At 69.1% G+C, this 56370-nt stretch carries 50 protein-coding genes and 1 pseudogene; 33 read left to right on the plus strand and 18 right to left on the minus strand.

Translation table 11 applies throughout. From position 1 onward, the window contains the following. Nucleotides 1-127: 127 nt before the first annotated feature. The gene (locus FFK22_RS25930; RefSeq protein ID WP_138890830.1) at nt 128-1024 is read right to left on the minus strand and encodes a fructose bisphosphate aldolase; all 897 of its coding nucleotides are present in this window, start codon (nt 1022-1024) and stop codon (nt 128-130) included. 213 nt (nt 1025-1237) lie between these two features. Here FFK22_RS25930 and FFK22_RS25935 point away from each other — a divergent pair, with 213 nt between their 5' ends. The 12 genes from FFK22_RS25935 to FFK22_RS44530 all read left to right on the plus strand — a co-directional run bounded on the left by FFK22_RS25935 (nt 1238) and on the right by FFK22_RS44530 (nt 14799). Continuing rightward, the gene (locus tag FFK22_RS25935) at nt 1238-2851 is read left to right on the plus strand and encodes an ABC transporter substrate-binding protein (protein WP_138890831.1); all 1614 of its coding nucleotides are present in this window, start codon (nt 1238-1240) and stop codon (nt 2849-2851) included. Nucleotides 2852-3193: 342 nt separating this feature from the next. Further along, nucleotides 3194-3448 carry a type II toxin-antitoxin system Phd/YefM family antitoxin gene (locus tag FFK22_RS25940; protein WP_138890832.1) on the plus strand — a complete coding sequence of 85 codons (255 nt, stop codon included), beginning with the start codon at nt 3194-3196 and terminating at the stop codon, nt 3446-3448. A 149-nt stretch (nt 3449-3597) separates the two neighbouring features. Beyond that, nucleotides 3598-4047, plus strand: coding sequence for an HIRAN domain-containing protein (locus FFK22_RS25945; RefSeq protein ID WP_138890833.1), 450 nt, complete (start codon nt 3598-3600; stop codon nt 4045-4047). 57 nt (nt 4048-4104) lie between these two features. Then, nucleotides 4105-6234 (plus strand): ATP-binding protein, encoded by a 2130-nt coding sequence (locus FFK22_RS25950; RefSeq protein ID WP_138890834.1) that lies wholly within the window; start codon nt 4105-4107, stop codon nt 6232-6234. A gap of 28 nt (nt 6235-6262) precedes the next feature. Further along, nucleotides 6263-8101, plus strand: coding sequence for a S24 family peptidase (locus FFK22_RS25955; protein WP_138890835.1), 1839 nt, complete (start codon nt 6263-6265; stop codon nt 8099-8101). A gap of 169 nt (nt 8102-8270) precedes the next feature. After that, complete coding sequence (locus FFK22_RS25960; RefSeq protein WP_138890836.1) at nt 8271-8696, plus strand: nuclear transport factor 2 family protein; 426 nt, start codon at nt 8271-8273, stop codon at nt 8694-8696. 207 nt (nt 8697-8903) lie between these two features. Next, entirely contained in the window at nt 8904-10070 is a 1167-nt protein-coding gene (locus FFK22_RS25965; RefSeq protein ID WP_138890837.1) for a trypsin-like peptidase domain-containing protein, read from the plus strand. Between the two features lie 95 nt (nt 10071-10165). Next, nucleotides 10166-10831 carry a hypothetical protein gene (locus tag FFK22_RS25970; protein ID WP_138890838.1) on the plus strand — a complete coding sequence of 222 codons (666 nt, stop codon included), beginning with the start codon at nt 10166-10168 and terminating at the stop codon, nt 10829-10831. 294 nt (nt 10832-11125) lie between these two features. Next, on the plus strand, nt 11126-12106 hold the full coding sequence (locus tag FFK22_RS25975) for an ABC transporter permease (protein WP_138890839.1): 981 nt from the start codon (nt 11126-11128) through the stop codon (nt 12104-12106). 106 nt (nt 12107-12212) lie between these two features. Next, nucleotides 12213-13043 (plus strand): ABC transporter permease, encoded by an 831-nt coding sequence (locus tag FFK22_RS25980; RefSeq protein ID WP_138890840.1) that lies wholly within the window; start codon nt 12213-12215, stop codon nt 13041-13043. Then, nucleotides 13040-13849 carry an ABC transporter ATP-binding protein gene (locus FFK22_RS44525; protein ID WP_138890841.1) on the plus strand — a complete coding sequence of 270 codons (810 nt, stop codon included), beginning with the start codon at nt 13040-13042 and terminating at the stop codon, nt 13847-13849. Before FFK22_RS25980 ends, FFK22_RS44525 begins: the two co-directional genes overlap by 4 nt. Continuing rightward, nucleotides 13846-14799, plus strand: a complete 954-nt coding sequence (locus FFK22_RS44530; RefSeq protein WP_138890842.1) for an ABC transporter ATP-binding protein — start codon at nt 13846-13848, stop codon at nt 14797-14799. Before FFK22_RS44525 ends, FFK22_RS44530 begins: the two co-directional genes overlap by 4 nt. 4 nt (nt 14800-14803) lie before the next feature. Here FFK22_RS44530 and FFK22_RS25995 read toward each other — a convergent pair whose 3' ends face one another. The 4 genes from FFK22_RS25995 to FFK22_RS26010 form a co-directional block, all read right to left on the minus strand. Continuing rightward, nucleotides 14804-15412 carry a LysE family translocator gene (locus FFK22_RS25995; RefSeq protein ID WP_138890843.1) on the minus strand — a complete coding sequence of 203 codons (609 nt, stop codon included), beginning with the start codon at nt 15410-15412 and terminating at the stop codon, nt 14804-14806. Nucleotides 15413-15418: 6 nt separating this feature from the next. Beyond that, nucleotides 15419-16240 (minus strand): SDR family oxidoreductase, encoded by an 822-nt coding sequence (locus FFK22_RS26000; protein WP_138890844.1) that lies wholly within the window; start codon nt 16238-16240, stop codon nt 15419-15421. A 12-nt stretch (nt 16241-16252) separates the two neighbouring features. Next, nucleotides 16253-19027 carry a DNA polymerase I gene (polA, locus tag FFK22_RS26005; protein WP_138890845.1) on the minus strand — a complete coding sequence of 925 codons (2775 nt, stop codon included), beginning with the start codon at nt 19025-19027 and terminating at the stop codon, nt 16253-16255. Nucleotides 19028-19106: 79 nt separating this feature from the next. Next, nucleotides 19107-19472: a VOC family protein gene (locus FFK22_RS26010; RefSeq protein ID WP_138890846.1), complete on the minus strand. Its 366-nt coding sequence runs from the start codon at nt 19470-19472 to the stop codon at nt 19107-19109. A 140-nt stretch (nt 19473-19612) separates the two neighbouring features. Between FFK22_RS26010 and FFK22_RS26015 the strand changes: the two genes are divergently transcribed. Then, nucleotides 19613-20260 (plus strand): dihydrofolate reductase family protein, encoded by a 648-nt coding sequence (locus tag FFK22_RS26015; protein WP_138890847.1) that lies wholly within the window; start codon nt 19613-19615, stop codon nt 20258-20260. A gap of 6 nt (nt 20261-20266) precedes the next feature. Here the strand turns inward: FFK22_RS26015 and hemW are convergent, their stop codons facing one another. Together hemW and rdgB are read right to left on the minus strand one after the other, a co-directional pair. Further along, nucleotides 20267-21421 (minus strand): radical SAM family heme chaperone HemW, encoded by a 1155-nt coding sequence (gene hemW, locus FFK22_RS26020; protein WP_138890848.1) that lies wholly within the window; start codon nt 21419-21421, stop codon nt 20267-20269. Further along, the gene (gene rdgB / locus FFK22_RS26025) at nt 21418-22050 is read right to left on the minus strand and encodes an RdgB/HAM1 family non-canonical purine NTP pyrophosphatase (protein ID WP_138890849.1); all 633 of its coding nucleotides are present in this window, start codon (nt 22048-22050) and stop codon (nt 21418-21420) included. The genes hemW and rdgB overlap by 4 nt, the downstream gene beginning before the upstream one ends. Before the next feature lie 95 nt (nt 22051-22145). On the opposite strand from rdgB, the gene FFK22_RS26030 reads away from it, so the two are divergent. From FFK22_RS26030 to FFK22_RS26040, 3 genes are all read left to right on the plus strand, one after another. After that, nucleotides 22146-23009 (plus strand): NAD(P)-dependent oxidoreductase, encoded by an 864-nt coding sequence (locus FFK22_RS26030; protein ID WP_138890850.1) that lies wholly within the window; start codon nt 22146-22148, stop codon nt 23007-23009. 290 nt (nt 23010-23299) lie between these two features. Beyond that, nucleotides 23300-24499 (plus strand): multidrug effflux MFS transporter, encoded by a 1200-nt coding sequence (locus FFK22_RS26035; RefSeq protein WP_138890851.1) that lies wholly within the window; start codon nt 23300-23302, stop codon nt 24497-24499. A 94-nt stretch (nt 24500-24593) separates the two neighbouring features. Continuing rightward, nucleotides 24594-25121: a DUF962 domain-containing protein gene (locus tag FFK22_RS26040; RefSeq protein ID WP_138890852.1), complete on the plus strand. Its 528-nt coding sequence runs from the start codon at nt 24594-24596 to the stop codon at nt 25119-25121. Here the strand turns inward: FFK22_RS26040 and FFK22_RS26045 are convergent. The 4 genes from FFK22_RS26045 to rph all read right to left on the minus strand — a co-directional run bounded on the left by FFK22_RS26045 (nt 25097) and on the right by rph (nt 27834). Then, nucleotides 25097-25879, minus strand: coding sequence for a hypothetical protein (locus FFK22_RS26045; RefSeq protein ID WP_138890853.1), 783 nt, complete (start codon nt 25877-25879; stop codon nt 25097-25099). The two genes, FFK22_RS26040 and FFK22_RS26045, sit on opposite strands and share 25 nt — an antisense overlap. Nucleotides 25880-25900: 21 nt before the next feature. After that, nucleotides 25901-26260, minus strand: coding sequence for a GFA family protein (locus tag FFK22_RS26050; RefSeq protein WP_138890854.1), 360 nt, complete (start codon nt 26258-26260; stop codon nt 25901-25903). Between the two features lie 60 nt (nt 26261-26320). Further along, nucleotides 26321-26920 carry a hypothetical protein gene (locus tag FFK22_RS26055; RefSeq protein ID WP_138890855.1) on the minus strand — a complete coding sequence of 200 codons (600 nt, stop codon included), beginning with the start codon at nt 26918-26920 and terminating at the stop codon, nt 26321-26323. Nucleotides 26921-27114: 194 nt separating this feature from the next. After that, complete coding sequence (gene rph, locus FFK22_RS26060; RefSeq protein ID WP_138890856.1) at nt 27115-27834, minus strand: ribonuclease PH; 720 nt, start codon at nt 27832-27834, stop codon at nt 27115-27117. A gap of 114 nt (nt 27835-27948) precedes the next feature. On the opposite strand from rph, the gene hrcA reads away from it, so the two are divergent. From hrcA to FFK22_RS26110, 11 genes are all read left to right on the plus strand, one after another. Then, nucleotides 27949-29049 carry a heat-inducible transcriptional repressor HrcA gene (hrcA, locus tag FFK22_RS26065; protein WP_221938857.1) on the plus strand — a complete coding sequence of 367 codons (1101 nt, stop codon included), beginning with the start codon at nt 27949-27951 and terminating at the stop codon, nt 29047-29049. Beyond that, nucleotides 29046-29657, plus strand: a complete 612-nt coding sequence (gene grpE / locus FFK22_RS26070) for a nucleotide exchange factor GrpE (RefSeq protein ID WP_221938858.1) — start codon at nt 29046-29048, stop codon at nt 29655-29657. Before hrcA ends, grpE begins: the two co-directional genes overlap by 4 nt. Next, nucleotides 29654-29785 (plus strand): hypothetical protein, encoded by a 132-nt coding sequence (locus FFK22_RS44535; protein ID WP_306770169.1) that lies wholly within the window; start codon nt 29654-29656, stop codon nt 29783-29785. Before grpE ends, FFK22_RS44535 begins: the two co-directional genes overlap by 4 nt. Nucleotides 29786-29988: 203 nt before the next feature. Then, the gene (locus FFK22_RS26075) at nt 29989-31422 is read left to right on the plus strand and encodes an ATP-binding protein (RefSeq protein WP_138890857.1); all 1434 of its coding nucleotides are present in this window, start codon (nt 29989-29991) and stop codon (nt 31420-31422) included. Between the two features lie 101 nt (nt 31423-31523). Beyond that, nucleotides 31524-32582: a phosphate ABC transporter substrate-binding protein PstS gene (gene pstS, locus FFK22_RS26080; RefSeq protein ID WP_221938859.1), complete on the plus strand. Its 1059-nt coding sequence runs from the start codon at nt 31524-31526 to the stop codon at nt 32580-32582. A gap of 78 nt (nt 32583-32660) precedes the next feature. After that, nucleotides 32661-33641, plus strand: a complete 981-nt coding sequence (gene pstC, locus FFK22_RS26085) for a phosphate ABC transporter permease subunit PstC (RefSeq protein WP_138890859.1) — start codon at nt 32661-32663, stop codon at nt 33639-33641. A 3-nt stretch (nt 33642-33644) separates the two neighbouring features. After that, nucleotides 33645-34502, plus strand: coding sequence for a phosphate ABC transporter permease PstA (gene pstA / locus FFK22_RS26090; RefSeq protein ID WP_138890860.1), 858 nt, complete (start codon nt 33645-33647; stop codon nt 34500-34502). 83 nt (nt 34503-34585) lie between these two features. Further along, nucleotides 34586-35341, plus strand: coding sequence for a phosphate ABC transporter ATP-binding protein PstB (pstB, locus tag FFK22_RS26095; protein WP_306770170.1), 756 nt, complete (start codon nt 34586-34588; stop codon nt 35339-35341). 25 nt (nt 35342-35366) lie between these two features. Beyond that, complete coding sequence (phoU, locus tag FFK22_RS26100; RefSeq protein WP_138890862.1) at nt 35367-36098, plus strand: phosphate signaling complex protein PhoU; 732 nt, start codon at nt 35367-35369, stop codon at nt 36096-36098. After that, complete coding sequence (phoB, locus tag FFK22_RS26105; protein ID WP_138890863.1) at nt 36095-36802, plus strand: phosphate regulon transcriptional regulator PhoB; 708 nt, start codon at nt 36095-36097, stop codon at nt 36800-36802. Before phoU ends, phoB begins: the two co-directional genes overlap by 4 nt. Nucleotides 36803-36860: 58 nt before the next feature. Further along, the gene (locus FFK22_RS26110) at nt 36861-37442 is read left to right on the plus strand and encodes a class I SAM-dependent methyltransferase (RefSeq protein ID WP_138890864.1); all 582 of its coding nucleotides are present in this window, start codon (nt 36861-36863) and stop codon (nt 37440-37442) included. Between the two features lie 192 nt (nt 37443-37634). Here FFK22_RS26110 and FFK22_RS43980 read toward each other — a convergent pair whose 3' ends face one another. The 6 genes and pseudogenes from FFK22_RS43980 to FFK22_RS44850 all read right to left on the minus strand — a co-directional run. Next, entirely contained in the window at nt 37635-38885 is a 1251-nt protein-coding gene (locus FFK22_RS43980; protein WP_221938860.1) for a lytic transglycosylase domain-containing protein, read from the minus strand. A 148-nt stretch (nt 38886-39033) separates the two neighbouring features. After that, nucleotides 39034-41490, minus strand: coding sequence for a bifunctional acetate--CoA ligase family protein/GNAT family N-acetyltransferase (locus FFK22_RS26120; protein WP_138890865.1), 2457 nt, complete (start codon nt 41488-41490; stop codon nt 39034-39036). 106 nt (nt 41491-41596) lie between these two features. Next, nucleotides 41597-42109, minus strand: coding sequence for an O-acetyl-ADP-ribose deacetylase (locus FFK22_RS26125; RefSeq protein ID WP_138890866.1), 513 nt, complete (start codon nt 42107-42109; stop codon nt 41597-41599). A gap of 18 nt (nt 42110-42127) precedes the next feature. Further along, the gene (gene ppa / locus FFK22_RS26130; protein WP_138890867.1) at nt 42128-42676 is read right to left on the minus strand and encodes an inorganic diphosphatase; all 549 of its coding nucleotides are present in this window, start codon (nt 42674-42676) and stop codon (nt 42128-42130) included. 131 nt (nt 42677-42807) lie between these two features. Then, nucleotides 42808-43866 (minus strand): phosphate acyltransferase, encoded by a 1059-nt coding sequence (locus FFK22_RS44845; protein ID WP_373683761.1) that lies wholly within the window; start codon nt 43864-43866, stop codon nt 42808-42810. After that, a pseudogene (locus tag FFK22_RS44850) lies at nt 43864-45093 on the minus strand (malic enzyme-like NAD(P)-binding protein); the annotation flags it as partial. The pseudogene FFK22_RS44850 and the gene FFK22_RS44845, both read right to left, overlap by 3 nt. A gap of 485 nt (nt 45094-45578) precedes the next feature. On the opposite strand from FFK22_RS44850, the gene FFK22_RS43200 reads away from it, so the two are divergent. The 6 genes from FFK22_RS43200 to FFK22_RS26160 all read left to right on the plus strand — a co-directional run bounded on the left by FFK22_RS43200 (nt 45579) and on the right by FFK22_RS26160 (nt 54650). Further along, nucleotides 45579-45740, plus strand: a complete 162-nt coding sequence (locus tag FFK22_RS43200; RefSeq protein WP_186002653.1) for a hypothetical protein — start codon at nt 45579-45581, stop codon at nt 45738-45740. A gap of 143 nt (nt 45741-45883) precedes the next feature. After that, nucleotides 45884-46384, plus strand: coding sequence for an N-acetyltransferase (locus FFK22_RS26140; protein ID WP_138890869.1), 501 nt, complete (start codon nt 45884-45886; stop codon nt 46382-46384). 105 nt (nt 46385-46489) lie between these two features. Beyond that, nucleotides 46490-49180: a DNA mismatch repair protein MutS gene (mutS, locus tag FFK22_RS26145; protein WP_221938861.1), complete on the plus strand. Its 2691-nt coding sequence runs from the start codon at nt 46490-46492 to the stop codon at nt 49178-49180. 8 nt (nt 49181-49188) lie between these two features. Beyond that, nucleotides 49189-52089, plus strand: a complete 2901-nt coding sequence (locus FFK22_RS26150; RefSeq protein WP_138890870.1) for a [protein-PII] uridylyltransferase — start codon at nt 49189-49191, stop codon at nt 52087-52089. Nucleotides 52090-52335: 246 nt separating this feature from the next. Next, entirely contained in the window at nt 52336-53619 is a 1284-nt protein-coding gene (locus tag FFK22_RS26155; protein ID WP_138890871.1) for a nucleotide sugar dehydrogenase, read from the plus strand. Beyond that, nucleotides 53619-54650 (plus strand): NAD-dependent epimerase, encoded by a 1032-nt coding sequence (locus tag FFK22_RS26160; protein WP_138890872.1) that lies wholly within the window; start codon nt 53619-53621, stop codon nt 54648-54650. The genes FFK22_RS26155 and FFK22_RS26160 overlap by 1 nt, the downstream gene beginning before the upstream one ends. Nucleotides 54651-54801: 151 nt before the next feature. Here the strand turns inward: FFK22_RS26160 and FFK22_RS26165 are convergent, their stop codons facing one another. After that, nucleotides 54802-56298 (minus strand): DUF2125 domain-containing protein, encoded by a 1497-nt coding sequence (locus FFK22_RS26165; protein ID WP_138893674.1) that lies wholly within the window; start codon nt 56296-56298, stop codon nt 54802-54804. Nucleotides 56299-56370 lie beyond the last annotated feature (72 nt).

The raw sequence follows: 56370 nt of genomic DNA on the forward strand, positions 1-56370 counted from the left end.
GATCGAAGGGAGCCGGCACGGCTGGTCGGGATCGTTACGGGGTTGTCGCAATCCTTCGAGGCCGGCCCTGAGGGCACCAAACCCCTCCCCCTGGCCCCCTCCCGCAAGGGGAGGGGGAGGATGAAACTCAGCCCTTCGCCGTCGACGCCCGGTAGATCTCGTCTACGGCCTTCCCCAGCGCGGCGTTGAACTCCGCGTCGCTCATGTCGCGCTTCAACTCCTCGACCAAAGCACGCGAGAAGCTGGCGATCATGCCGGGGTTGGCGGCCAGGCGGCGGCAGGCGTCGGCGCGGGTGTAGCCGCCGGACAGCGCCACCACCCGCTCCACCGCCTTGTGCGCGATCAGCTCGGCATAGAAGCCCGGCTCCTCCGGGATGGTCAGCTTCAGCATCACCCGCCGCCCGGCCGGCAGCTTGTCCAGCCCCTTCAGGATCTCGGCCCGCAGGATCCGCTCGGCCCCGGCCTTGTCCGGGCTCTTGATCAGCACCTCCGGCTCCAGGATCGGCATCAGCCCGTGGGCGGAGACCTGCGCCCCGAACTCGAACTGCTGCGCCACCAGCGCGGCGATGCCGCTCTGCGACGCCAGGTTGGCGACCGACCGCGCCTTGGTGCCGTAGACGCCCAGCGCCTTCGCCCGCTCCAGCAGCGCATCCAGCCCCGGGATCGGCTTCATCAGGCTGACGCCATCGGCCTCGGGGTGCAGCCCCTTGTCGATCTTCAGGAACGGCACCACGCCGCGCTCCTGCCACAGGAAGGTCGGCACCGGCTTGCCCTCGGCCTGCCCGTCCATGGTCTTCTCGAACAGGATCGCGCCGATCACCTTGTCGCCGGTGAAGGCCGGCGCGGTCATGATCCGCACCCGCATCTCATGCATCAGCCGGAACATCTCGTCATCGCCGCTATAGGCGCTGTCCGGGATGCCGTACAGCCGCAGCGCGCCGGGGGTCGACCCGCCGCTCTGGTCCAGCGCGGCGATGAAGCCCGGCTTCTCCGACATCTGCGCCGCCATCGCGTCCTGGGTCATCGTCATCCTCCTGGTTCCGGCCCGGGCGGGAGGCAGCGCCTCGACCGCCGGCCTGTGGGGTGGCCCCCGTTGTGGCATGGCGGCGGCAACCGGCGCAATCCTCGGCCGCCCACGGCCCAAATTCACGACAACTTGTCGTTTATCCAACTGATTCTACCTTGCCGCACCTCGCCGCTCGGCTAGACTGGACCGACCCTGCCCTCGAGGTCCATCATGCCCGCCCGCCTGCCGCTGTCCCGTCGTGCCCTCCTGTCCGGCGTCGGCGCCGCGGCGATGCTGTCGGCGGTGCGCCCGCACGGCGCCTGGGCGCAGGACCCGGTCAAGGGCGGCACCCTGACCGTCGCGGCGGACACCGAGCCGCGCAACCTGAATCCCGCCCTGGTCGCCTCCAATGGTGTCTTCTATGTCGCCAGCAAGGTGATCGAGCCGCTGGCCGAGATGGCCTATGACGGCAAGCTGACCCCGCTCCTGGCCACCGCCTGGCAGGGCAGCGCCGACGGCAAGTCCGTCACCTTCACCCTGCGCGACGGCGTCACCTGGCATGACGGCAAGCCCTTCACCTCGGCCGACGTCGCCTTCTCCGCCATCTGGCTGTGGAGCAAGCGGCAGAATCTCGGCCGGGTCGTGTTCAAGGACCTCGAAGGGGTGGACACGCCGGACGACCGCACCGTCGTCCTGCGCTTTGCCACGCCGATTCCGCTGCAGCTGGTCGAGAACGCGCTGCCCGCCCTCACCGCCGTGGTGCCGAAGCACCTCTACGAGGGCGTCGACATCGAGACCAACCCGCACAACGAGCAGCTGGTCGGCACCGGCCCCTTCCGCTACGGCGAGCACAAGCCGGGCGAATACTACCTGCTGGAGCGGAACCCGAATTACTGGGGCCAGGGCGGCCTGCCGTATCTCGATCGCATCGTCTACCGCGTGCTGCCGGACCGCGGCGCCGTCGTCGCGGCGCATGAGGCGGGCGAGATCCAGCTCTCCGCCTTCTCCGCCGTGCCGCTGGAGGAGCTGGAGCGGCTGAAGGGCATCCCGGACCTCGCGGTGGTGCGCAAGGGCTATGAGGGCATCACCTACCAGCTGACGGTCGAGATCAACCACCGCCGCAAGGAGCTGGCGGATGTCCGCGTGCGCCGCGCCATCGCCCATGCGATCGACCAGAACTATGTCGTCGGCACCATCTTCCGCAGCTATGCGGCGGCCGCCACCGGCCCGGTGCCGAAGACCGGCGTGCCCTTCTACACGCCGGACGTGCCGACCTACCCGTTCGACCCGAAGCGGGCCGAGGCCCTGCTGGACGAGGCCGGCTATCCCCGCAAGGATGGCGGCACCCGCTTCGCCCTGCGCCTCTTACCGGCGCCGTGGTTCGAGCAGACCCGCCAGATGGGCGACTATCTGCGCCAGGCGCTGCAGGCGGTGGGCATCGATGCGACGCTGGTGACCAACGACGCGGCCGGCCACACCAAGGCGGTCTACACCGACCACGCCTTCGACCTGGCGATCGGCTCGCCGGTCTACCGCAACGACCCGGCGATCTCGACCACCATCCTCTACCGCGGCGGCCTGCCGGACGGTGTGCCGTTCTCGAACCAGTACGGCTACAACGACCCGGCGATGAACGACCTGATCGACCGGGCGGCGGTGGAGCTCGACCCGGCGAAGCGCATCGACCTGTACAAGCAGTTCCAGGTGCGCGCCGCCGACCAGCAGCCGCTGATCGTGGCCGCCGAGTTCACCTTCATCACCGTCGCCAGCCGCCGGCTGCACAACATCGCCACCAATCCGCGATGGGCGACCTCGTCCTGGGCGGATACGTGGCTGGAGATTTGAGGCCTCGGTTCCCGCCAGCCTCTCCTACCGTCATCGCGAGCCCCGCAGGGGCGCGGCGATCCAGCGGCACCATCGTCGAGGTTGGCGACTGTCCGGTGTAGTAATACCAGCGATCGCATGAAAAGATCGTCATTGCGAGCGCAGCGAAGCAATCCATCGGGCAGTCCGAGCGGAGGCATGGATTGCTTCGTCGGCTTCGCCTCCTCTTGAAGAAGTTAAAACTTTCTTTCCCTTCGGGGAGCCGCGCAGCGGCGTTGGAGGCTCGCAATGACGGTTCTCTTGCACGAGAGTCCGATCGCGGGCTCGCTGGTATAAGATGTCTCCATCGAACGGAGGCGCCGCATGCCGACCACCCTCTCCAGCCGCGAATTCAACCAGGACCCCAGCCGGGCCAAGAAGCTCGCCGGCAACGGGCCGGTGTTCATCACCGACCGCGGCCGGCCGGCCCATGTGCTGCTGACGATCGAGGACTACCGCAAGCTGGCCGGCGGCGAGCGCAGCATCATCGACATGCTGGCGATGCCGGGCCAGGAGGACATCGAGTTCGGCCCGCCGCGCCTGGACGGCCCGCTGCACCGGCCGGCCGACCTGTCCTGAGGCACCAGGCTAGCCAAAGCGCCTTCGCCAGTTAGTGGGCTTCTCGCTGCAGCCCTTTCCACTGCGTTGCCAGCATCCCATAGCGGATCGCTATGGACTCTTGCTCAATAGCTATTTCTAATTGACGCGTTTTCGTAAGAGGCATTTCGATGGGTATATTTTCATTCCTGTTTGGAGACTCTAAGTCCAAGGCTGCTCCACAGGCTCGCATCAAATGGCGCGAGGGCTCGTTCCCCATGCAGGCCGTGGGAGAGAGTAACTATCAAGAAGCCTTGGTCGCGATCTGTGGCGCCCACACTCGCCATGGTCACGAAGGTGAGTATGACGCATTGATTGAGTGCGAGCCCGCCAATCACCATGACCCCAATGCGATTATGGTGAAAATTCAGGGGCGTAAGGTCGGCTATCTCTCGCGCGAGCAAGCTCAGCGTGTCGGCCAACAGATGCGGGAAGCTGGACTGAAGGCAGCGACCTGCTTGGCGCGAGTGCGTGGCGGCTGGCGCACCAATCAATACGACGAAGGGCACTACGGCGTCAATTTGGCGATACCCAATCTCGGACGGATCGATTTCGGCATTGGTGTGAAAGCACCTGATTAGACATCACTGCTGTAGTGAGTTCTGAAGATTTGAAATTCATGCTGATTGGCTAATGCGATGGATGAGAAGATTGAACCGATACGCCTTGAGGATCACAGCCTGGATGAAGCTATTCGATTAATAGTGGCGGGCGCGCCAATTCATCGCGCCAAAGAGACGGTCTTTCGGCTCGATACAGATGATAAGCGTAAAGCGTTTGCCTTCTACGGACGCAATCGCGACCTGTGGCCGCGGAATCGAACTGTTCAGGCAAAGGAGATTGAGGGACTGCTCACGGCTCTCGAAGCGGAACTGTCGGTGGCTAAGACGCAGATCTCTCGCCCGACCAGGGAGAAATCAGTCTGGCATTTGAAACGCATAGAGGCGCATCGTTTTGGCGGGCTGCACCAACATTTGGGGCCAAGCGGTGAGGACCCGCACAGTCTTGTACTCAATCTTGATAAGGAAATTACGCTAATCGGCGGATTTAACGGCGCCGGAAAAACCGCCCTGTTAAGCGCGGTGATCTGGTGCCTGACCGGTAAGGCTTTGCGCTCGCAGCACATGCCGAATGAGGTGCACGAGCCTATGGTGGTTGAATGGTCAGCCCAAGATGATGAGGCCAGTAGCGAAGAGAGCAGCCGACCTGAGATCGCCGTGCCACCGATCGTTCCTATTCCCTCGGCTGATAATCTCGAAAAGCTAGGCGATCAGCCGAAACTCGATACCTGGGTGACGCTGACGTTCAGGCGCGAAGATACGGGTGAGAGCCATAGCGTTACGCGCAGGCTGCAAGTATCGGGTAAGAAGCTCACAGCACCTGTGGAGGGATTGGACGCGCTCGGGCTATCGGCCCTGGCAATTGAGGTCGGCACGCTCATGCCCGGCGTCGCGGCGCATATGCGCTTCGACGAGAAGACCGACTTCACTCAGGCCGTCTCGCAGCTAACCGGACTGAAACCGCTCGAGGAGCTTGGGCAGCGCTCAAGTCGACTCGTCAACCGTCTGCGAACTGCAGAAAGGCGTGCAACGGAGGAAAAGCGCAATCAAAAATCGAAAGACTTCACAAGTAGGCTGCAGACTCTTGTCGAGAGCTGGGAGGAACATCCTGATCTTGGGACGCCGCCTGGCATTCTGATGCCCGGCGAAAGGGGTGGGGAAGACGAGGCCGACTGTGCCTCCTCCGTTGCTGCCGCGCGGAAACTTTTGCAGGAGCTGCAAAGTGAAATGACGTCCGCGATGGAAGCCATCCTGGGACAGCGGGTGGAACTGGCCACGAAGCAGGATGCGGACAGCATTGTCGCCGCGCTTGATTCGGCTGCTGAGCGTCTCAAGGGTAGTGCTTTGCGGGAGTTGCCGTCGGTCGGAGTGATCCTCTCGCTTTCTGGAGTATCCGAGGAGGACGCGACTGCCGCGTTACGAAGCATCGAGCAAATTCGTACACGGGCACAGGCGCTTTCAAAGCGGCTGGAGGACGAGCGGCAGGCAGCACGCTGGCGTTTGTACGCCCGAGTGGGGGCATGGCATCGAGAGCATCATTCCGGTGGCGATATGGCCAATTGTCCCGTTTGTGGGTCAGATCTCGACAAAGTGCCCGCCGACGCGCTGCTCGACATATCGGTGAAGGCGGCACTTGATCAGTGCCGCGAGGCCGACAGTGATATTGCGAAGACTGTGTCGGAATGGGAGCGCGACGAGGCAGCTGCGTTTCTGAATGTACTGCCCGAAGACCTGCGTGGTTTTGCTGACAAGTTGCTGCCCGACACGTTGTTGGCTCTTGTCGGTAGTGGCTATGTGGGCGAGCTTCTCACGCAAAAGGCATTCGCAGGTCGGCTGCAGCCATTGCAAAAGAATGGGCGGCAAGTTTGGGATATTGCGGTACGCGAAAGCCCGCTGCCCGATGCGCCGGAGCCGGCAGAAAGCGAGCTTCCTTTACTTTTCGCGGGTGGCGAGTTGCAGAAGCGACTTGCCGCCGTCGCTCACGCTTTGAGTTTGCGTGCGCACCGAGCAACTGCTCGCGAGGCTTTAGAATGTCTGATGGCGCGCTACATTGGCACTGTGCCGCTTACCCGAGATCAAGCAGCCACGGAAGGCGAAGAAAAAAGGGTAAAGCCAGAAGAACCGATCGCTTCGCGAGCAGATCGAAGCCATCCGGCGCGCTGTGCAGAACGCTTCTCCCATCCTCTCGCTTGTGCGCCAACTCGCTGATCTCGATCGGGAGCGGCAAGCGTGGGAGGTGGAGGACAAACGGCTGGCGCTGCTCGAACGGGCCGCGGACGCGGTTGAGTCTTTTCTTGAATTCCCCGCTCTAGTTTATGAGCGTGTTTCAGGGCTCATTAAAACCCTTGATCGTGATACTAGCGACTGGTTGAGCAATATCTATCGACCCCACTATCGGGGCGGCCCAAACTATGGTGGGTTTGAGCCAGACGGAGAAAACGGGTTTGGGTTGCGCGCCGGCCTTGGCAGTATGCGCGTGCCAGCGCATCAAGTCATGAATACATCGCTTTTGCGGGCATGCGTCTGGGCTTTCCTCTTCAGTCTCTGGGAACATGTGCGGACTCAGTCGGGTGGGTTGAGCTGTATCCTCCTCGACGATCCGCAGACGCATTTTGATCCGATTAATTGCGAGAACCTTGCGGCCGCGGTGCCTAAGATGCCGGCTCATGGGATGCGCCCGCTGATCGCTTCCAATGACGTTCGCTTTGTGGCTTCTGTGCAGGACAAGCTCCCGTCACGTGCCGCAGATGCGCCTTCGTGGACGGCGCTGCGGCTCGATCCCGTATCTTCGTGTAAGCTGACTGCATCGCTTAGCCCAACCATTGACGAAATTCGAGAAAGGCGTAGTCGATATCTCGAAGACGAGAATGATGCAGCTAAGGCACAGGAGTTTGTGAAGTGTGTCCGCGTTGATATCGAGAACAGGTTGTGGGGTCTTCTTGCGACTGAGTCGCTGATTATGCACTCTCCGACGCTTGGAGATCTCCTCGGTCAGATGCGCCAAGCGAGGAACGCCGGAGAGCGCCCGTTCGAGGAACCGCCATTTGAAAAGCTGCTGACTCATCAGGCTCTTCGGGACGGCGCTCTCTTTTATAGGATTATCAACAAGGCGCATCACCAGCCATCCATGATAACGCCGCAAGATGCTGCCGACGTAAATGAGGTTTACGAAAGTGTGCACAGTCTTCTGCGGAGTTGTGCGGCTTCCTATGCTCGTTTTCTCGGCCGACTTACGCATGAGGAGCGTGATCTTGTGCTGGCGGACGCACCGGCAGCGCCGCAAGAAACACACCTCCCGGTCGTGCCTCTCCCTATGCTCGGCACCTTGGCAGCACGTAGTAGCGCTGACATTCTCGCAATCGGCGGAGACCAGGAATATCTATCTTTGGCATCGCTTGGTTCGGTCGCCTTATACGCCATTCGCAGTCCAACGTTAGGGTCGCTGGCTCTGACCGGACAGGTTGTCATCGTTTCACTTGATCGTGACGCAATCGAAGGCGAGCCGGTTATCGCGCTGTATGGCAACAAGACTTATGCGCGTCGGTTTCACCGGGACAAGAAAGACCTGTCGCGGACAATCCTCGTTGCCGACCGGTCCGGCACAGAGCGCGTGCCGCCAGTGTTGCTCGTCCCAACCGCAGCAATTCGTATTCTGCCAATCATCGGCATTCTTTACGATGCCCAAGATCCTCCTGGCCGCGATGAGGCCGTCGCTGTTGAAACCACTGACATACTCTCGCGCAAGTTGGTCGCGGCCCACATCGTTGAAGATAGCGCTTATCCTGTCATTCGGAACGGCGATGTAGTGTTGATTGAAACGTCAGATGACCTCTCGCCGGCAAAACTGGCAGCATTGGAGGGGCGTATCGTTGCGATAACGGCGCGGAGCAATGGCGAGAGCTTTGGCTATCTGAAGCGCCTGGGGCAATCAATTTCGGATAATATTCGCGTCTTTGAGAACATTGGATTGAACGGGCACGCGATTGGGGTCTCGCTCAACCCCTCAGCCACTCGTCCCGGGATTCCTTTACTCGAGCGGCTTTGGCGCGTTCACGGCGTCCTGAGGCTTGGTTGATGAAGCAAGGCGGGAGCGGTAGGCACTGTCGCCGTGAAGCGCGGTCCACGCGCTCGGCGGTCGAGGGCGCCTGTGCGTCCCTGCACATGGCGGCTGCAAAACCGCGGCCTCCCCTGCTGCCCAGGCACATCCTATCTCGTGCCCATCCCCACCATCGGACACCGGACACATGGGCGCTCCCTCTCCCGATCTCTCCAATCTGTGGCTGGCGCGCGCCTTCAACGCGCAGGATGTCGAGGCGGCGGCCGCCCTCTATCATCCCGAGGCCTCGATCGTGCAGGTCGACGATGTCCATGGCGGCACCACGGTCGCGCGCGGCGCCGACGCGATCCGGGCGACCATGGCCGCCTATATCGATCTCCGGCCCCACATGGATGTCGTCACCCACCACGTCACCGTCGCCGGCGACTTCGCGATGACGCGTTCGCAATGGCGGATCACCGGCCGGGGCCGGGACGGCAGGCCGGTCGAGGTCCACCACCACGGCATGGAGGTGCACCGCAGGGGCGCGGACGGCACCTGGTATTTCTTCATCGACCACCCCTTCGGCGCCGATGCCGCCTGGGCGGTCGACCGCCCGCCGCACACCGACTGACCGGCGCCGGGCCGCGGCCCGGCGGGCCGGGCATCCGCCCCCTTCGCCCCGGCTCTTCCGGTTCGTTCCGGGGCCAGTCCAGAGACGTCAGCGGATGGATTGCGCCGATGTAATTCCCCCGCCAGGGCAAATTCAGCGTCGCGCTCTTATCTTCACCGGTACACGCCGCACCATGCTGCCGGCGATCCGAGACTGGTGGAGTTGCAGATGAAGTCCCCCTTCGAGTCCGAGGGCCGGAGGCCCGGCCTGCGCCGGATGACCGCGGCGCTGCTGGTCGGCACGGCCCTGATCGGCGCGCCGGTCGCGGCGGTCCTGGCCTTCGGTGCCCCGGCCGTGGCACAGAGCCAGCCGCCGGCGACCACCCCCGTCGTCCCGGCCGCCCCGCTCGTCCCGGCGACATCCGGCTCCTTTGCCGGGCTGGCGCACCAGGTGATGCCGGGCGTCGTCAATGTCTCGATCACCGGCCATCAGGGGCCGGCCCAGGTCGCGGATCGCGACGGCGGGCCGCGCGGCAGGCGGGGCGGCCAGGAGATCCACGGCGCCGGCTCCGGCTTCATCATCGATCCGGCCGGCTACATCGTCACCAACAACCATGTGGTGAAGGACGCCGACGAGATCTCGGTCACCCTCAATGACGGCACCGTGCTGCCGGCGAAGGTGGTCGGCACCGACCCGAAGACCGACCTCGCCTTGATCAAGGTCAAGGCCGACAAGCCGCTGGCCGCGGTCGAATGGGGCAACAGCGACGCCGCCCAGGTCGGCGACTGGGTGATGGCGGTCGGCAACCCCTACGGCCTCGGCGGCACCGTCACCGCCGGCATCGTCTCGGCCCGCGGCCGCGACATCAACGCCAACCCGCTGGAAGACTTCCTGCAGATCGACGCGCCGATCAACCCCGGCAACTCCGGTGGCCCCAGCTTCGACGCCGCCGGCAAGGTCATCGGCATCAACAGCGAGATCTACTCGCCCTCGGGCGGGTCGGTCGGCATCGGCTTCGCCATCCCGTCCAACCTCGCCAAATCGGTGATCGCCCAGCTGCGCGAGCATGGCAGCGTCCAGCGCGGCTGGCTCGGCGTCGAGATCCAGGCGCTGACGCCGGAGCTGGCCGAGGCCGCCGGCATCGACACCGCGAAGGGCGCCCTCGTCGCCGAGGTGCAGAAGAACAGCCCGGCGCTGAAGGCCGGCCTGCGCCAGGGCGACGTGATCGTGTCGTTCGACGGCAAGCCGGTCGCGGAGTCGAAGGACCTGCCGCGGCTGGTGGCGGAGACCGCATCCGGCACGTCCGTCCCGGTCGAGGTGCTGCGCGACGGCAAGTCGAAGACCCTCTCGGTCGACATCGCCCTGCAGCCGAAAGCCGACAAGGCGGAGAGCTGAGGACGACGGCCGGCCGGCCATCCGCCCGCCGGTCGGCCGCCGCTCAACGAAATGTTCAGTTGCGCCGGCGCGGCATCTTGTTCATGATATGTTCCATGGACACGGCGCAATCCGACTCCGAGGAGACCCGGCCGACCGATTCCGACCTCCGCTGGGCGGATTGGGCGCTGCAGACGCTGCGCGAGGCGGTTGAGCTCGACATGCGCTGCAAGCGGCTGACCGAGCGGCAGCAGCAGTCGGCGAGCGTGTCGGGGCCGAAGGAGCCGCCGGATTTCGGGCTGACCCAGTCGCGCCTCACCCGGTCGATACGGCTGTCGATCGCCATGATCGAGCGGATTCGCGCCGAGTACCTGATGCGCAAGACGGAGCGGGTGAAGTCGGGCGAGCAGGAGCGCCGCCGGAAGCGGCGGGAATGGGCGTTCGAGACGGCGATCAAGGCGATGGCGACGCCGGCGGATGGCGAGGGCGCCGAGCATCTGCGCTCCGTGGTGTGGGAGAAGCTGGTCGAGGACGAGACCCTGGAGGCGCAGATCGACGCGATGTCGCCCGCGGAATTCGTGCAGGCGATCTGCCGCAAGATCGGCCGCCCGCCGCCCTCGATCCCGCTGCCACAGTGCTGGGACGACGTCGACGAAGCGGCGGATGTCGAGCCGGCGGAGACCGCCGAGGCCGCCGATTGCGAATCGGCGGACGATTGGTCCGACGAGCCGGATGAGGCCGGTCGGCCTTCGCCGGAGCCTTCGAAGCCGGACAGCAGCTAAGCGCGGCCCGTCGTCCAGTGCCCTCTCACGACAGCTCAGATTGTTTTTGCCTCTCTCGCGTGTGGGAGAGGCCGGAGGCGCTTGCGCCTTCGGGCGAGGGGAGGGCGTCGGGTCCGGGGCCAGCCCTCGTCACGCTGCGCGAGCCCGACCTCTCCCGCAAGCGGGAGGGGCAACGAAACGGTCCGAACCGGCCAGACCGTAGACAGACAAGGCGGCAGCGCACCCCCCACAACCCCGTGGCATCCCGGACTCCGCGCGGTAAGCTGCCGCTCCCGCGGATCCCGGAGCCGCCCGATGAAACCGCTCCTCGTCCGGCGCCTGGTTCAGGCGGTGCCGGTGCTGCTGATCGTCGTCTGCCTGGCCTTCCTGCTGCTGCGGCTGGCGCCGGGCGACGCCGTCGATGCGCTGGTGGTCGAGATGGGCGGCGGCGACCCCGGGCTGATCGCCCGGCTGCGCGCCGAATACGGGCTCGACCAGCCCTGGCCGGTGCAGCTCGGCCTCTACCTCGCCCATGTCGTCCGGCTCGACCTCGGCTGGTCGGTCGGCTTCTCCCGCCCCGTGCTCGGCCTGGTGCTGGAGCGGGCGGGCAACACCGCGCTGCTGATGGCCGCCGCCCTGTCGCTGGCGCTCTCCGCCGGCACCCTGCTCGGCGTCGCCGCGGCCCAGAGCCGGATCCGGGGCCGCGGCTGGCTCGACACGCTGGTCACCGGCTTCGGCCTGCTGCTCTACGCCATGCCCGGCTTCTGGATCGGGCTGATGCTGATCGTCGCCTTCGCCGTCAAGCTGCGCTGGCTGCCGCTGGCCGGCATCGCCACCGTGCCCAGCTTCGACACCGGCTGGGCCTATGCCGCCGACGTCGCCCGCCACCTGGTGCTGCCGACCGTGGCGCTGTCGCTGATGTATGTCGCCGTGTACCTGCGGCTGATGCGCGCCGGCATGCTGGAGGTGGCGGACAGCGACTTCGTCCGCACCGCCCGGGCCAAGGGCCTGCCGCCCGGCCGCATCACCTGGCGCCATGTGGTGCGCAACGCGCTCCTGCCCATGGTCACGGTGTTCGGCGTCCATTTCGGCATGCTGCTCGGCGGCAGCGTGGTGATCGAGAGCGTCTTCGCCATCCCCGGCCTCGGCCGCCTGGCCTATGAGGCGGTGACAAGGCGCGACCTCAACCTGCTGCTCGGCATCATCCTGGCCAGCGCGGTGATGGTGATCCTGGTCAACCTCGCCGTCGACCTGCTCTACGCCCGGCTGGACCCGCGGCTGCGAGGGGCGCGATGATGGCCGGCAGCTCGTATCTCTCCAGCCCGCTCGGATTGCCTCTCCCGCCTGGCGGGAGAGGCAATCCGAGCATGTCCGCGAGATCCTGTCGGCGGGGACCGCGCTGATGCGCATCCTCCGCCGCTTCCTGGCCGACCGCGCCGGCCGGCTCGGCCTCGCCGGGCTGGTGCTGGTGCTGGGCATGGCACTGGCCGCCGGCTGGCTCTTCCCCGGCGACCCGCTGGCGATCGCCGGTCCGGCGCAGCTGCCGCCGTTCCAGGACCCGGCGCATTGGCTCGGCACCGACCGGCTCGGCCGCGACGTGCTGGCCGAGCTGTTCCACGGCGCCCGCGTCTCGCTGCTGGTCGGCGCTGCGGCGGCGGTGCTGGCGGTCGGCATCGGCCTCCTGGTCGGCACCACCGCCGGCTTCCTCGGCGGCTGGGTCGACGAGGCGCTGATGCGGCTGACCGAGGCGGTGCAGACCGTGCCCAGCTTCGTCCTGGCCCTGGCGCTGATCCTGGTGCTGGGCCCGTCGCTCGGCAGCATCGTCGTCGCCATCGGCCTCGGCGCCTGGCCCAGCCCCGCCCGGGTGGTGCGGGCCGAGGTCATGGCCCTGGCCCGGCGCGACTTCGTCGACGCCTATCGCTGCATGGGCATGGGCTGGGCCGAGATCGCCTTCGCCAAGCTGCTGCCCAATGCCCTGGCGCCGGTGCTGGTGCTGGCCACCGTGATCACCGCCGCCGCCATCCTGATCGAATCGGCCCTCGCCTTTCTCGGCCTCGGCGACCCGAACCGGGTCAGCTGGGGCAGCATGATCGCCGATGGCCGCGCCGTGCTGCGCAGCGCCTGGTGGCTCTCGGCCATCCCCGGCCTCGCCATCGTCGTCGCCGTGCTGTCGGTCAGCCTGATCGGCGAGGCGCTCACGGCCGCGCTCGACCCGCGGCGGAGGCGCCGGTGAGCGGCCTGCTCTCGATCCGGGGGCTCACCGTCGACTACCTCGGAGAGGGCGGGGCGGTGCGGGCCGTGGGTGGGGTCGACCTCGACCTCGCGGCCGGGGAGACGCTGGCCCTGGTCGGCGAGTCCGGCTCCGGCAAGTCGACCGTGGCGCTGGCGCCGCTCGGCCTCTTGCCGCCCGACGCCCGCATCGCCGGCTCGATCCGCCTCACGGGAACGGAGCTGCTGGGACTGCCTGAGCCGGCGCTGCGCCCGGTGCGCGGCGGCCGCATCGGCATGGTGTTCCAGGAGCCGATCACCAGCCTCAACCCGGTGCTCACCGTGGGCGAGCAGGTCCGCGAGGTGCTGGCGGCCCATGGCCTCTCTCGCGGCCGGGCGGCGCGGGCGGTGGAGCTCTTGGCCGAGGTCGGCATCGCCGATGCCGCCGCCCGGGCCGGCGCCTATCCGCACGAGCTGTCCGGCGGCATGCGCCAGCGGGCGATGATCGCCATGGCCCTGGCCGCCGACCCCGAGCTGCTGATCGCCGACGAGCCGACCACGGCGCTCGACGTCACCGTCCAGGCCCAGATCCTCGACCTGTTCCGCACCTTGCGCGACCGCCGCGGCATGGCCCTGCTGCTGGTCACCCACGACCTCGGCGTTGTCGCCGAGCTGGCCGACCGCGTCGCGGTGATGAAGGAGGGGCGGGTGGTCGAGACCGGCCCGGCCCGCCGGGTGCTGGACGATCCCCAGCACGGCTACACCAGGGAACTGCTGGCTGCGACGCTGTCGGTTGACGACGCGCCAAGATGGACGGGGGAGGGGCGATGACCGAACCCCTCCTGGTCCTCGACCATGTCGTGAAGCGCTTCGGTCGCCCACCCGACGCGGTGCAGGCCGTTGACGGTGTGTCGCTCACCGTTGCGCCGGGCGAGGTGCTGGGCCTGGTCGGCGAATCCGGCTCCGGCAAGTCCACCCTCGGCCGGCTCGCCGCCCGGCTGGCCGACCCGGATGCCGGCACGATCCGCTTCGCCGGGCAGGACGTCACCCGCCGCCAGGGCCGCGCCCTCGGGCCGCTGCGGGCGCAGATCCAGCTGGTGTTCCAGGACCCGGTCGCCTCGCTCAACCCGCGTGACACGATCGGCACGGCCGTCGAGGACCCGCTGCGCGTCGCCCGCGTCGGCCGGGCCGAGCGGCGCGACCGCGTCGCCTGGCTGCTGGACCGCGTCGGGCTCGGCCATGGCTTCGCCGATCGCTACCCGCACGAGCTGTCCGGCGGCCAGCGCCAGCGCGTCGCCATCGCCCGGGCCCTGGCGCCGCGGCCGCGGCTGGTGATCTGCGACGAGCCGGTCTCGGCGCTCGACGTCTCGGTCCGCGCCCAGGTGCTGGACCTGCTGGCCGAGCTGGGGGCCGAGCTCGGCCTCGCCTATCTGTTCATCAGCCATGACCTGGCGGTGGTGCGCCACGTCGCCGACCGGGTGGCGGTGATGCATCTCGGCCGCATCGTCGAGAGCGGGCCGACCGGCCGGGTCTGGTCCCAGCCCGGCCATCCCTACACGCGGGCGCTGCTGTCGGCCGTGCCGCGGCTGCACCCGGTGCCGGGGGCGCAGCGCATGCTGCTGCAAGGCGACCCGCCCAGCCCGCGCCGGCCACCCTCCGGCTGCCGCTTCCGCACCCGCTGCCCGCTCGCCTTCGACCGCTGCGCGCTGGAGGATCCGCCGCCGGTCGATCTCGGCGCCGGCCAGCAGGCCGCCTGCCTGATCGCCGGGGAGGGATCGTGAGCCGCTACCGCGCCCGGGTGAAGGCGAGCCATACCCCACCGCCGATCAGGCAGGCGCCGCCGGTGCGCGACACCAGTCGCACATGGCGGCGCGACAGGGCGTTGCCGGCCCGGCCGGTCAGCAGCGCGTACATGCCGTCGGACAGCGCCGCGACCACCAGGGCGGTGGCGCCCAGCAGCAGCACCTGGCTGGACTGGTCGCCGCCGGGCTGCACGAACTGGGGGATGAAGGCGCCGAAGAACAGCAGCATCTTCGGGTTGCTCAGCGCCACCAGCAAGCCCTGTAGCACGAAGCCGCCGCGCGGCGGGCGCACGGGCTCGGCCAGCGTGTCCGGGGCGCGCAGGAGCTTCCAGCCGATCCACACCAGATACGCGGCACCGGCCAGGCGCAGCCAGTCGAACCAATGGCCCATCGCCTCGACCACCGCGGCCAGACCGATGACCAGGACGCCGAGCATCAGGACCAACCCGATCTGCCCGCCGAGGATGTTCAGCAGACCGGCGCGGGTGCCGTGGGTCAGGCTGTTGGCGACGATCAACGTCACCGACGGCCCCGGGATGATCGCGACCAGGATGCAGGCGGCGATATAGGCGAGATAGATCTCGATGGTCATGGACTCCTATCCCTTCGGCTTGGTGGCCATCGCCTGCTCGGCGATGATGCCCATCGAGGCGGCGGCGCCGCCCAGCGACCAACCGCCGTCCACCGGCAGCACCGCGCCGGTGATGAAGGCGGCGAGGGGGGAGGACAGCAGGCGGCAGGCGGCAGCGACGTCCTCGGCCACGCCCATCCGGCCCAGCGGCACGCTGCGCTGGACCAAAGCGCGGGCCTGCGGCGTCGGCGCCAGCCGGGCCATGCCCTCGGTCCCGTCGATCGGCCCCGGGATCACGGAGTTGATGCGGATGCCGTCGCGGCCCCACTCCATCGCCAGCACCCGGGTCAGCATGTCGACCCCGGCCTTGGCGGCGCAGACATGAGCCTGCATCGCCATCGGCGCCTCGGCCTGCGGCGCCGAGATGTTGATCACCGAAGCGCCCGGCTTGCGCAGGAACGGGTGGGCGGCGCGCAGCACGTGGAAGCTGCCCAAGAGGTCGATGTCGACCACCGACTTGAAGCCGTTCGCCGACATGCCCAGCGCCGGGGCCGGGAAGTTCCCCGCCGCGCCCGAGACCAGCACGTCGAGATCGCCCCAGGCGTCATGCGCGGCCTGCAGCGCCGCCTCGGTGGCGGCGTAGTCGCGCACGTCGGCGGCCGTGCCCATGGCCTCGGCGCCCACCTCTCGCAGCCGGGCCACGGCGGCGTCGACCTTCTCGGCGCTGCGGCTCATCACCGCCACCCGCGCCCCGGCCCGGGCGAAGCCCAGCGCGATGCCGAGATTGATGCCGCTGGTGCCGCCGGCGACGAACACCGCCTTGCCGGCGAAGTCGATGGTCTCGGCCATGGTCCGGCTCCCTCAGTGCGCCTCGGCCCAGCTGCGGCCGATGCCGGCCTCAGCGATCAAAGGCACCTCGAGCGTCGCGGCCGACTGCATCACCTGCTGCGCCAGCTCGGCGGTGCGCTGGGCCTCGTCCTCCGGCGCCTCGAACAGCAGCTCGTCATGCACCTGCAGCAGCATCCGGGCCTTCAGCCCCTCCGCCGCCAGCGCATGCGGCAGCCGGCCCATGGCGCGCTTGATGATGTCGGCCGCGGTGCCCTGGATCGGGGCGTTGATCGCCTGGCGCTCGGCGAAGGCGCGGCGGGCCGGGTTCGGGTCCTTGATCCCCGGCACGTGGCACTTGCGGCCGAACAGGGTCTCGACCCAGCCGCGCTCGCGCGCCGTGCGTTTGGTCTCGTCCATCCAGGCCTTCAGCTCCGGCAGCCGGTCGAGATAGGCGCGGATGAAGGCGGTGGCCTCGCCTTGCGGGATGCCCAGCTGCGCCGCCAGCCCGAAGCCGGAGATGCCGTAGATGATGCCGAAGTTGATCGCCTTGGCCTTGCGCCGCGTCTCCGGCGTCATCTCCGCCAGCGGCACGTTGAACACCTGGCTCGCGGTCATGGCGTGGATGTCGGTGCCGTCGAGGAAGGCCTGCTTCAGCAGCGCGACGCCGGCGATCTGTGCCACCAGCCGCAGCTCGATCTGGCTGTAGTCGACCGAGATCAGCTTATGCCCGTCCTCCGCCACGAAGGCGTAGCGGATCTTGCGCCCCTCCTCGGTGCGGATCGGGATGTTCTGCAGGTTCGGCTCGTTCGAGGACAGCCGGCCGGTGTTTGTCGCGGCCAGCGAGAACGAGGTGTGGACCCGCTGGGTCTTCTCGTTGATCTGGGCCTGCAGCGCGTCGGTGTAGGTGCCCTTCAGCTTGGCCAGCTGGCGCCATTCCAGGATCTGCGTCGCGATCGTCTGGCCCTGCGCCGCCAGCATCTCCAGCACGCTCGAATCGGTGGAGTAGGCGCCGGTCTTGCTGCTCTTCTTGCCGCCGGCCAGGCCAAGGCGCTCGAACAGCACCTCGCCGAGCTGCTTCGGGCTGCCGACATTGAACGGGCCCTTGGCCGAGACATGGATCTCCGCCTCCAGCGCTACCATGCGCTCGGCGAATTCCATCGACAGGCGGGCCAGGGCAGCGCGATCGACCTTGATGCCCGCCATCTCCATGTCGGAGATGACGCCGACCAGCGGCCGCTCGATGGTCTCATAGACCGTGGCCATCCGCTCGCCCACCAGCCGCGGCTTCAGCAGCATGTGCAGCCTGAGCGTGATGTCGGCGTCCTCGGCGGCATAGGCCAGGGCCTTGTCGAGCGGCACCTTGTCGAAGGTGATGGCGGACTTGCCGGTGCCGCAGACCGCGGCATAGGGGATGGTGCGGTGCTGCAGGTGCAGCTCCGACAGCTCGTCCATGCCGTGGCCATGCGCGCCGCCGTCGAGCACGTAGGAGATCAGCATGGTGTCGTCCCATGGCGTGATCGGCAGGCCGACATCGGAGCGGCCCAGCACATGGGCGTCGTATTTCAGGTTGTGGCCGACCTTCAGCACCGACGGGTCGACCAGCACCGGCCCGAGGATGCGGCGGATCTCGGCCAGCGGGATCTGCTGCAGCGTCGTGCCGCCGAAGTTCAGCCCGTCGCCCTCCGGCGGCACATGGGCGACCGGGATGTAGCAGGCGCGGCCCGGCGCCACGGCCAGCGAGATGCCGCACAGCATCGCCGCCTCGGCGTCCAGCGAGTTGGTCTCGGTGTCGATCGCCAGCACCCCGGCCTCGATCGCCGCATCGGCCCAGCGCTGCAGCGCCGCCGCATCCTGCACCAGCTGGTAGTCCTGGGCGATCGCCTCGGGCTTGCCCGGCGCCGCCAGGTCAGGCTCGTCGCCGCCGGTGGTGCCCAGCTTGTCGAACGACGCCTCGACCCGGGTGATGGTCGACCGGAACTCCATCTCCTCCAGGAACCTTACCAGCTTCGACCGGTCCGGCGGGCGGGCGACGATGCCCTCCAGCCCGAACGGCACCGGCGCGTCGCTGCGCAGCGTCACCAGCTGACGGCTGATCCGCGCCTGCTCGGCATACTGGATCAGGGATTCGCGGCGCTTCGGCTGCTTGATCTCGCCGGCCCGGGCCAGCAGGGTGTCCAGGTCGCCATATTCGGTGATCAGCTGGGCCGCGGTCTTGATGCCGATGCCGGGCACGCCCGGCACGTTGTCGACGCTGTCGCCGGCCAGGGACTGCACGTCGATCACCCGGTCCGGCATGACACCGAACTTCTCCATCACCTCGGCCGCGTCGATCGGCTTGTTCTTCAGCGGGTCCAGCATGGTCACGCCGTCGCCGACCAGCTGCATCATGTCCTTGTCGGAGGAGACGATGACGACGCGCGACCCTTCCTCCCGCGCCATCCGGGCGTAGGTGGCGATGATGTCGTCGGCCTCGAAGCCCTCGATCTCGATGCCCGGCAGGTTGAAGGCCTCGCTGGTGGCGCGGATCAACGGGAATTGCGGGATCAGCTCCTCCGGCGGGTCGGGCCGCTGCGCCTTGTAGGCGGGGTAGATCTCCTTGCGGAAGCCGCGCTCCGACGCGTCGTAGATCACCGCCAGGTGGTCGGCGTCGAGATCGGCCAGCAGGCGGATCAGCATGTTGGTGAAGCCGTAGACGGCGTTCACCGGCAGCCCGTCCGACTTGCGCATCATCATCGGCAGCGCATGGAAGGCCCGGAAGATGTAGCCCGAGCCGTCGATCAGGTAATAGGTCTTCGGTGTGGTCGACATCGGCGGGCCCTCTCCGGACGGGAACAGAGCGCGACCATGCCGCGCCGGAGAGCGGGTGTCCACCCGGTCGGGCCTCCGCTCAAGCCGGCTGGAACAGCTCGACCACGTTGCCAGACGGGTCCTCGCACAGGATCTGTTGGCCGCCGGGGCCGGTGACGATGTCGTTGCGGAACCGGACGCCGCGCTGGCGCAGATCGGCGACCAAGGCCGGCAGGTCGTCGACCTGCAGCACGAATCGGTTCCAGCCGCCGGGCTCGGGCTTGCGGCCATCCGGCATCGGCCGGCTGGCGGATGCATTGGGGCCGGCGACCCACAGGGTCAGCCCGTCCCGCTCGAGGATCGCCATGTTGGGCCCGAACTGCTGCTGCAGTCGGAACCCCAGCTTTTCCCTATAGAACGCGACCGCCTGGTCGACGTCGTGGACGATGTACCGGACCGTTGCCATGGCATCGCCTCCCCGGTGAGTTGGGCCGAGAGGATAGCCCGGGCGGCAGGGCAGGGACAGCCCATGGCAAAATCCGATTGCACTATATAACTGGTTGCGATAGAAAATCAGAAAACAACGTCACCTGGAGGAACGCCGCCATGTCCAAGCTCGTTGTCCGCGCCTTTTCGATTTCTCTGGACGGCTACGGCGCCGCGCTGGAACAGAGCCTCGAGAACCCGTTCGGCAAGGGCGGCATGGTGCTGCCGCAATGGGCCTTTCCGACCCGCACCTTTCAGAGGATGTTCGGCAAGGAGGACGGCGAGACCGGCATCGACGAGGATTTCGCCGCCCGCAGCTTCGACAATATCGGGGCCTGGATCCTCGGCCGGAACATGTTTGGGCCGGTGCGCGGGCCCTGGCCGGACGACAGCTGGAAGGGCTGGTGGGGCGACGACCCCGTCTATCACACGCCGGTCTTCATCCTGACTCACCACGCCCGGGCGCCGCTGGTCATGCAGGGCGGCACCACCTTTCATTTCGTCACCGACGGCATCGAATCGGCTCTGCGCCAGGCGCGGGAGGCCGCGGGCGGCAAGGATGTGCGGGTCGGCGGTGGCGTCGCCACCGTCCGGCAATACCTGGCCAAGGGCCTGATCGACGAAATGCATCTGGCCCAGGCGCCCGTTCTGCTGGGCAGCGGCGAGAACCTGTTCGCCGGGCTCGACCTCGCCGCCCTGGGTTATGTCTGCACCGAACGGGTCAGCTCGTCCCGCGCCACCCACTTCACGGTGACGAAGCAGGGCTGACGCGACCTATCCCAGCAGCGCGGCCAGCACCGCGTCCAGGCGCTGGCGGCCAGCGGGGCTGGCGGTCAGGCGGTCCGAATCCTCGGTCAGGAAGCCGCCGGCGACCAGCCGGTCCAGCCGGCGGCGGTCGATCGCCCGGTCGAAGGGCAGGCCGGATTCGTCGGCGATGCGGGACTTGGCCACGCCCTCGGCCAGGCGCAGCCCCATCATCAGCATCTCGTCGCGACGGGCCTCGGGCGGCACCGCCTCGCGCTCATGCTCGGCATGGCCGGCGGCCTCGACCCGCTCCAGCCACACCTCCGGCGCCCGATGGGTGCGGGTGCCCCACTTCCCGTCGTTCAGCGTCAGCCTGCCATGCGCGCCGGGGCCGACGCCGACATAGTCGCCATAGCGCCAATAGGTCAGGTTGTGGCGCGATTCCTCACCCGGCCGGGCGTGATTCGAGATCTCGTAGCCGGGCAGGCCGGCGGCGCCCAGCACCTCGGCCGTGGCCTCGTACAGCGCCGCCTGGGTGTCCTCGTCCGGCAGCACCAGCTCGCCGCGCGAATACAGGGTGTGGAAGCGGGTGCCCTGCTCGATCGTCAGCTGATAGGCCGAGATGTGGCCGACGGCGTGGTCCAGCGCCTGGCGCAGCTCCGCCGTCCAGCCGGCCACGGTCTGGCCCGGCCGGGCGTAGATCATATCGAAGGAGAAGCGGTCGAAATGCCGGGCGGCCAGGCCGACGGCGGCCAGCGCCTCTTCCGCAGAGTGGTTGCGGCCGAGGAAGCGCAGCGACGCCTCGTCCAGCGCCTGGACGCCGAGCGACACCCGGTTCACCCCGGCGGCGCGGAAGCCGGCGAACAGTCCCGATTCGACCGAGGTCGGGTTCGCCTCCAGCGTGATCTCGACATCGGGCGCCAGGCCCCAGCGCTCGGCGGCGCGGTCGATCACCGCCGCGGCCGTGGCCGGCTGCATCAGCGACGGGGTGCCGCCGCCGAAGAAGATCGAGGTCAGCGTCCGGCCCGGCGTCAGGTCGGCGAAATGGTCCAGCTCCGCCACCAGCGCCCGGCGCCAGCGCTCATGCTCCACCTGCTCCCGGACATGCGAGTTGAAGTCGCAATACGGGCATTTCGACCGGCAGAACGGCCAATGGACGTAGAGAGCGAAACCGGGGGCGCTCATCCGCCCTCGAAGCAGCGCGCCACCAGCTTGGCGAAGGCGTCGGCGCGGTGGCTCATGCCGTGCTTCTCGGCCGACTCCATCTCTCCGAACGTCCGGTCGTGGCCGTCCGGCACGAAGATCGGGTCGTAGCCGAAGCCCTTGATCCCGCGCGCCGGCCAGACCAGCTCGCCGCGGATCTCGCCCTCGACTGTCTCGCAATGGCCGTCCGGCCAGCACAGCGACAGGGCGCAGACGAAGCGGGCGCTGCGATCCGGATTGTCGCCCAGTCTCAACCGCACCTGCTCCATGGCATAGGCGAAGTCGCGGCCGCTGCCGTCCGGCTTCTCGGCCCAGCGCGCGGAATAGATGCCCGGTTCGCCGCCGAGGCCGGTGACGGCGACGCCACTGTCGTCGGCCAGCGACGGCAGGCCGGTGGCTTCGGCGACGAAGCGGGCCTTCAGCTCGGCATTGGCGATGAAGGTCGCGCCGGTCTCCTCCGGCTCCGGCACGTCATGCTCGGCCGCCGAGGTCAGGCGCGGCACGCGGCCTTCCAGCAGGGCGGCGATCTCCGGGATCTTGCCCTTGTTGTGGCTGGCGATGACCAGGTGGTCGCCGGCGAAGCGGCGGGCGGGGGAGGCGGCGTTCGTCATGATGGGCATCAGATACGCGCGGCCGACGCTGGAATCAAAGGCGCCGGTTGGTGCACTGTGTCGTCTCCAACGCATGACGGGTGGGGACGAGGACGATGAAGGTCGCATTCCTGGGCATGGGCGTGATGGGCGCGCCGATGGCGGGGCATCTGGTCAAGGCGGGGCACGAGGTCACCGTCTTCAACCGCACCGCGGCGAAGGCCGAGGCCTGGGCCGAGCGCCATGGCGGCCAATGGGCGCCGACTCCGGCCGAGGCGGCGAAGGACGCCGCCATCGTGTTCATGTGCGTCGGCAACGACGACGACATCCGCTCCGTGGTCCAGGGGCCGGACGGCGCCTTCGCCGGCATGTCCGGCAGCGCCATCCTGGTCGACCACACCACGGCCTCGGCCGACATCGCCCGCGAGCTGGAGGCGGAGGCCGACAAGCTCGGCTTCGGCTTCGTCGATGCGCCGGTCTCGGGCGGCCAGGCCGGGGCCGAGAACGGCGTGCTGACGGTGATGTGCGGCGGGCGCGAGCCGGTCTTCGCCGTGGCCAAGCCGGTGATCGACAGCTACGCCCGCGCCTGCACCCTGATGGGCCCGGCGGGGTCCGGCCAACTGACCAAGATGGTCAACCAGATCTGCATCGCCGGGCTGGTCCAGGCCCTGGCCGAGGGGCTGAACTTCGCCCAGAAGGCCGGGCTCGACGGCAACCTGGTGCTCGACGTGATCTCCAAGGGCGCGGCGCAGAGCTGGCAGATGGAGAATCGCGGCCGCACCATGCTGCAGGGCAAGTTCGATTTCGGCTTCGCCATCGACTGGATGCGCAAGGACCTCGGCATCTGCTTCCAGGAGGCCAAGCACAACGGCGCCCGGCTGCCGGCCACGGCGCTGGTCGACCAGTTCTACGCGGCGGTCCAGGCCAAGGCCGGCGGCCGGGTCGACACCTCCAGCCTGCTGCTGGCGCTGCAGGACTGAGATGCCGTGAGCCCCGGACCATGTCGAGGTCGACCGCATGGGCCATGAGCTGGCGGTCGCCCGTGGTCCGGGGGCCCACCACTGCTGCGAGCCCATGGCGAACGATCGAACAACACTTGCGCGGAGACCCTATTTGGGAATAGGTTCATTACGCAGGAGACAGAAAATGCTTCCGTTAAATTTCGTAGTCGTCGGCGAAAGGTGCATGGTCCGGTAGCGGAATCCATCTCCGTTCGCCATGCGCCCCCGAACCCTCGTTCGGGGGCTTTTTTGTTTTCAGAGGGTGACCGATGCGCAAGGCAAGCAACCCCCCGGCCCTGGCGACACTGATCCTGATGACCGCCACCTCGACGGTGACGCTGAACATGATCGTGCCGTCACTGGCCAACATCGCGCTCGATCTCGATGCCGACTACGCCCTGGTCAGCCTCGCCCTCGGCGGCTATCTCGCGGTTACGGCTGCAGTCCAGCTCGGCGTGGGTCCGCTTGCCGACCGGATCGGCCGGCGTCCGGTGCTGCTTGCGGCGCTTGTGATCTTCACCCTCGCATCGCTTGGCTGCGCGGCAGCCCAGACCGTGTGGATGCTGCTGGCGTTCCGGATGCTGCAGGCGGCCGTGGTCTCGGGCTGTGTCCTGTCGCTCGCGATCGTTCGCGATATCACCGAGGGGGCCGAGGCCGCGCGGTTGCTGGGCCGCATCGGCATGGCGATGGCGCTTGCCCCGATGTTGGGGCCGATGCTGGGCAGCGTTCTGGACGCCGCCTTCGGATGGCGCGTGGTCTTCCTGCTGTATGCCGCGGCCGGAGCAGGGCTCTTCTGCCTGGCATGGTCGGATCTGGGCGAAACCCTCCGGCGCCCGGCTGGCGAGGGACATGACGGCAAGCGCCTGACCGCGCTGCTGCGCGAGCCGGTGTTCTGGTGCTATGCGCTGTGCACAGCCTTCTCGACGGGCGCCTTCTACATCTTTCTGGCCGGAGCGCCCCTTGTCGCCGCCGTCATTTTCGGGATCGGCACGGCAGAGCTGGGGGTGTTCGTCGGCAGCATCACCGCTGGCTTCATGACCGGCAGCTGGCTGGCAAGCCGTCTGGTCGACCGGCATCCGCCGGCAACGGTCATGCTGACGGGCCGGATCCTGGCCTGCCTGGGTCTTCTCCTTGGCCTCGCGGTGATCGCGATGGGCCATCTGACCCCGGCAATGTTTTTCGGATGCACCATCTTTGTCGGGCTGGGCAACGGCATGACAACGCCGAACAGCAATGCCGGAGCGATGTCGGTGCAGCCCCGGCTGGCGGGAAGCGCGGCCGGCATCACCGGCGCGCTGACCGTCTCGGGCGGCGCGTTGATGACGACGCTGACCGGCCTCGCATTGTCCGGCAAGCCATCGCCCATGCTGTTGCTGGGGCTGATGCTGCTGGCCTGCTTCATCGGCCTGCTGGCCGCTGCCGCGGCCATCCGACTCAGCAAGGGAGTGTCCCGCGTTCAGCCGACATAGCGGCAAACCGGTCTGCTCGCTGATGACGGTTCCGTTGCATTTTTCGACATGACCTCCTGCCTTGGGCTTATTCTCCTCTCGGGGAGGATCGCGCATGGCTTCGGATCTGTTCGATCGCCAGATGGCGATGTACACCAGCTTCCACCGCGACGGCCGCAACCGGCTGACCCATTTCTTCGGCATCCCGGCGATCATCCTGGCGGTGCTGGTCGCCCTGGCGACGGTACCGCTCGGAACCATCGGCGGCTGGCCGGCGACCCTGGCCGACCTCGTCGCGCTCCTGATCTGGCTGCTGTGGATCGCGCTCGACCTCGGGCTCGGCCTGGCCATGGCGGTGGTGGTGATCCCGGGGCTGATCATCGCCCATGCCGTGGCCAGCGGCGGCTCGGACTGGATCACATGGACCGTCGCCGGCGCGCTGTTCGTCGGCGGCTGGGCGCTGCAGCTGGTCGGCCACGCTTATGAGGGCAAGCGGCCGGCCTTCCTGTCCAACCTGTTCCAGTTGCTGATCGGCCCGATGTTCCTGATGGCCGAGACCGCCTTCGCCCTCGGCCTGCGGACCGGCCTGAAGCACCGGGTCGAGACCGCGGCGGACGCCTATTTCTCCAGGGCCGGGCGATAGACGCCGATGTCGGTGACCAGCAGCTCGTGGGACAGGTCGGCGCGGATGCGCTGGCCGAGATCGCCCTTGGCCGCCAGCGCCGCGCCGTAGGTCGAATCCAGCGCCCGGCAGACCTCGCCGGGCTTCGCGTCCGGCAGCTCGTCCGCTGCCAGCACAGACCACGCCTTGATGTCGGTTCCCAGCTTTCGGGCAGCCGTCGCGAAATCGACATAGTCGTCATCCTGCATCACCCGCGCCGGAACCGGCCGGTCCCGGCCATCGGCGATCGCGGTCAGGATGCGGTGCAGGCGCGTGACGAACAGCAGGCCGATCTCCGGCGTCGGCGCCGCCATCGCCGCGCCGCCGGACACCAGGGCCTTGCACAGATCCTCATGGCCTTGGCCGAGCGCGCGGACGATGTCGCCCTGCGCCGCGATCACGGCGGACAGGTCGGCATCCGGCGCCGACAGGATCCTGTCGCCGTCCCGCGCCTGGATCGCGACGAAGATCTTGGCCACCGCAGCCTTCACCTCGGCCGGCGGCCGCTGCGCCTTGTAGGCGGCGAGGGCCGTGCCCATCAGCGCGTCCAGGTCGGCGGGAAACCGTTCGGACAGCAGTTCGATCAGGTCGGGCGCGCCGGGGCCGGCCTCCGCATAGCCCTGGCGCATCGATTGCAGCAGCTTGGCGCGCAGTGCGGCGTCATCCTCGGCGTGCCCGGCGCCGACGATCGACAGCAGCACCAGCAGCGCTGCCGCGATCCCGGTGAAAATCCGCCCCATGTCCCCTCCCTTTGCGAGCGCTCAATCCAGATAGGTCCAGCTATCGGCGCCGTCGAATCGCCGAACCGGCACGCCCTCGATCTCGGCCGGGTCGAGCAGCCGGACATTGATCGCCACCCGTGCCGGATCCCCGGCCGGCAGCCCCTCCCAATGGGTGACGCAGCCGCAGGTCGGGCAGTGATGGAGCGCCAGGGTGCGGTCGCCCTGGATATAGGGGATCGTGGTGCCGGCGCCCTGCACGATGGCCAGCTGGTCGCGCGGGTAATAGGCCCACAGCGTGCCGAGGCGGCGGCAGATCGAGCAGTTGCAGGAGGTCAGCCGCTGCGGCCGCTCCGCGACCTGCAGCCGGACGGCGCCGCAATGGCAGGAGGCTTCGATCATCAGGTCCTCACGGGTCGGCTCGGATGCCGGGATGATCCGCTCGCCGCGCCCGGGCCGCAACTACGGCCCGACCACGCCCGGCACCTCGGCGCCGCTGGCGCAGGAGTCCAGGCCCTGGATGGCCTGCCAGAGATTGCCGGCCGCGATGCTCAGCGTCTCGTCCGGCACCGGCTTGCCGCCGCGGATCGCGGTGAAGCGCAGCGTCGCATCGTCGGCGTCGAGCGCCTCCTTCAGCGCCGGCGTCTCCTCCAGCGTGAAGCGCCACGTCGGGAAGCCCGGCGATGCGACCGGTACTGCTACAGCCTGGCCTGCGAGGTCCAGCTGCGCCGTACCGTCGGGATCGAAGCGGCGCCCAGTGAAACCGAGCACCGGGGCCGAGACGATGATCTCGATCCGGCCGCGATCGTCCCGCCGAATCCAGCTGACCTGGACCTTCTTCTGGCCGCTCCGCAGGAAGCAGACATTGCCGGGCAGCCGGTACAGCACCGGGCCGCCAGCTTCGGGCGCGTAGTCGATCAGCTTCTCGGCATGGGGCACGGTGGCCAGGTTGCGAAGCGCCGAGAGGGCATCCGCGATCGCGCCGGGAACCCCCGGCACGGGGGCGCTGATTCCCAGGAACAGGGACATGATGACCCAATGCCAGATCGAGAACGCGCCCATGGAGTCCTCCCGCCCGCGGGCCGGCAGGATTTCACGGACGCGTCCCGCAACTCAAGCGTCCGGGCGCCGCATCTGTCTGGCTTGCGCTGAGTGCGGAGTGCAGCTCCCAATTCCTCATCGTCATGGCCACGGCGCTCCGCGCCTCGCCATGACGATTTTTCTTGAGCGGCATGAGCGCTCCGAAAGGATCGGACTTAACCTTCGCCGAGCGCCGCCTTCTGGATCGCCGCCAGCTCGGCCGTGCCCTGCTCGGCCAGCACCAGCAGCGCCTCGAACTCGGCCCGGGTGAACGGGGTCTGCTCCGCCGTCGCCTGCACCTCGACCAGACCGCCCTTGCCGGTGATGACGAAGTTGGCGTCGGCCTGGGCGCTCGAATCCTCGGCGTAGTCCAGGTCCAGCACCGCCTGGCCCTGATGCAGGCCGCAGGAGATCGCGGCGACGCTGTCGGTCAGCGGCAGCGCCTTGATCTTGCGGATCTGCACCAGGTGGCGCAGCGCCAGCACCAGCGCGACATAGCCGCCGGTGATCGCGGCGGTGCGGGTGCCGCCATCGGCCTGCAGCACGTCGCAATCGACCTTGATCTGGATCTCGCCCAGCGCCTTCAGGTCGGTGACGGCGCGCAGCGACCGGCCGATTAGGCGCTGGATCTCCTGGGTTCGCCCGGTCTGCTTGCCGCGGGCGGCCTCGCGGTCGGTGCGCTGGTCGGTGGCGCGCGGCAGCATGCCGTATTCCGCCGTGACCCAGCCCTTGCCGCCGTTCTTCAGCCAGGACGGCACGCGATCATCGACCGAGGCGGTGCACAGCACATGGGTGTCGCCGAACTTCACCAGGCACGAGCCCTCGGCGTATTTGTTGACGTCGGTCTCGAGGCGGATGGCGCGCAGGGCGTCGAAGGCGCGTCCGGACGGTCGCATGGGGTCGCTTTCTGTTCTCGGCGAGGGACGCGCACGCTATCCTCGGGCGTCCTGCCCGTAAAGCCCGGCACGTTGATTCGGGTCGAACGGCCCCTACATAGCGTGGCGACGGCCATGAGCATGCTGAACGAACTCTCGACCCGATCCGGCGGCCAGGCATTCCGGGACCTCGACGAGCGCTCGCGGGAGATCTTCCGCCAGATCGTCGACGCCTATGTCCAGTCCGGGGAGCCGGTGGGCAGCCGCACCCTGTCGCGCCGGCTCGGCATGTCGCTGTCGCCGGCGACGATCCGCAACGTCATGGCGGATCTCGAGGATGCCGGCCTGCTCTTCGCCCCGCACACCTCGGCCGGGCGGATGCCGACCGATGCGGGCCTGCGCCTGTTCGTGCACGGGCTGATGCAACTCGGCGATGTCGGCGAGAGCGAGCGGGCCTCGATCGATGCGATGTGCGCCCAGGCCGGGCGCGGCGTCTCCGAGATGCTGGAGGAGGCGACCTCGGCCCTCTCCGGCCTGTCCGCCTGCGCCGGCCTCGTCCTGGCGCCGAAGACCGACCGGCCGCTGAAGCATATCGAGTTCGTCAACCTGTCGCCGGGCCGCGCCCTGGTGGTGCTGGTCACCGAGGACGGCATGGTCGAGAACCGGGTGCTCGAGGTGCCGCTCGGCCTGCCGGCCTCGACCTTCGTCCACGTCACCAATTATCTCAACGCCCGCATCGTCGGCCGCACCATCGGCGAGACCCGGACCGAGGTGCTGGGCGAGATCGAGTCGCAGAAGAGCCAGCTCGACAGCCTCGCGGCCAAGGTGGTCGCGGCCGGCCTCGCCACCTGGAGCGGCGGCGGGGGGGGCACGCTGATCGTCAAGGGCCAGTCGCGCCTGCTCAACGACGTCACCGCGCTGGACGACCTGGAGCGCATCCGCGGCCTGTTCCAGGCGCTGGAGACCAAGGAGGCGATGCTGCGGATGCTCGACGCGGCCAATGCCGCCGAGGGCGTGCAGATCTTCATCGGCGCCGAGAACGGGCTGTTCAGCCACACTGGCTGCTCGATGATCATCGCTCCGTACAAGGGCGGCGACCAGCGCGTGGTCGGCGCCGTCGGCGTGATCGGGCCGACCCGGCTGAACTATGCGCGCATTATCCCGATGGTGGATTACACCGCGAAGATGATAGGCCGTCTCCTCAGAACCAACGAGACCACGAACCAGGTAGCATGATGCACAACAAGACGATGTCCGCCGAGCCCCGCCCCGACGCGACGGAGCCGGAGACCGGGGCCGCCGGGCCCGAGGTCGAGGGTGTCGCCGAATCCGAGACCGCTGGGGTCACCGACGATGCGGCGCTGGCCGGTGCGCTCGAGCGCATCGCCGAGCTCGAGGCCGAGACCGGCAAGCTGAAGGACCAGGCGCTGCGCGCTTTGGCCGAGACCGAGAACATCCGCCGCCGGTCCGAGCGCGAGCGCGAGGACACGGCCAAATACGCCATCTCCGGCTTCGCCAAGTCGCTGCTCGACGCCGCCGACAACCTGCGCCGCGCCATCGACGCGGTGCCGGCCGGGGCGGTCGAGGCGGATGCGGCGCTGAAGACCCTGGTCGACGGCGTCGCCGCCACCGAGCGCCAGTTGCTCGCCGCCTTCGAGCGCCACGGCGTGACCCGGATCGAGCCGGTCGGCGAGACCTTCGACCCGAACTTCCACCAGGCCATGTTCGAGCTGCCGGGCACCGGCAAGCCGGCCGGCACCATCGTCCAGGTGATGCAGCCCGGCTATGTGCTGCAGGGCCGGCTGCTGCGCCCGGCCATGGTCGGCGTGGCCCGGGCTGAATGATGCGTCGGCTCGGCCTTGTCGCGCTGCTGCTGGCGGTGGCGGTCGGTGCCGCCGCCTGCGAACGGTCGGAAAAGCCGGCCAAGGGCGTCTATATGGGCGCCGGCGCCGGCGTGTCCATATCGTCCTGAGGCATCAGGAGGCACTCTCGTAGGTTGGGCTCGCCCATGGGGCGAACCCAACATCTCACCGCTGCACCAGGTTGGGTTCGCGATCCCAACCTATGATGTCGATCGCGGGTTGGGCGACACGAAACCGTCATTGAGCGCAGGTAGCCTCGCCGTCCCCCGCGGGATCGCGGTATTCTGGGGCTCGCTGTTCGAGGCGCGTGTGCATGGCCGGTCCGATCTATCGCCACCTGCTCGGCATCGGGGTGATCGCTGCCCTGGTGATCGCGCTGCTGCTGTCGGCCGGCGCTGACGGGATGGGCGTCTGGCTGGCGGTGGCCGGGGCGGTCGCGGTGGTCGGCGTCGCCGGGATCTTCGCCTGGCGCCTGCTGCGCGACCTCGATCTGCTGCGCCGCCACATCGAGGCGTCGACCGCCGAGGCGCCGGAGCGGCCGCCGCGGCCCTCGACCGAGATCGGCCAGATCCTATTCCTGCACCTGCAGCGGCTGCAGCGCCATGCCCGTGGCCGCGAGCGCAGCCTGGCGGTCGAGCTGCAGACCGCGTCGGAGATCCTGGAGGCACAGGACGACCCGATCCTGGTGCTGGCCGGCGACCGCAGTGTGCTGCGCGCCAACGGCGCCGCCGAGCGGCTGTTCGGCGACCGGCTGCTGGACCGCGACATGGCCGATGCCATCCGCCACCCGGAGATCGTCGCCGCGGTCGATGCCGTCCTCGCCGGCGGCCCGATGCTGACCGTGGCGCTGAACCTGCCGGTGCCGATCGAGCGCGAGTTCGAGGTCCGGATCCAGCGCTTCGAGCGACGTGGCGATGCCGGCGAGCGCGACTCCGGCGACCGGCCGGAACCGGCGCTGCTGGTCACCTTCTACGACCTCACCGCGACCAAGCGGGTCGAGCAGATGCGGGCCGACTTCGTCGCCAATGCCAGCCACGAGCTGCGCACGCCGCTGTCCAGCCTGATGGGCTTCATCGAGACGCTGCGCGGGCCGGCGCGCGACGACGTGGCGGCGCGCGAGCGCTTCCTCGGCATCATGCAGCAGCAGGCCGAGCGCATGTCGCGGCTGGTCAACGACCTGTTGTCGCTGTCGCGGATCGAGCTGGATGAGCATGTGCCGCCGACCGGGCGGGTCGCGGTCGGCCCGCTGCTGCAATCGGTGGCCGACGCGCTCGAGCTCAAGGCCCAGCGCAAGGCGCAGCGGCTCGAGCTCGACCTGGCGCCCGACTTGCCGCCGGTGCTCGGGGATTCGGACCAGCTGTACCAGGTGTTCCAGAACCTGGTGTCGAACGCGATCAACTACGGCAAGCAGGGCGGCGTCGTCGGCCTGTCCGCGCGGCCGGCGGCGGAGGGGCGGCGGACCAGCCTCGTCGTCAGCGTCACCGACCAGGGCGACGGCATTGCCCGCGAGCACCTGCCGCGGCTGACCGAGCGATTCTACCGGGTCGACCCGGCGCGCAGCCGCGCCGTCGGCGGCACCGGCCTGGGCCTGGCCATCGTCAAGCACATCGTCAGCCGTCACCGCGGCCGGCTGGAGATCGACAGCGAGGTCGGCCGCGGCAGCGTTTTCACCGTGCATCTGCCCGCCGCGCCAGGCGGCAAGGCGGCCGGCCGGGCCCTTCATAAAACTGTAACTGAACTGTCTTAAAAGGGACTGCGGCGGTGACTATAGCCTGCGCTCGGAACGGGGCGCTGGTCGCCTGACCGGGCGATGCCATGGGGCTCGTCCCACCACCACAGGAGATTCGCGTGAAGCTTTTTTCACGATCCATCCTTCGCAGCGCGGTGCTCGGCGCGGCGGTTGCGCTCGTGGCGGGCGCGTCCCAGGCGGCCGATATTTCCGGCGCTGGCGCGACCTTCCCCTACCCGGTCTACGCCAAGTGGGCGGATGCCTATAAGAAGGAAAGCGGCATCGGCCTGAACTACCAGTCGATCGGCTCGGGCGGCGGCATCAAGCAGATCAAGGAAAAGACCGTCACCTTCGGCGCCTCGGACATGCCGCTGAAGCCGGAGGACCTCGACGCCGCCGGCCTCGTGCAGTTTCCGATGATCATGGGCGGCGTCGTGCCGGTCGTGAACATCCCGGGCGTCGCGCCGGGCCAGCTGATCCTCAGCGGCGACCTGGTCGCGCAGATCTATCTCGGCGACATCACCGCCTGGAACGACGACAAGATCAAGGCGCTGAACCCGGGCGTCACCCTGCCGGACACCGCCATCGCCCCGGCCTATCGGTCGGACGGGTCGGGCACCAACTTCCTGTTCACGACCTATCTCTCGTCGGTGAACGCCAAGTTCAAGGACACCGTCGGCGCCAACTCCTCGGTGCAGTGGCCGGCCGGCATCGGCGCCAAGGGCAATGAGGGTGTCGCCAACACCGCCAAGCAGACCGAAGGCGCCATCGGCTACGTCGAATACGCCTACGCCAAGCAGAACAAGCTGACCTACGTCAAGCTGGTCAACAAGGACGGCAAGGCGGTCGACCCGACGATCAAGAGCTTCCAGGCCGCGGCCTCGGCCGCCGACTGGGCCAACTCCAAGGGCTACTACGTCATCCTGACCAACGAGCCGGGTGCCGAGAGCTGGCCGATCACCGGCGCCAGCTTCATCCTGATGTACAAGCAGCCGCAGGACCAGGCCGCGTCGGCCACCGCGCTGCAGTTCTTCGCCTGGGCCTACAGCCAGGACAAGCTGGCCGAGGACCTCGACTACGTGCCGATGCCGGACGCGGTGGTCGACATGGTCCACAAGACCTGGGCCGACAGCATCAAGGGCGCCGACGGCAAGCCGGTCTGGACCGCCTCGAAGTGATCGCCGGCAACGGCTGATCGATTGGGCGCCGTGCGACTCTCCGCACGGCGCCGCCTGTTTCCCAGGGCAAGGTGATCGATGGTGGACGCCACCTATCAGAAGATCGGGCCGCGGATCGACGCCCGCACCGCGCAGCGACAGCGCGCGGCGGACACCGGCTTCCGCCTGGTCACATTGTTCTTCGCCGTGCTGGTGCTGGCGATCCTCGGCGGGGTGATCCTGTCGCTGATCATCGGCGCGATGCCGGCGCTGCAGACCTTCGGCGTCGGCTTCGTCGCCAACGAAGTCTGGAACCCGGTCACCGAGAAATTCGGCGCGCTGGCGCCGATCTACGGCACGCTGGTCACCTCGCTGATCGCGATGCTGATCGGCGTCCCGGTCAGCTTCGGCATCGCCATCTTCCTGACCGAGCTGTGCCCGCCGGTGCTGAAGCGCCCGCTCGGCATCGCCATCGAGCTCCTGGCCGGCATCCCCAGCATCATCTACGGCATCTGGGGCTTCTTCGTGCTGGCGCCGATCCTGCAGCAGACGGCGCAGCCCTTCCTGATCGGCACCTTCGGCAAGCTGCCGCTGATCGGATCGCTGTTCGCCGGCCCGCCCTACGGCATCGGCATCTTCACCGCCGGCCTGATTCTGGCGATCATGGTGCTGCCCTTCATCACCTCGATCATGCGCGACGTGTTCGAGACAGTGCCGCCGCTGCTCAAGGAATCGGCCTACGGCCTGGGTGCTACGACCTGGGAGGTGGTGTTCAAGGTGGTGCTGCCCTACAGCCGCGTCGGCGTGGTCGGCGGCGTCATGCTCGGCCTCGGCCGGGCGCTGGGCGAGACCATGGCGGTGACCTTCGTCATCGGCAACGCCCACCGCATCTCGAACTCGATCCTGGCGCCGGGCACCACCATCTCGGCCTCGATCGCCAATGAATTCACCGAGGCGGTCGGCGACCTCTACACCTCGTCGCTGATCGCGCTGGGCCTCGTGCTCTTCGTCATCACCTTCATCGTCCTGGCGATCGCCAAGATCCAGCTGCTGCGGCTGCAGCGCAAGACGGGGGGCTAGGACATGCCGGTTCCAACCGCACTCTACGCCCGGCGCCGCGCCGTCAACAAAATCGCGCTCGCCATCTCGGTCGGCGCAGCCGCGTTCGGCCTCATGTGGCTGGTCTGGATCCTGGCGACGCTGGTGATCAACGGCCTCGACGCCATCTCGCCGATGCTGTTCACGGAATCGACGCCGCCTCCCCCGGGCGAGGGCGGCGGCCTGCTGAACGCCATCTACGGCAGCCTGATCATGACCGTGGTCGGCACGCTGATCGGCACTCCGATCGGCATCCTCGCTGGCACCTACCTGGCCGAGTTCGGCAAGACCAACAAGCTGGCCGAGGTGATCCGCTTCATCAACGACATCCTGCTCAGCGCGCCGTCGATCGTGATCGGCCTGTTCGTCTACGAGATCATGGTGTCGTCGATGGGCCATTTCTCGGCCTGGGCCGGCGCCGTGGCGCTGTCGATCATCGCCATGCCGGTGGTGATCCGCACCACCGAGGACATGCTGAAGCTGGTGCCGAACACCCTGCGCGAGGCCGCCGCGGCGCTGGGCTCGCCGCAGTGGAAGGTGGTGCTGATGATCTGCTACCGCGCCGCGCGCAACGGCATGATCACCGGCGTGCTGCTGGCGGTCGCCCGGATCAGCGGCGAGACGGCGCCGCTCCTGTTCACCGCCCTGAACAACCAGTTCTGGAGCACGGACATGAACGCGCCGATGGCCAACCTGCCGGTGGTCATCTTCCAGTTCGCGCTCAGCCCCTATGAGGACTGGCAGCGCCTGGCCTGGGGCGGCGCGCTTCTGATCACGGTGACGATCCTCCTTCTCAACATCATCGCCCGGGCGCTCTCCTCGCTCGGCGGCAAGCAGGGCTGACGGTCATGACAGGCAATGGTGCTCAGGTGACGGCGCTCGACGTGAACATCAATGTCGAGCGCCCGACCGATCTCGGCCGCGATCTGCGCGAGAAGATCTCGATCCGCAACCTGTCCTTCTTCTACGAGGACCATGAGGCGCTGAAGAAGATCAACCTGCCGCTGTACGAGCGCTGCGTGACCGCCTTCATCGGTCCCTCGGGCTGCGGGAAGTCGACGCTGCTGCGCATCCTGAACCGGATGTACGACCTGTATCCGAAGCAGCGCGCCGCCGGCGAGGTGCTGCTGGACGGCGAGAACATCCTCGGGCCGAAGCAGGACGTGAACCTGCTGCGGGCCCGCGTCGGCATGGTGTTCCAGAAGCCGACGCCGTTCCCGATGTCGATCTACGACAACGTCGCCTTCGGCATCCGGCTGTACGAGAAGCTGGACCAGGCCGAGATGGACAGCCGGATCGAGGCGGCGCTGCGCCGCGCTGCGCTGTGGGACGAGGTCAAGGACAAGCTGAAGAAGAGCGGCACGAGCCTGTCCGGCGGCCAGCAGCAGCGCCTGTGCATCGCCCGCACCGTGGCGATGCAGCCAGACGTGCTGCTGCTCGACGAGCCGACCTCGGCGCTCGACCCGATCTCGACCGCGAAGATCGAGGAGCTGATCGACGAGCTCAAGACCGACTACACGATCGCGATCGTCACCCACAACATGCAGCAGGCGGCCCGCGCCGCCGACTTCACCGCCTTCATGTATCTTGGCGAGCTGGTCGAGTTCGGCGAGACGTCGGAGCTGTTCACCAGCCCGAAGAACGAGCGGACGCACAGCTACATCACCGGCCGCTTCGGCTGAGCCCGGGGTCAGAAGGATCAGCGCCATGGCAAACGAACATATCGTCAAGTCCTTCGACCAGGAGCTCGAGGCCCTGCGCCGCACCATCGTGCAGATGGGCGGCCTGGCCGAAAGCCAGCTCGAGCTCGCCATCCAGGCGGTGGTGCGGCGCGACGCCGACCTCGCCGGCCGGGTGATGCGCAGCGACGAGCAGATGGACGCCTACGAGGCCTCGGTCGACGCCGCGGTGGTCCAGATCCTGGCCCTGCGCCAGCCCTTCGCCGCCGATCTGCGCGAGGTGATCTCGGCCCTGCGCATCGCCGCGGACCTGGAGCGGATCGGCGACTACGCCGCCAACATCGCCAAGCGGTCCCTGGCCCTGGCCCAGGTGCCGGTGGTCCGCCCGGTGACGACGCTGCCGCGCATGGGCCGGATGGTGCAGCAGATCATCAAGGACGTGCTCGACGCCTACACCGAGCGCGACCTGGACAAGGCACTGTCGGCCTGGCGCCAGGACGAATCGGTCGACGACCTCTACACCAGCCTGTTCCGCGAGACCCTCACCTACATGATGGAGGATCCGCGCAACATCACCCCCTGCACCCATCTCCTGTTCATCGCCAAGAACATCGAACGGATCGGCGACCACGCCACCAACATCGCCGAGCTGATCCACTTCCAGCTTACGGGCAAGCCGGTGAAGGATGCGCGGCCGAAGGGCGACTCCACCGCCTTCACCGTCGTCACCCCCGAGGCCAAGCCGGAGGAGAACGCATGAGGGCCGGCATCCAGCCGTTGGTTCTGGTGGTCGAAGACGAAGTCGACCTCGTCACCCTGCTGACCTACAACCTGGAGCGCGAAGGCTTCCGCGTCCTCGCCGCCTATGACGGCGAGGAGGCGCTGCTGCTGGCCAGCGAGCAGCGCCCGGACCTGGTGCTGCTCGACTGGATGCTGCCGCATCTCTCGGGCATCGAGGTCTGCCGGCAGCTGCGTCGCGGCGCCAAGACCCGCGACATCCCGGTGATCATGCTGACCGCGCGAGGCGAGGAGGGCGATCGCGTCCGCGGCCTCGATTCCGGCGCCGACGACTATGTCGCCAAGCCGTTCTCGACGCCGGAGCTGATGGCCCGGATCAAGGCGGTGCTGCGCCGCACCTCGCCCTCCAGCGCCGGCGACATGCTCAGCTACGCCGATCTCAGCATGGATCTCGGCGGCCACCGCGTCCGCCGCGGCAACCGCGACGTCCATCTCGGCCCGACCGAGTTCCGCCTGCTGCGCCATTTCATGCAGCATCCCGGCCGGGTGTTCAGCCGCGAGCAGCTGCTCGACATCGTCTGGGGCCACGACGTCTATGTCGAGCCGCGCACCGTCGACGTCCATATCCGCCGCCTGCGCAAGGCGCTGAACGACGACAGCGAGATCGACCTGATCCGCACCGTCCGCTCCGCCGGCTACTCGCTGGACGTCCAGGCGCAGGCCTGACGCCGGAACTCTCTGCGAAGACGGGCGGTTGTTCCGACGAACGGCGCGGAGGTGTCGCATGAGCAAGGATTCCTGGCTGTATCTCCGGTTGTGGTTCCGCTCGCCGCTGAAGGTGGCGGCCTGGGCGCCCTCCGGCCCCGCCGTGGCCCGCGCCTTCGCCCGTCATGTCGACCCGCGCTGCAAGGACCCGGTCCTGGAGCTCGGCGCCGGCAGCGGCAGCCTGACCGAAGGGCTGCTGGCGACCGGGCTGCCGCCGGAGAAGCTGGTCCTGGTCGAGAAGATGCCCGAATTCTGCGCCGTGCTGCGCCAGCGCTTCCCCGGCGTCACGGTGCTGGAGGGCGATGTCGCCGAGATCGGCGCGATGCTGGACAAGGCCGGCATCAAGCGGCTGTCCCTGGTGGCGTCCAGCCTGCCGATTATCTGGTTCCCGCTGGACCTGCAGCGACAGATCATCGACGCCGCCTTCGCCCGCATGGGCCGGTCGGGGCGCTTCCTGCAGCTGACCAACCAGATCCTGTCGCCGCTGCCGCGGCGCAAGCTGGGGCTGCAGGGCCGGATGGTCGATTTCGTCTGGCGCAACCTGCCGCCACTCGGTGCCTGGAGCTACCGCCGCCCGTCGGGCCTGCCCGACGCGGCGTGAGCGCCGGCGCACCTTCCGGAATTCCCTCGCCGTCATTGCTTCGCTACGCTCGCAATGACGGCGAGGGGCGGATGGTCTTGAGAAGGACTTGGGAAGACGAGCAAGCGGCACCGGCATGACGGAACGCTCGCCCCCAAAAAGAAAAAGCCCGCGCCACCCTTCGGCGGCGCGGGCTTTCTTATGAACAGAGCGTCAGTTGCCCGGCGCGCTCGGCACGAACCAGCCGGTGGGCAGGCCGTTGGCCTGGCGACGCGGCACGTCGGCGTCGGCGACCTGCTGCAGCGCCGGGGCGCGCGCGGGCTTGGCCGCGGCGGCGACGCGGACCGGCGGGGCGTCCGGGATCGGCGCCATCCGGGTCGGCGCCACGGCCGTGCGGGCCACCGGGGCCGGCACGGCGGCCGCGACCTGAGCCGCAGGCGCGTCTGGGATCGGCGCCATGCGCACCGGCGCCGCCATGGCTGGGCGTACCGCGACCGGAGCCGCGGCGGCGACCTGGGTGCTGCCGTCGGGGATCGGGGCCATCCGCACCGGGGCCGGTCGGGCGACCGGGGCGGCCGCGGCGACCTGAGTGCTGGCGCCGTCGGGAATCGGCTGCATCCGCACCACGCCGGGCTGCTGCACCACGCGGACTGGCGGCAGCGCCGACGCGACCACGGTGCTCGACCCGTCCGGGATCGGCTGCATCGCCGCGACCACGGTGCTGCCGCGGGTCGACGAGCCATCGGGAATCGGCTGCATGGCGGCGACCACGGTGGCGCCGCGGGTCGATGACCCGTCCGGGATCGGCTTCATCGCCGCCACTACGGTGGCGTTCCGGCTCGACGACCCGTCCGGGATCGGCGCCATGCGGATCGGCGCCGGCACCTTCTGCTGGATCTGGGCGGCGGCGTATTGGGTCATACGGTCGCTGCCGCCCTGGCCCGGCATGATGCCGGCGATCTGCGGCGCGATGATGTCCATGTAGCGCTCGGTCTCGCGCGGCAGCGGCCGGCCTTCCTCGACATACTGGCGGTACCGCTCCGGCCCGGCATTGTAGGCGCCGAGGAAGCCGGGATAGCCGTACAGGTCGTACATCTCGCGGATATAGGCGGCGCCGGCCAGGATGTTGTCGCGCGGCTCATAGGCGTCGGGGCCCAGGCCATGGGCGTAGCGCAGCTCGTCATAGGTGCCGGGCATGACCTGCATCAGCCCCATGGCGCCGGCATGGCTGGTGATCGGCTGGCCGCCCTTCCAATGGGTCTGGCCGCCGCTTTCCACATGCATCACAGCGCGGATCCACTCCTCCGGGATGTTGAAGCGGCGCGAGGCATCGTGGATCTCGGCGCCCCAAGGGCCGCTGGCGACCACGGGTTTCGGCTTCGGTGCCTGGGCGCAGGCGGCAAGCAGGCCCGCGAGCAAGGCCGTGGCCGCAACCGTCCTGGTCCAGCGGATTGTCCCTGGCATCTTCCCCTCCAAACTCCCCCAAACACGAAAGCCCGGCGGCATCGCCGCGGGCCCGAAAATTAACGCAGGCCTTCAACGTATACGCACAAGTGCTTCATTCAAAGAGGAAAACATCAATCGCCCATCCCCCTGGACGATTGAATCCCCGTCAGGAATGCTGACTGAGAGCGGGCAAATCGTCGAGCGAAATCGTCACATGAATGATGCCGGGCTCGTCCGGCACGTCGGCGCGGGCGAATCCGAACTCTCCGGCCATGCGCAGCATGGTCGTGTTCTCGCGCAGCACCTCGCCGAAGATCCGCTTCAGGCCGCGGCTGCGGGCATAGTCGATGATCTCGGTCATCAGCCGGTGTCCCAGGCCCTGGCCCTTGAGGTCGGAGCGCACCATGATGCCGTATTCTGCGGCCTCGCCGTCCGGGTCGGCGATGATGCGCACGGCGCCCAGGATCACCCGCTGCCCGTCCTCCCCGGCCTCGGCCACCAGCGCCATCTCGCGGTCGTAGTCGATCTGAGTCAGCCGGGCGGCGAATTCGTGGCTGAAGCTGCGCATGGCGCTGAAGAAGCGCAGCCGCACATCCTCGGGGCTGGACCGCTGCAGCATCTCGCGCATCGCCGGCTCGTCCTCGGGCCGCACCGGCCGCAGCGTGACCTCGCGGCCGTCGCGCAGCGCCAGGTGCTGCACCAGCCGCTGCGGATACGGCCGGATGGCGAAGCGCGGCGTGCCCGGCGGCAGCGGCGGCTGCACCCGGATTTCGGCGCCGGGCGCCAGCACGCCACCGGCGCCGGCCAGCAGCGGGTTGATCCGCAGCGCCGCCACCTCCGACAGGTCGGCGGCCAGCTGCGACAGCTTGACCAGGGTCAGCGCCACGGCGTCCAGGTCGGCCGCCGGCCGGCCGCGATAGCCCTGCAGCAGCCGCCAGACCCGGGCCCGCATCATCAGGTCGCGCGCCAGCACGGCGTTCAAGGGCGGCAGGGCGGCGACGCCGTCATGCAGCAGCTCGGCCGCGGCGCCGCCCTGGCCGAACAGCAGAATTGGGCCGAACACCGGGTCCTCGTCGATCCCCAGCACCAGCGGATGCGGCTCGGGCGGCAGTGCCGCGCCCTCGGGCAGCAACGGGATGCGATAGGCGTCCAGCACCGACCGCGCCTCGGCCGGCGTCAGCTCGGCCCGGCCCTCGGCCAGCGCGGCCGCGATCACCGCCCGGGCGGAAGCGGCGTCCGGCTGGAAATCCTCCGGCAGCGCCGGCGGCGTCTGCATCAGCAACCCCTGGTTCCGCCGGTGCCGCGCCAGATGCATGAAGGCGCGCGCTGCCTGGCCCGGCGTGTCATAGGCCGGGATATGCGCCTCGGCGAACAGGGCTCCGGCCTCGACGCCGGCGCCCAGCCAGCTGGCCAGCACCGGCGGGCGGCGGCCGTCGCGCTTCGCTGCCGCGGCGACCACGCCGGCCACCGCCCGGGCCGCCGCGACCGGGTCGGCAATCGCGCTCGGACCGTTCACCACGAGCACCGCGTCGCGGCCGGGATCGGCCAGCAGCGCCTCCAGCGCCCGGGCGAAGCGGTCGGCCGGCGCGGCATCGCCCAGGTCGATCGGGCCGGCGCCGGCCGCATCCAGCCGCGCCAGGGTCGCCGGCGCCGGCACGGCCAGGCTGCCGCCGGAATCGGCCAGAGCCTCCGCCGCCAGCAGGCCCAGGCCGGCGCCATTGGTCAGGATTGCCAGCCGCTCACCGCCGACCTTCAGGCCGCTGGCCAGGGTCTCGACCGCGTCGAACAGCTCGGCCAGGTCGAACACCCGCAGCATGCCGGCGCGGCGGAAGGCGGCGTCGTACACCGCATCCGGCCCGATCAGCCCGTCGGCGTCGCCGGCCCCGGGGGCGCCGTGGCCGGGGCGGATCACCACCACCGGCCGGGTGCGGGCGACGGCGCGGGCGGCCGACATGAATTTGCGGGCGTGGCTGACGGTCTCGACATGCAGCAGCACGGCGCGGGTGCGGCCGTCGGCGGCCAACCAGTCCAGCATGTCGCCGAAATCGACATCGGCCATGCCGCCCAGCGAGACCACATGGCTGAAGCCGATGCCGCGCCGGGTGGCCCGGTCCAGCACCGCCGCGGCGACCGCGCCGGACTGGCTGACGAAGGCCAGATCGCCGGCTTGGGGCGCGACATGGCCCAGGCTGGCATTGACGCCGTGATGCGGCGCCATCAGGCCGAAGCCGTCCGGCCCGAGGATGCGCAGCAGATGCGGCCGCGCCGCGTCCAGCATGGCTTGGCGCAGCCGGCGGCCGACCGGGCCCTCGGCCCCCGCCGGCCGGTCGATGCCGACGATGGCGGCGGCGCGGGTGCCGCGGCCGCCCAGCTCGGCGATCAGCCCGGGCAGCGCGTCGGGCGGCGCCGCGATCACCGCCAGGTCCGGCGCCATCGGCAGGGCGGCGACGGAGGGGTAGGCGAGGGCGCTGCCGACCGACCGGGCGCCGGGGGTGACCGGCATCACCGGCCCGTCGAAGCCGCCGGCGAACAGGTTGCGGGCCAGCACGGCGCCGACCGGCCCGTCAGCGATCAGGGCGATCGAGGCCGGTCGGAACAGGGCGTCCAGGTTGCGCACCGACATCGCAGGCTCCCGCCGGACATCACCGCCCCAGGGTGGCGGACGGCAGGCGCGGGCTCAAGCGAGGATGTTCGCGACGTTCCCTTCGCCGTCATTCCCGGTGATCACGTCACGCATCCCCCAGCACCGCCCGATACCGCTCGGCCATCGCGGGGTCGAAGCAGCAGAAGATCACGCGCCGCACGGCCGGCGTCTCGGGCAGCGTCTCCTGCACCGTGGCGACGGCGATGCCGGCGGCGCGGTCGGGCGGGAAGCGGTAGATGCCGGTGCTGATGGCCGGGAAGGCGATGCCGGCGCAGGCATTGTCCTGGGCCAGGTGCAGCGCGGCCCGATAGCAGCCGGCCAGCAGTTCGTCCTCGCCGCGGCCGCCGCCGTCCCAGACCGGGCCGACGCAATGGATGACATGCCGCGCCGGCAATCGGTATCCCCGGGTGATGCGGGCCTCGCCGGTTGGGCAGCGGCCCAGGGTCCGGCATTCGGCGAGAAGCTCGGGGCCGGCGGCGCGGTGGATGGCGCCATCGACGCCGCCCCCGCCCAGCAGGCTCTCATTCGCCGCGTTGACGATCGCGTCGACCTGCAGCCGGGTGATATCCCCGACCGTGATCTCCAGCGCTGCCGTCATGGCGCGGCGCTCATGGATTTACTCCGCGGCGTTCTTCTTGTCGGCCTTGGCGCGCTCGATGCCTTCGACGATCATCTCCGCCGCCCGCTGCGGGCCGTCCCAGCCCATGATGCGGACCCACTTGCCCTTCTCCAGGTCCTTGTAGTGGGCGAAGAAATGGGCGATCTGGTCGCGCAGGATCTCCTGCAGGTCCTCGTAGCTCTGCACCTTGTTGTAGTAGGGGTGCAGCTTCGACACCGGCACCGCCAGGATCTTCTCGTCCTGGCCGGCTTCGTCCTCCATCAGCAGCACGCCGACCGGGCGGGCGCGCAACACGGCGCCGGGCATCACCGGCTCGCGGCCGACGACAATGACGTCGACCGGGTCGCCGTCGCCCGACAGGGTGTGCGGGATGAAGCCGTAATTGCCCGGATAGGCCATCGCGGTGTGCAGGAAGCGGTCGACGAACATCGCGCCCGATTCCTTGTCGAGCTCGTACTTCACCGGCACCCCGCCCATGGGGTTCTCGATGATGACGTTGACGTCGAAGGGCGGGTTCACCCCGACCGCGATCTTGCTGATGTCCATGTCGGCCCTGGTCTGTGGTCCTCGAGGGTTCCGGGCGCGGACCATAATGCGGTCCGCGCCCCACGGCTAGTGCCCAGCCATTCCCTCTCCGCGCATCGCCCCGTCTTTTTTGTGCGGTGCAGCGAAACCAGTTACCGGCGCTGTGCCAGGGCGTCGTAAGCCGCCAGCGCAGCGGCGGTGACGATCTCGTTCACCGTCGCGCCCATCTGCACCACCTGCGCCGGCTTCTGCAGCCCGCACAGCAGCGGGCCGATCAGCGAGGCGCCGGCCAGCTTCTGGATCATCTTGGCGCCGATATTGGCCGCGTTCAGCGCCGGCATGATCAACAGGTTGGCCGGGCCGGACAGGCGGGCGAAGGGGTACAGCCGCTTCATCAGCGCGTAGTCCAGCGCCACCTCGGCGGTCATCTCGCCATCATATTCGAAATCGACCCCGCCGGCCTTGGCGCGGGCGTCCATGATCGTCACCGCGTCGCGGATGCGCTGGGTGAACTCGCGCATCGGCTGGCCGAAATTGGAGGAGGAGACGAAGGCCAGGCGCGGCTCGTGCCCCAGCGCCCGGGCCTTGGCCGCGGCCTGCAGGGCGATGTCGACCAGCAGCTCCGGGTCCGGCCGCTCATGCACCGTGGTGTCGGCGATCAGCACCGTGCCGCCGCGCACCGTCAGCATCGACAGGCCGAAGGGTACGTGCTCGGGCGCCGGGTCGATCACCCGGGTGATCTCCTCGAAGCAGGTGGTGAAGTTGCGGGTCAGGCCGGTGACCATGGCGTCGGCGTCGCCATGCGCGACCATGCAGGCGGCGAAGATGTTGCGGCCCTGGTTGACCATGCGGGCGACGTCGCGCTGCAGCAGGCCCTGGCGCTGCAGCCGGCGCCAGACGAAGTCGATATAGCGCTCGTTGTGCTGCGACAGCCGGGCGTTGTGGATCTCCAGCTCCGCCACGGTCGCCTCGGGCAGGCCGATCCGGGCCATGGTCTCGCGCACCCGCTCCTCGCGGCCGATCAGGATCGGCGTGCCATAGCCCTGGGCGCGGAAGGCGATGGCGGCGCGGATCGTGCGCTCCTCCTCGCCCTCGGCGAAGACCACCCGGGTCTCGGCCGACGCGACCTTGTCGAAGATCAGCTGCAGCTTGTCCGCAGTCGGGTCCAGGCGACGGCGCAGGCTCTGGCGATAGGCGGCGACATCGGTGATCGGCTTGCGGGCGACGCCCGATTCCATCGCCGCCTCGGCCACCGCCAGCGGGATCTCCTCGATCAGCCGCGGGTCGAACGGCACCGGGATGATGTAGTCGGGGCCGTAGCGCAGGCGGCGGCCGGAATAGGCGCTGTCGACCTCGTCCGGCACGTCCTGCCGGGCCAGCCGGGCCAGCGCATGGGCTGCGGCCAGCTTCATCGCCTCGTTGATGGTGCTGGCGCGGACGTCCAGCGCGCCGCGGAAGATGTAGGGGAAGCCGAGGACGTTGTTGATCTGGTTCGGATAGTCCGACCGCCCGGTGGCGATGATCGCGTCCGGCCGCACCGCCTTGACCTCGTCCGGCGCGATCTCCGGGTCGGGGTTGGCCAGGGCGAACACGATCGGCTTGTCGGCCATCGACTTCACCATGTCCTGGGTCATGGCGCCCTTGACCGACAGGCCGATGAAGACGTCAGCGCCCTTGACCGCGTCGGCCAGGGTCCGGTGCGGCGTGTCGACGGCGTGCGCCGCCTTCCACTGGTTCATGCCCTCGGTGCGGCCCTGGTACACCACGCCCTTGCTGTCGCACAGGATGATGTGCTGCGCCGGCACGCCCAGCGACTTGAACAGCTCGACGCAGGCGATGGCGGCGGCGCCGGCGCCGTTCAGCACCAGGCGGGTCTCGCGGATGTTGCGGCCGGTCAGCTCCAGCGCGTTGATCAGCCCGGCCGCGGCGATGATCGCGGTGCCGTGCTGGTCGTCGTGGAACACCGGGATGTCCAGGAGCTCGCGCAGCCGCGCCTCGATGATGAAGCAGTCCGGCGCCTTGATGTCCTCAAGGTTGATGCCGCCGAAGGACGGGCCCAGGAAGCGCACGCAGTTGACGAACTCGTCGACGTCGCGGGTGTCGACCTCGAGGTCGAAGCCGTCGACATCGGCGAAGCGCTTGAACAGGACGGCCTTGCCCTCCATCACCGGCTTGCTGGCCAGGGCGCCGAGGTCGCCCAGGCCTAGCACGGCGGTGCCGTTCGAGATCACGGCGACGATGTTGCCCTTGGCCGTGTAGTCGTAGGCCGTGGCCGGATCGGCATGGATCCTGAGGCACGGCGCGGCGACGCCCGGGGAATAGGCCAGCGACAGGTCGCGCTGGGTGGTCAACGGCTTGGTCGCGCTGATCTCCAGCTTGCCGGGGCGGCCCTGGGCGTGCAGGGCGAGGGCATCGTCGTCGAGCGAGGTCTTGGTCATTGTGTCCGGCGGCGCAGCGTGGCGGGCCGAGTACTGGACCTTCGGCCGGAGGGACCGTCAAGCCTTTCCGACCGTGGGCCTGACTGTGGCTTCCGTGCAACGCCGCGCCATCTTCGCCCAGCCCCTTGAAAAGCTGCTTGCGCAGCGCAGCGGCGATCCCGTATCTCTCCATCCTACTCCAATTCCAGGGAGGATCGTGCAATGACCATCGTTCTCGCTTATCGCGGCAAGGCCGCCTGAACGTCTGCACGATCAGTCTTCGTCGACTCACGACCTGACACCTTCCCTGCGCTGACCTGATCGCTGCCGACACGCCGGACGTCCCTCACGGGCCGCTCCGCCGACTCCGCATCCGATCATCCCTTCAACCGTCCACCCCCATTCCGCCCGGCATCCCGCTTGGCGGATTCGCCCCGTCCGACCCCCATCGGCTCGACCGCTGTCGGCGGACGGTTTTCCCACCTCCAAACCTGTTGGAGATCATCATGTTCGTCTCGAACGAGAAGCGTGCCTTCCGCCCGTCTCTGTCGCTCGTCGTCGTCGCCTTTGCGGAGCTGGGCCGCGTCCTCGTGACGCCGCGCCGAAAACCCCGCGATGCCGACTCGCTGAGCGAGCATCTGAAACGGGACGTCGGGTTACGATCTTGATACGGCAGCGGGGCGGGGCCTTCGGGCGCCGCCCCGCCTTTCCCCGTCGATAGACCTTCGTCCCATCGGCCTCCGGCCCGGCGCGCGACCGCATGTCGCCGCCCCGGGCCGCGGGGTATTCGACGCTGGATAGGACTACAATCATGTACGCATATCGTGCGCCGCCCCAGCCGGCTGCGCCGGCGGTGCGGCTTGTTCCCCTGGTCACGGCGCAGGACCGGGCCGTGTTCGGCTCGCTCCGGGTCGCGCCGGACCAGTCGGGCTTCGTCGCCTCCAATGCGGAGTCGATCGCCGAGGCCGACGGCTCGCCCTGGTGCGCGCCGCTCGGCATCTGCGACGCCTCGCATGGCGGGCCGGTCGGTTTCGTCATGCACGCGCTGGACCCCGAGGACGGCCATCGCTGGATCTACCGGCTGATGATCGACGTCCGTTACCAGGGCCGCGGCTTCGGCCGCTCCGCCCTGCGCGCGACGCTCGCCATCATGGACCGGCTGCCCCGCGGCGAGCGGGTGCGGCTGGGCGTCGATCCCGCCAACGCCGCCGCCCGCCGGCTCTACGCCTCCGAAGGCTTCGTCGAGACCGGCGAGATCCTCGGCGACGAGCTGGTGCTGCAGCGCATCCTGCACCGGGTCGAGGCCGCCTGACCGGCGGTCTCGACCTTTCCCTTACTCTTTCACGCGCCCCCGTCTCTTTCACGGAAACGCAATCCGGGCTACGGTCCGCGCTTCGCCGATCCGACCCCGCAGACCGTGTCGACAGCCTTGCCCGACAGCAGCACCCCCGCGACGACCGATCCCGCCGTCACGCCGATGATGGCACAGTATCTGGAGGCCAAGGCGGCCCATCCGGACTGCCTGCTGTTCTTCCGCATGGGCGATTTCTACGAGATGTTCTTCGACGACGCGGTCAAGGCCGCGGCGGCGCTCGACATCGCCCTGACCAGGCGTGGCCAGCACCAGGGCGAGGGCATCCCGATGGCGGGCGTCCCCGCCCACAGCCACGAGGCCTATCTGGCTCGGCTGATCCGGCAGGGCTTCCGGGTCGCGCTGTGCGACCAGACCGAAAGCCCGGAGGACGCCCGCAAGCGGTCCGGCAAGACCCTGGTGCGGCGCGAGGTGGTGCGCATCGTCACCCCCGGCACGGTCACGGAAGACGGCCTCCTGGAGCCGCGGGCGGCGAATCACCTGGTGGCGCTGGCCGATGTCGCCGGCACGCTGGCGATCGCCGCGGTCGACATCTCCTCCGGCGAGCTGGTGACCGAGCCGATGTCGCCCGACCGGCTGGGCGCGGCGCTGGCCCGCTTCGACCCGAGCGAGATCCTGCTGCCCGAGCGGGTGCTGCAGAACCCGGCACTGTTCGAGCTGCTCGGCGACTGGAAGATGCGGCTGACGCCGCAGCCCGGCGCCCGTTTCGACAGCGAGAACGGCCGGCGCCGCCTGCAGGACCTGTTCCATGTCGGCACGCTCGACGCCTTCGGCAGCTTCGAGCGGGCCGAGGTCGCCGCCGCCGGCGCCCTGGTCGATTACATCCAGCTGACCCAGAAGGCGCTGCCGCGGCTGTCGCCGCCGCGCCGCCTGCCGCAGGGCGCGGTGATGGAGATCGACGTCGCCACCCGCCGCAACCTCGAGCTGACCCGGACCCTGTCGGGCGACCGCCGCGGCAGCCTCTTGGCCGCGATCGACCGCACCGTCACCGGCCCCGGCGCCCGGCTGCTGGCGGGCCATCTGGCGGCGCCGCTGACCGATCCGCAGGCGGTGGCCGAGCGGCTCGACGCCGTCCAGGCGCTGGTCGAGGACGGCAAGCTGCGCGACGACCTGCGCGCGCTCCTGCGCGCCTGCCCGGATGCGGAGCGGGCGCTGACCCGGCTCGGCCTCGGCCGCGGCGGGCCGCGCGACCTGGCGGCGATCCGCGACGCGCTGCGCCAGGGCGGCGCCTTGCGCGAACGGCTGGGCGCGCCGCGCTTCCTTGACCTGCCGCCGCTCCTGTCCCACGCCGCTTCCGAGCTCGGCGAGCATGACGCGCTGGTCGACCGGCTGGCCCGGGCGCTGGCCGAGGAGCTGCCGCTGCTGATCCGTGACGGCGGCTTCATCGCCTCGGGCTACCTGCCGGAGCTGGACGAGGTCCGCACCCTGCGCGACGAATCCCGCCGGCTGATCGCGGCGCTGCAGCAGCGCTACGTCGACGAGACGAAGATCGCGACTCTTCGGATCCGCCACAACAACGTCATCGGCTACCACATCGAGGTCTCGGCCAACCAGGCGGACAAGCTGCTGCAGCCGCCGCATGTCGGCACCTTCATCCATCGCCAGACCATGGCCTCGGCGATGCGCTTCACCACGGTCGAGCTCGGCACGCTGGAACGGTCGATCGCCGAGGCGGCGGACAAGGCGCTGGCGCTCGAGCTCAGGCTGTTCACCGACCTGGTCGGCGAGGTCACCGGCCGGGCCGAGGCGATCTCCGGCGCCGTCCGCGCCCTGGCCGCCTTCGACGTCGCCGCCAGCCAGGCCGAGCTGGCGGTCGAGCGCCGCTACTGCCGGCCGAAGGTGACCGGCGATACCGGCTTCCGCATCAAGGGCGGCCGCCACCCGGTGGTCGAGATCGCCCTGGCCGAAGCGCAGGGCGGCCCGTTCGTCGGCAATGATTGCGACCTGTCGGAAGACCGCCGGCTGTGGCTGCTGACCGGCCCGAACATGGCGGGTAAATCGACCTTCCTGCGCCAGAACGCGCTGATCGTGGTCCTGGCCCAGATGGGCGGCTTCGTACCGGCGGAGGATGCCGAGATCGGCGTGGTCGACCGGCTGTTCAGCCGTGTCGGCGCCGCCGACGACCTGGCGCGCGGCCATTCCACCTTCATGGTCGAGATGGTTGAGACGGCGGCGATCCTGAACCAGGCGGGCCCGCGGGCGCTGGTCATCCTCGACGAGATCGGTCGCGGCACCGCCACCTTCGACGGGCTGTCGATCGCCTGGGCGTGCGTCGAGCACCTGCACGAGACCACGCGCTGCCGGGCCCTGTTCGCCACCCATTACCACGAACTGACCGCGCTGCAGGCGCGGCTGCCGCGTCTCGCCTGCCACACCATGCGGGTCAAGGAATGGCAGGGCGACATCGTCTTCCTGCATGAGGTCGCGCCGGGTACGGCCGACCGCTCCTACGGCATCCATGTCGCCCGCCTGGCCGGGCTGCCCGCCGCCGTGGTCGGCCGGGCGCAGGAGGTGCTGGAGGCGCTGGAGGCGGGCAAGGAGGGGCGCAGCGTCGCCCGGCTGGTCGACGACCTGCCGCTGTTCTCGGCCGCGGCTGCCCGCCCGGCCGCAGCCCCGGCGGCGGTCCCGGCCGGCCCGTCCGAGGTCGAGACCGCGCTGGCGGGGCTCGACCCCGATGCGATGACCCCGCGCGAAGCGCTCGAACGGTTGTATGCTCTGAAGGCTTTGCTCATTTAAGACAAATCATGCCCGACGAGATCCTCACCCGTCCTGGCCTTCGCGGCCGCCTCCGCCGCTTCCTGCCCTATGGCGCGGCCGCCGCCGAGCCGACCCCGGTGCCGGCCGCGACCCGGCGCGGCGGCGAGAAGATCGAGGCGCCGCTCGACATCGTCGACCCGGCGGCGCTGGAGCGGCGGCTCTACGAGGCGATGGACCGCGGCGACGCCCAGGCGCAGCGGGCCGAGATCCTGGCGACGCTGCGCGAGGCCCTGGCGGCCGGCCGCGCCGTGATCCGCCGCCGCTTCGTCGAGGAGGCCGGGTCGGCCGATGCCTGCGTCGCCGAAACCGCCTGGCTGATGGATGTGCTGATCGGGGCGCTGGCCTCGCTGACCGTGTCGCGGCTGTTCCCGGTGTCGAACCCGACCGTGGGTGAGCGCTTCGCCGTTGCCTCGGTCGGCGGCTACGGCAGGGGCGAGCTGGCGCCGTTCTCCGACATCGACCTGCTGTTCCTGCTGCCCTACAAGCGCAACCCCCGGGTCGAGCAGGTGGTGGAGTACATGCTCTACCTCTTGTGGGATCTCGGGCTGAAGGTCGGTCATTCTGTGCGCTCGGTCGATGACAGCCTGCGCCTGGCCCGCACCGACACCACCATCTGCACCAGCCTGATGGAGACGCGGCTGCTGTGGGGTGAGCAGTCGCTGTACGACACGCTGCGCCGCCGCTTCGTCGAGGAGGTCACGGCCGGCACCGGCGCCGCCTTCACCGAGGCCAAGCTGGCCGAGCGCGACGCCCGCCACCGCCGCATGGGCGACAGCCGTTACGTGCTGGAGCCGAATGTGAAGGAGGGCAAGGGCGGCCTGCGCGACCTGCAGACCCTGTTCTGGATCGGCAAATATCTCTACCAGGTCGACGATGTCGACGGTCTGGTCGCCAAGGGCGTGCTGACCGGCGAGGAGTCGCGGCGCTTCCGCCGGTCGGAGAGCTTCCTGCTGGCCGTGCGCTGCCACCTGCACTACCTGACCGGCCGGGCCGAGGACCGCCTGACCTTCGACCTGCAGCCGGAGCTGGCGCGCGTCGCCGGCTACACCGACCATGCCGGCGCCAAGGGCGTCGAGCGGCTGATGAAGCACTATTTCCTGGTCGCCAAGGAGGTCGGCAGCCTGACCCGGATCTTCTGCGCGGCGCTGGAGGCGGAAAGCCAGCGCCGGCCGAAGCGCGGCCTGGCCTTCCTCGGCTTCTCGGCGCCGATGGTCGACGGGCTGCCGCTCGACGGCGACCGCATCAGCCTGGCCGGCGAGAAGCCGCTGCGCGACCATCCGGTCGACATCATCCGGCTGTTCCGGGTGGCGCAGGCGCGCGACCTCGACATCCATCCGGCGGCGCTGAAGCTGATCACCCGCAACATCGACCTGATCGCAGGCCTCCGCGACGACCCGGAGGCGAACCGCATCTTCCTGGAGATCCTGACCGCGGAGCAGGACCCCGAGATCCCGCTGCGGCGGATGAACGAGGCCGGCGTGCTGGGCCGCTTCGTGCCGGATTTCGGCCGGGTCGTGGCCCAGATGCAGTACGACATGTACCACACCTACACGGTCGACGAGCACACGCTGTTCGCGCTCGGCATCCTGCACCGGATCGAGAGTGGCAAGGCGGCGGAAACGCTGCCGCTGGCCACCCAGGTGATGCGCAAGACCGGGTCGCGCCGGGCGCTCTATGTCGCCCTCCTGTGCCACGACATCGCCAAGGGCCGCGGCGGCGACCATTCGGTGCTGGGCGCCCGGGTTGCGCGCAAGCTCGGCCCCCGCTTCGGCCTGTCGCCGGAGGAGACCGAGACGGCGCAGTGGCTGGTGCGCTGGCACCTCTTGCTCAGCGACACCGCCTTCAAGCGCGACATCGAGGACGACAAGACGGTGCAGGACTTCGTCGCCGCGGTGGAAAGCCCGGAGCGGCTGCGCCTGCTGCTGGTGCTGACCGCCGCCGACATCAGCGCCGTCGGCCCCGGCCGCTGGACCGCCTGGAAGGCGACGCTGATGGCGGAGCTGTACCACCGGGCGGAGGAGCGGCTGTCCGGCGCCGACGAGGCGATCGGGGTCGAGCATCGCGTCGACCAGGCCAAGGATCTGCTGCGCCAGGCGCTGGCGGACTGGCCGCCGGACACGATCGAAGCCTATGTCGGCAAGGTCAGCCGCGCCTATTGGCTGGCCTTCGACGGCGCCACCCAGGCCCGCCACGCCAGGCTGGTGCGCGGCGCAGAGGCGGAGGGCGAGCCGCTGGCGATCGACATCCAGGTCGACCAGCAGCGTACGGTGGCCGAGCTGACCATCCACACCGCGGACCATCCCGGCTTGTTCTCGCGCCTGGCCGGCGCCATCGCCGTCTCCGGCGGCACCATCGTCGAGGCCAAGATCTTCACCTTCGCCGACGGCATGGCGCTCGACACCTTCCTGGTCCAGGACGCGGTCGAGGGCGGCGCCTTCGACGCGCCGGAGAAGCTGGCCCGGGTCAAGGTCGGGATCGAGCGCAGCCTGTCCGGCGAGATGAAGATGTCGGCCGAGCTGGAGCGGCGGCACCGCAGCTATCCGCGGCTGCACTCGGTGTCGATCGCGCCGCGCGTGCTGGTCGACAACGAGGCCAGCCGCACCCACACGGTGATCGAGCTGAACGGCCGCGACCGGCCGGGCCTGCTGCATGCGGTCGGCCGCGCCCTGACCGGCCTCGGCCTGCAGATCTCCTCGGCCAAGATCTCGACCTTCGGCGCTCGCGCCGTCGACGTGTTCTACGTCAAGGACGTTTTCGGCCTGAAGGTAACGCACGACGCCAAGCTGGCGCAGATCCGCAAGACCCTGGGCGAGGTCCTGGCCGACCCGGTGGCCAAGCCCCTGGCCGCCCCAAAGCGCCGCCCGCGCGCCCGCCGGACCGCGGCATGAGGGTCGTTTCGGGCCATCGGCGAGCATATCTCCTGAGTCCCCCCTCCCCCCGCAGGAGGGGGGTAGGGGAGGGGGGGCCACCAGCATGAGCCGGCCGGCCATGGCACGTCTCTGCGGAAAGACCATCGCATTCGCGCGCGGACGCGCGCAGACCCCTCCCCCTACCCCCCTCCCGCAAGGGGAGGGGGGACCAAAAGGAAAGCGGCGGGGGGAAGCCGGCAGATCGCCTGACGTGCGGTGTCTCCGATGACGACCGAACGCATCGCCGTGATCGGGCTCGGCTATGTCGGGCTGCCGGTGGCGGTGGCCTTTGCCCGGCGCTTCCCGGGCACCATCGGCTTCGACATCGACCCGGCCCGGGTCGCCGCCCTGTGCGAGGGCCATGACGTCACCGGCGAGGTCGAATCCGCCGATCTCGCCGCCAGCGGCCTCGCCGTCACCGCCGATCCGGCGGACCTGTCCGGCGCGAGCTTCTTCGTCGCCACCGTGCCGACCCCGATCGATGCCGAACGCCGGCCGGATTTCGGGCCGCTCCTGCGCGCTTGCGAGACCATTGGCCGGGCGCTCACCCCCGGCGCGGTGGTGGTGTTCGAATCCACGGTCTATCCCGGCGCCACCGAGGAGGTGTGCGGCCCGGCCCTGGCCCGCGCCTGCGGCCTGCGCGCCGGCATCGACTTCGCCCTGGCCTATTCGCCGGAGCGGATCAACCCCGGCGACCGCGCGCACCGGCTGGAGAGCATCGTCAAGGTCGTGTCCGGCCAGGACGAAGCGACGCTGGAGCGGGTGGCGGCGGCCTATGGCGCCATCGTCCCGGCCGGGCTGCACCGGGCGCCGTCGATCCGCGTCGCCGAGGCGGCGAAGGTGATCGAGAACACTCAGCGCGACCTCAACATCGCGCTGATGAACGAGCTGGCGATGATCTTCGACCGGCTGGGCCTGCGCACCGCCGAGGTGCTGGCCGCCGCCGGCACCAAATGGAACTTCCTGAAGTTCCAGCCCGGCCTGGTCGGCGGCCACTGCATCGGCGTCGACCCCTACTACCTGACCGCCAAGGCCGAGGCGGTGGGCTACCGGCCGGAGATGATCCTGGCCGGCCGCCGCATCAACGACCAGATGGGCGCGTTCCTGGCCGGCAAGCTGGTCAAGGTGCTGGCGCGCCGGGGCCGCACCATCCTCGGCGCCCGGGTCGGCATCCTGGGCCTGACCTTCAAGGAGAACGTGTCCGACCTGCGCAACAGCAGGGTGCCGGACATCGTCGCCGAGCTGCGCTCCTACGGCATCGACCCGCTGGTGCACGATCCGCTGGCCGACCCGGCGCGGGCGCGGCAGGAATACGGCATCGGCCTCGCCGGCCTCGACGCCTTTCGCGATCTCGACGCGCTGGTGCTGGCGGTGCCGCACCGGGCCTATCTCGACCGGCCGCGCGACGAATTCTGGGCTTGCCTCAAGGATGGCGGCCTGGTGATGGATGTGAAATCGGCGCTGGATCCGGCCGGCGTGCCGCCCCGCGTGTCCTATTGGAGTTTGTGATGCCTGCCGCGGCCCCTACCGACGACACCGTCCTGGTCACCGGGGCCGCCGGCTTCATCGGCTTCACCCTGGCCCGGCGGCTGCTCGACGCCGGGCATCGGGTGGTCGGGGTCGACAATCTCAGCTCCTATTACGATGTTCGCCTGAAGGAAGCGCGGCTGCAGCAGCTGGCGGAGCGGCCGGGCTTTTCCTTCCGCCGGCTCGACATCGCCGACCGGCCGGGCATGGCGGGGCTGTTCGCCGAGGTGAAGCCGGCCCGGGTGGCGCATCTCGCCGCCCAGGCCGGGGTGCGGCATTCGCTGACCCACCCGGAGACCTATGTCGACGCCAATGTCGTCGGCTTCCTCAACGTGCTGGAGGGCTGCCGCCACCACGGCGCGCGCCATCTGGTCTACGCCTCCTCCAGCTCGGTCTACGGCGCCAACACGGCGATGCCGTTCTCGGTGCGCCAGAATGTCGACCATCCGCTCAGCCTCTACGCCGCGACCAAGAAGGCGAACGAGCTGATGGCGCATTCCTACAGCCATCTCTACAGCCTGCCGGTCACCGGCCTGCGCTTCTTCACCGCCTACGGCCCCTGGGGCCGGCCGGACATGGCGATGTTCCTGTTCACCCGCGCAATCCTGGAAGGCCGGCCGATCGAGGTGTTCAACCACGGCCACATGCTGCGCGACTTCACCTATGTCGACGACCTGGTCGAAGGCGTGGCCCGGGTGCTGGACCGGGTGCCGCAGCCCGACCCCGCCTGGTCCGGCGACCGGCCGAACCCGGCCAGCAGCACCGCGCCCTATCGCCTGTACAACATCGGCAATACCCGGCCGGTGGCGCTGCTCGACATGATCAAAGTGCTGGAACAGGCGCTGGGCCGCGAGGCGCAGAAGGTCTTCCGCGACCTGCAGCCCGGCGACGTGCCCGAGACCTATGCCGATGTCGAGGAGCTGGAGGCGGCCGTCGACTACCGCCCCGCGACCCCGATCGAGGTCGGCATTCCGCGTTTCGTCGAATGGTACCGCGGCTTTTACGGGGGGTGATCCGCCCTTCACTTTCTTACAGTTGAGAGAGCCGTCATGGCGAGCCCCGAAGGGGCGTGGCCATCCAGTGGCGCCGCCCTCTGGATGGCCACGGCGCTGCGCGCCTCGCCATGACGGAGAAGAACCGGAGAGCCCTTCTCAACGGCGCTGATCACAGATCCTTCGGCACCAGCGCCTGGACATCGGCGCCGTTGACCAGGACCTTGCCGGACGGGTCGATCACGATCTCGTAGTCGCGCGCCGACTGGCCGTCGGGCAGATTGGTCTGCCGGCCTAGCACCTGCAGCATCGTCAGGCTGGTGGCGGCCTGGCTGGCCTTGGGGTCGGCCTGCAGCGCCTTGACCAGCCCGTCGATCCCGGTCAGGCGCATCCGCAGGGTGCCGGTCTGGCCCAGCACGGCGTCGGCGTCGATCACGGTTGTGCCGCTGAGTTCGAGCGACGCGTTCGGCGCTTCGAAGTGAACCCGGTCGATGCCGATGCGGGTGCGCGCATCCTGCATGGACAGCGCGTCTGCGTTCGGGTCACCGCGGCCATGCAGGATCGACCTCGTCAAGACTTCGCGGAACGGCACGCCGTCCAGCGACAACTGGATCACGCCTTTGGTCGGGATCCAGCTGGCATAGGGCGACGGGCGATCGACCGTGATGTCCGTCGTGTCCAGCCGCATGGTCATGCGTGCCGTATCCGGGTCCGTTTGAACGGTGGCGACACCGGCCGAAAGCGACCCGATTCCGATGGTCAGGGACGCCGCGCTGGCGGTCAGGCCCTCGATCGAAACCAGCTCGTGCTGCCCTGAACCGATGCCATCGACGAAACGGTCCAGAAGGGCCTGGATCACCGGGTCGTCATCCGGCTTCGGGATCTTGTCGCCGGCAAGACGATTGGCAAGGTCGAAGGCGCTGCTGGACAGGGCGGCCATGTCCATGCGTTTCCCCTCGATATCGTAGACGATCTTCTTCGCCGTGATGGTGCCGGAGCCGCTGGGCGCTGGCGCCGAGAAGCCTTCGAGCGTGATGATCGACCGCAGATCGGCACGATTATCGGCTACGCTGCGGCGGCTGCCGGACAGGGTCAATCGCTCGATCGCCGGACGGGGGCTGGCGGGGAAGGCCTGCTGCGCGATCGGATCGGATCCCCGTTCCAGCGTCACCCGGTCGAAGATAACATCCATCGACGCGACGGAAGCGGCCAGGTCGATGCGCCCCGAAACGTGCCGGCTGCGCGAGACGAAGCGGGAGACCGTGCCGTCAGCCCATTCCAGCCGGCATCCATAGGCGTCTTCGGCACTCAGCGCATAGGTCGCTGGCGCCGTGAGCCGAGCGCCGTACCGATCGGCCGGGCAGAACAGGAGCGTGCGCCCCAGCAGCGGCTCGAACAGCTCCGACATCGGACGTCTTATGCCCGGAACCTCGATCTGATACGCATCGCCCTTCGGCTCAACCCGCCATCTGCCGATCGGCAGGGAAACCGGAAGCCTGGATGTGAAGTAGGCGGATTCGGCGGGTGACAGCTGCATTCCCGAAGGCTGCCAAGCCTCCAGCACCGCCTTCAGCTTCGCCGCTTCCTCCGCCGTCGCTTGGGCGCGGGCCGGTCCGGACGCAGCCGCAAGCACCCCGAGGCCGAAGGCCAGGCACAGACTCCACCGCATCGTTGTTCTCCCCCCGTTTCCGCCACTATGACTTTGGTCCGGAGGCCGGTGAAGCGGTCCGACGCCGAACCG

Origin of the sequence: Mycobacterium sp. KBS0706 (assembly GCF_005938675.2) — a bacterium.
Lineage (GTDB): Bacteria > Pseudomonadota > Alphaproteobacteria > DSM-16000 > Inquilinaceae > Inquilinus.

Coding starts and splice junctions, on each gene's coding strand:
- FFK22_RS25970 (WP_138890838.1), top strand. CDS start 10,166: ATGGACACGGCGCAATCCGACTCCGAGGAGACCCGGCCGACCGATTCC.
- FFK22_RS43200 (WP_186002653.1), top strand. CDS start 45,579: ATGTTCGTCTCGAACGAGAAGCGTGCCTTCCGCCCGTCTCTGTCGCTC.
- FFK22_RS26160 (WP_138890872.1), top strand. CDS start 53,619: ATGCCTGCCGCGGCCCCTACCGACGACACCGTCCTGGTCACCGGGGCC.
- FFK22_RS26150 (WP_138890870.1), top strand. CDS start 49,189: ATGCCCGACGAGATCCTCACCCGTCCTGGCCTTCGCGGCCGCCTCCGC.
- FFK22_RS25930 (WP_138890830.1), bottom strand. CDS start 1,024: ATGACCCAGGACGCGATGGCGGCGCAGATGTCGGAGAAGCCGGGCTTC.
- hrcA (WP_221938857.1), top strand. CDS start 27,949: ATGAGCATGCTGAACGAACTCTCGACCCGATCCGGCGGCCAGGCATTC.
- FFK22_RS26165 (WP_138893674.1), bottom strand. CDS start 56,298: ATGCGGTGGAGTCTGTGCCTGGCCTTCGGCCTCGGGGTGCTTGCGGCT.
- hemW (WP_138890848.1), bottom strand. CDS start 21,421: ATGAGCGCCCCCGGTTTCGCTCTCTACGTCCATTGGCCGTTCTGCCGG.
- FFK22_RS25935 (WP_138890831.1), top strand. CDS start 1,238: ATGCCCGCCCGCCTGCCGCTGTCCCGTCGTGCCCTCCTGTCCGGCGTC.
- FFK22_RS26030 (WP_138890850.1), top strand. CDS start 22,146: ATGAAGGTCGCATTCCTGGGCATGGGCGTGATGGGCGCGCCGATGGCG.
- FFK22_RS26155 (WP_138890871.1), top strand. CDS start 52,336: ATGACGACCGAACGCATCGCCGTGATCGGGCTCGGCTATGTCGGGCTG.
- FFK22_RS26015 (WP_138890847.1), top strand. CDS start 19,613: ATGTCCAAGCTCGTTGTCCGCGCCTTTTCGATTTCTCTGGACGGCTAC.
- FFK22_RS25975 (WP_138890839.1), top strand. CDS start 11,126: ATGAAACCGCTCCTCGTCCGGCGCCTGGTTCAGGCGGTGCCGGTGCTG.
- FFK22_RS26140 (WP_138890869.1), top strand. CDS start 45,884: ATGTACGCATATCGTGCGCCGCCCCAGCCGGCTGCGCCGGCGGTGCGG.
- grpE (WP_221938858.1), top strand. CDS start 29,046: ATGATGCACAACAAGACGATGTCCGCCGAGCCCCGCCCCGACGCGACG.
- FFK22_RS26010 (WP_138890846.1), bottom strand. CDS start 19,472: ATGGCAACGGTCCGGTACATCGTCCACGACGTCGACCAGGCGGTCGCG.
- pstA (WP_138890860.1), top strand. CDS start 33,645: ATGCCGGTTCCAACCGCACTCTACGCCCGGCGCCGCGCCGTCAACAAA.
- pstC (WP_138890859.1), top strand. CDS start 32,661: ATGGTGGACGCCACCTATCAGAAGATCGGGCCGCGGATCGACGCCCGC.
- phoB (WP_138890863.1), top strand. CDS start 36,095: ATGAGGGCCGGCATCCAGCCGTTGGTTCTGGTGGTCGAAGACGAAGTC.
- FFK22_RS26125 (WP_138890866.1), bottom strand. CDS start 42,109: ATGACGGCAGCGCTGGAGATCACGGTCGGGGATATCACCCGGCTGCAG.
- FFK22_RS26035 (WP_138890851.1), top strand. CDS start 23,300: ATGCGCAAGGCAAGCAACCCCCCGGCCCTGGCGACACTGATCCTGATG.
- FFK22_RS25940 (WP_138890832.1), top strand. CDS start 3,194: ATGCCGACCACCCTCTCCAGCCGCGAATTCAACCAGGACCCCAGCCGG.
- FFK22_RS26075 (WP_138890857.1), top strand. CDS start 29,989: ATGGCCGGTCCGATCTATCGCCACCTGCTCGGCATCGGGGTGATCGCT.
- FFK22_RS26045 (WP_138890853.1), bottom strand. CDS start 25,879: ATGGGGCGGATTTTCACCGGGATCGCGGCAGCGCTGCTGGTGCTGCTG.
- rph (WP_138890856.1), bottom strand. CDS start 27,834: ATGCGACCGTCCGGACGCGCCTTCGACGCCCTGCGCGCCATCCGCCTC.
- FFK22_RS26110 (WP_138890864.1), top strand. CDS start 36,861: ATGAGCAAGGATTCCTGGCTGTATCTCCGGTTGTGGTTCCGCTCGCCG.
- FFK22_RS26000 (WP_138890844.1), bottom strand. CDS start 16,240: ATGGCCGAGACCATCGACTTCGCCGGCAAGGCGGTGTTCGTCGCCGGC.
- FFK22_RS44530 (WP_138890842.1), top strand. CDS start 13,846: ATGACCGAACCCCTCCTGGTCCTCGACCATGTCGTGAAGCGCTTCGGT.
- FFK22_RS25945 (WP_138890833.1), top strand. CDS start 3,598: ATGGGTATATTTTCATTCCTGTTTGGAGACTCTAAGTCCAAGGCTGCT.
- FFK22_RS44535 (WP_306770169.1), top strand. CDS start 29,654: ATGATGCGTCGGCTCGGCCTTGTCGCGCTGCTGCTGGCGGTGGCGGTC.
- FFK22_RS26120 (WP_138890865.1), bottom strand. CDS start 41,490: ATGTCGGTGCGCAACCTGGACGCCCTGTTCCGACCGGCCTCGATCGCC.
- polA (WP_138890845.1), bottom strand. CDS start 19,027: ATGTCGACCACACCGAAGACCTATTACCTGATCGACGGCTCGGGCTAC.
- FFK22_RS25980 (WP_138890840.1), top strand. CDS start 12,213: ATGCGCATCCTCCGCCGCTTCCTGGCCGACCGCGCCGGCCGGCTCGGC.
- FFK22_RS26055 (WP_138890855.1), bottom strand. CDS start 26,920: ATGGGCGCGTTCTCGATCTGGCATTGGGTCATCATGTCCCTGTTCCTG.
- FFK22_RS25995 (WP_138890843.1), bottom strand. CDS start 15,412: ATGACCATCGAGATCTATCTCGCCTATATCGCCGCCTGCATCCTGGTC.
- FFK22_RS25960 (WP_138890836.1), top strand. CDS start 8,271: ATGGGCGCTCCCTCTCCCGATCTCTCCAATCTGTGGCTGGCGCGCGCC.
- FFK22_RS43980 (WP_221938860.1), bottom strand. CDS start 38,885: ATGCCAGGGACAATCCGCTGGACCAGGACGGTTGCGGCCACGGCCTTG.
- rdgB (WP_138890849.1), bottom strand. CDS start 22,050: ATGACGAACGCCGCCTCCCCCGCCCGCCGCTTCGCCGGCGACCACCTG.
- FFK22_RS25950 (WP_138890834.1), top strand. CDS start 4,105: ATGGATGAGAAGATTGAACCGATACGCCTTGAGGATCACAGCCTGGAT.
- FFK22_RS26040 (WP_138890852.1), top strand. CDS start 24,594: ATGGCTTCGGATCTGTTCGATCGCCAGATGGCGATGTACACCAGCTTC.
- ppa (WP_138890867.1), bottom strand. CDS start 42,676: ATGGACATCAGCAAGATCGCGGTCGGGGTGAACCCGCCCTTCGACGTC.
- phoU (WP_138890862.1), top strand. CDS start 35,367: ATGGCAAACGAACATATCGTCAAGTCCTTCGACCAGGAGCTCGAGGCC.
- FFK22_RS26050 (WP_138890854.1), bottom strand. CDS start 26,260: ATGATCGAAGCCTCCTGCCATTGCGGCGCCGTCCGGCTGCAGGTCGCG.
- FFK22_RS25965 (WP_138890837.1), top strand. CDS start 8,904: ATGAAGTCCCCCTTCGAGTCCGAGGGCCGGAGGCCCGGCCTGCGCCGG.